The sequence below is a fragment of the Bifidobacterium sp. 7101 genome (assembly GCF_000499285.1).
GTDB classification, from domain to species: Bacteria; Actinomycetota; Actinomycetes; order Actinomycetales; family Bifidobacteriaceae; genus Bombiscardovia; species Bombiscardovia apis_A.
Genome location: NZ_AWUN01000006.1, coordinates 1 through 57,671, shown reverse-complemented (window position 1 = coordinate 57,671; position 57,671 = coordinate 1). Strand labels below are relative to the sequence as shown.

The 57,671-nt window shown below is 61.4% G+C and carries 48 protein-coding genes and 3 tRNA genes (1 of these 51 running past the window's edge); 43 read left to right on the top strand and 8 right to left on the bottom strand.

From position 1 onward, the window contains the following. Window positions 1-570, bottom strand: the 5' portion of a protein-coding gene (locus P272_RS08940) for a TetR/AcrR family transcriptional regulator (protein WP_052323240.1). It extends 138 nt beyond the left edge of the window; only the first 570 of its 708 coding nucleotides appear in the window; it begins with the start codon at window positions 568-570; the stop codon falls past the left edge of the window. 207 nt (window positions 571-777) lie between these two features. Here P272_RS08940 and P272_RS0107660 point away from each other — a divergent pair, with 207 nt between their 5' ends. From P272_RS0107660 to P272_RS0107590, 15 genes are all read left to right on the top strand, one after another. After that, window positions 778-2,472 carry an MFS transporter gene (locus P272_RS0107660; protein WP_029678953.1) on the top strand — a complete coding sequence of 565 codons (1,695 nt, stop codon included), beginning with the start codon at window positions 778-780 and terminating at the stop codon, window positions 2,470-2,472. A gap of 87 nt (window positions 2,473-2,559) precedes the next feature. Continuing rightward, entirely contained in the window at window positions 2,560-4,239 is a 1,680-nt protein-coding gene (locus P272_RS0107655) for an NAD+ synthase (RefSeq protein ID WP_441293861.1), read from the top strand. 5 nt (window positions 4,240-4,244) lie between these two features. Continuing rightward, window positions 4,245-4,481: a hypothetical protein gene (locus tag P272_RS0107650; RefSeq protein ID WP_029678951.1), complete on the top strand. Its 237-nt coding sequence runs from the start codon at window positions 4,245-4,247 to the stop codon at window positions 4,479-4,481. 242 nt (window positions 4,482-4,723) lie between these two features. Further along, window positions 4,724-7,099, top strand: a complete 2,376-nt coding sequence (gene pflB / locus P272_RS0107645) for a formate C-acetyltransferase (RefSeq protein WP_024627933.1) — start codon at window positions 4,724-4,726, stop codon at window positions 7,097-7,099. A 97-nt stretch (window positions 7,100-7,196) separates the two neighbouring features. Continuing rightward, the gene (gene pflA / locus P272_RS0107640; protein WP_029678950.1) at window positions 7,197-8,078 is read left to right on the top strand and encodes a pyruvate formate-lyase-activating protein; all 882 of its coding nucleotides are present in this window, start codon (window positions 7,197-7,199) and stop codon (window positions 8,076-8,078) included. A gap of 367 nt (window positions 8,079-8,445) precedes the next feature. Continuing rightward, window positions 8,446-9,732 carry an HRDC domain-containing protein gene (locus tag P272_RS0107635; protein WP_029678949.1) on the top strand — a complete coding sequence of 429 codons (1,287 nt, stop codon included), beginning with the start codon at window positions 8,446-8,448 and terminating at the stop codon, window positions 9,730-9,732. A gap of 49 nt (window positions 9,733-9,781) precedes the next feature. After that, window positions 9,782-11,158 (top strand): trigger factor, encoded by a 1,377-nt coding sequence (tig, locus tag P272_RS0107630; protein WP_029678948.1) that lies wholly within the window; start codon window positions 9,782-9,784, stop codon window positions 11,156-11,158. Between the two features lie 179 nt (window positions 11,159-11,337). Continuing rightward, window positions 11,338-11,925, top strand: coding sequence for an ATP-dependent Clp protease proteolytic subunit (locus P272_RS0107625; RefSeq protein ID WP_029678947.1), 588 nt, complete (start codon window positions 11,338-11,340; stop codon window positions 11,923-11,925). Window positions 11,926-11,934: 9 nt separating this feature from the next. Then, window positions 11,935-12,603, top strand: coding sequence for an ATP-dependent Clp protease proteolytic subunit (locus P272_RS0107620; protein WP_029678946.1), 669 nt, complete (start codon window positions 11,935-11,937; stop codon window positions 12,601-12,603). A 145-nt stretch (window positions 12,604-12,748) separates the two neighbouring features. Next, complete coding sequence (gene clpX, locus P272_RS0107615; RefSeq protein WP_029678945.1) at window positions 12,749-14,062, top strand: ATP-dependent Clp protease ATP-binding subunit ClpX; 1,314 nt, start codon at window positions 12,749-12,751, stop codon at window positions 14,060-14,062. Window positions 14,063-14,132: 70 nt separating this feature from the next. Beyond that, window positions 14,133-15,071: an NAD kinase gene (locus tag P272_RS0107610; protein WP_029678944.1), complete on the top strand. Its 939-nt coding sequence runs from the start codon at window positions 14,133-14,135 to the stop codon at window positions 15,069-15,071. Next, window positions 15,071-16,843: a DNA repair protein RecN gene (locus P272_RS0107605; RefSeq protein ID WP_029678943.1), complete on the top strand. Its 1,773-nt coding sequence runs from the start codon at window positions 15,071-15,073 to the stop codon at window positions 16,841-16,843. The genes P272_RS0107610 and P272_RS0107605 overlap by 1 nt, the downstream gene beginning before the upstream one ends. Before the next feature lie 449 nt (window positions 16,844-17,292). After that, window positions 17,293-17,700: a GntR family transcriptional regulator gene (locus P272_RS0107600; protein WP_029678942.1), complete on the top strand. Its 408-nt coding sequence runs from the start codon at window positions 17,293-17,295 to the stop codon at window positions 17,698-17,700. A gap of 22 nt (window positions 17,701-17,722) precedes the next feature. Further along, entirely contained in the window at window positions 17,723-18,679 is a 957-nt protein-coding gene (locus P272_RS0107595) for an ABC transporter ATP-binding protein (protein ID WP_029678941.1), read from the top strand. Continuing rightward, window positions 18,676-19,392, top strand: coding sequence for an ABC-2 transporter permease (locus P272_RS0107590; protein ID WP_029678940.1), 717 nt, complete (start codon window positions 18,676-18,678; stop codon window positions 19,390-19,392). Before P272_RS0107595 ends, P272_RS0107590 begins: the two co-directional genes overlap by 4 nt. Window positions 19,393-19,409: 17 nt before the next feature. Here the strand turns inward: P272_RS0107590 and thrC are convergent, their stop codons facing one another. After that, the gene (gene thrC, locus P272_RS0107585; protein ID WP_029678939.1) at window positions 19,410-20,891 is read right to left on the bottom strand and encodes a threonine synthase; all 1,482 of its coding nucleotides are present in this window, start codon (window positions 20,889-20,891) and stop codon (window positions 19,410-19,412) included. A gap of 203 nt (window positions 20,892-21,094) precedes the next feature. On the opposite strand from thrC, the gene glyA reads away from it, so the two are divergent. The 12 genes from glyA (at window position 21,095) to P272_RS0107525 (ending at window position 32,074) form a co-directional block, all read left to right on the top strand. Beyond that, window positions 21,095-22,402, top strand: coding sequence for a serine hydroxymethyltransferase (gene glyA / locus P272_RS0107580; protein WP_029678938.1), 1,308 nt, complete (start codon window positions 21,095-21,097; stop codon window positions 22,400-22,402). A 117-nt stretch (window positions 22,403-22,519) separates the two neighbouring features. Further along, window positions 22,520-23,833: a glutamate-5-semialdehyde dehydrogenase gene (locus tag P272_RS0107575; RefSeq protein WP_441293862.1), complete on the top strand. Its 1,314-nt coding sequence runs from the start codon at window positions 22,520-22,522 to the stop codon at window positions 23,831-23,833. Beyond that, window positions 23,830-24,387, top strand: a complete 558-nt coding sequence (locus P272_RS0107570; RefSeq protein WP_081709108.1) for a phosphoribosylglycinamide synthetase — start codon at window positions 23,830-23,832, stop codon at window positions 24,385-24,387. The genes P272_RS0107575 and P272_RS0107570 overlap by 4 nt, the downstream gene beginning before the upstream one ends. 5 nt (window positions 24,388-24,392) lie before the next feature. Next, window positions 24,393-25,073 (top strand): nicotinate-nucleotide adenylyltransferase, encoded by a 681-nt coding sequence (gene nadD / locus P272_RS0107565; protein ID WP_029678935.1) that lies wholly within the window; start codon window positions 24,393-24,395, stop codon window positions 25,071-25,073. 103 nt (window positions 25,074-25,176) lie between these two features. After that, window positions 25,177-26,193, top strand: coding sequence for a ribose-phosphate diphosphokinase (locus P272_RS0107560; protein ID WP_029678934.1), 1,017 nt, complete (start codon window positions 25,177-25,179; stop codon window positions 26,191-26,193). An 82-nt stretch (window positions 26,194-26,275) separates the two neighbouring features. Then, window positions 26,276-26,346 (top strand) — tRNA-Gln (locus P272_RS0107555). A 67-nt stretch (window positions 26,347-26,413) separates the two neighbouring features. Then, the gene (locus tag P272_RS0107550; protein ID WP_029678933.1) at window positions 26,414-27,211 is read left to right on the top strand and encodes an HAD-IIA family hydrolase; all 798 of its coding nucleotides are present in this window, start codon (window positions 26,414-26,416) and stop codon (window positions 27,209-27,211) included. Between the two features lie 14 nt (window positions 27,212-27,225). Then, window positions 27,226-28,608: a bifunctional UDP-N-acetylglucosamine diphosphorylase/glucosamine-1-phosphate N-acetyltransferase GlmU gene (gene glmU / locus P272_RS0107545; protein ID WP_301280132.1), complete on the top strand. Its 1,383-nt coding sequence runs from the start codon at window positions 27,226-27,228 to the stop codon at window positions 28,606-28,608. 35 nt (window positions 28,609-28,643) lie between these two features. Continuing rightward, a complete protein-coding gene (gene rsfS / locus P272_RS0107540; RefSeq protein WP_029678931.1) occupies window positions 28,644-29,120 on the top strand; it encodes a ribosome silencing factor in 477 nt (158 codons plus the stop codon). Then, entirely contained in the window at window positions 29,113-29,853 is a 741-nt protein-coding gene (locus P272_RS0107535) for a histidine phosphatase family protein (protein WP_029678930.1), read from the top strand. Before rsfS ends, P272_RS0107535 begins: the two co-directional genes overlap by 8 nt. 95 nt (window positions 29,854-29,948) lie before the next feature. Beyond that, window positions 29,949-30,860 (top strand): hypothetical protein, encoded by a 912-nt coding sequence (locus tag P272_RS0107530; RefSeq protein ID WP_052323239.1) that lies wholly within the window; start codon window positions 29,949-29,951, stop codon window positions 30,858-30,860. 128 nt (window positions 30,861-30,988) lie between these two features. After that, window positions 30,989-32,074 carry a glycerol dehydrogenase gene (locus P272_RS0107525; RefSeq protein WP_029678928.1) on the top strand — a complete coding sequence of 362 codons (1,086 nt, stop codon included), beginning with the start codon at window positions 30,989-30,991 and terminating at the stop codon, window positions 32,072-32,074. A 99-nt stretch (window positions 32,075-32,173) separates the two neighbouring features. On the opposite strand, the gene P272_RS0107520 is transcribed toward P272_RS0107525, so the two are convergent. The 4 genes from P272_RS0107520 to P272_RS0107505 all read right to left on the bottom strand — a co-directional run bounded on the left by P272_RS0107520 (window position 32,174) and on the right by P272_RS0107505 (window position 36,131). After that, window positions 32,174-33,142, bottom strand: a complete 969-nt coding sequence (locus P272_RS0107520; protein WP_029678927.1) for a PfkB family carbohydrate kinase — start codon at window positions 33,140-33,142, stop codon at window positions 32,174-32,176. Continuing rightward, window positions 33,135-34,601, bottom strand: coding sequence for a purine-cytosine permease family protein (locus P272_RS0107515; RefSeq protein ID WP_029678926.1), 1,467 nt, complete (start codon window positions 34,599-34,601; stop codon window positions 33,135-33,137). Before P272_RS0107515 ends, P272_RS0107520 begins: the two co-directional genes overlap by 8 nt. Before the next feature lie 108 nt (window positions 34,602-34,709). Beyond that, window positions 34,710-35,708: an ADP-ribosylglycohydrolase family protein gene (locus P272_RS0107510; protein WP_029678925.1), complete on the bottom strand. Its 999-nt coding sequence runs from the start codon at window positions 35,706-35,708 to the stop codon at window positions 34,710-34,712. Between the two features lie 350 nt (window positions 35,709-36,058). Beyond that, window positions 36,059-36,131, bottom strand: a tRNA-Ala gene (locus P272_RS0107505). Between the two features lie 213 nt (window positions 36,132-36,344). On the opposite strand from P272_RS0107505, the gene P272_RS0107500 reads away from it, so the two are divergent. From P272_RS0107500 to P272_RS0107425, 16 genes are all read left to right on the top strand, one after another. Further along, the gene (locus P272_RS0107500) at window positions 36,345-37,370 is read left to right on the top strand and encodes a D-2-hydroxyacid dehydrogenase (protein WP_081709104.1); all 1,026 of its coding nucleotides are present in this window, start codon (window positions 36,345-36,347) and stop codon (window positions 37,368-37,370) included. 5 nt (window positions 37,371-37,375) lie between these two features. Next, the gene (locus P272_RS0107495) at window positions 37,376-38,191 is read left to right on the top strand and encodes a DUF1287 domain-containing protein (RefSeq protein WP_029678923.1); all 816 of its coding nucleotides are present in this window, start codon (window positions 37,376-37,378) and stop codon (window positions 38,189-38,191) included. Window positions 38,192-38,297: 106 nt separating this feature from the next. Then, window positions 38,298-39,248 carry a magnesium transporter CorA family protein gene (locus P272_RS0107490; protein WP_029678922.1) on the top strand — a complete coding sequence of 317 codons (951 nt, stop codon included), beginning with the start codon at window positions 38,298-38,300 and terminating at the stop codon, window positions 39,246-39,248. 9 nt (window positions 39,249-39,257) lie between these two features. Then, window positions 39,258-40,088 carry a glutamate ABC transporter substrate-binding protein gene (locus P272_RS0107485; RefSeq protein WP_029678921.1) on the top strand — a complete coding sequence of 277 codons (831 nt, stop codon included), beginning with the start codon at window positions 39,258-39,260 and terminating at the stop codon, window positions 40,086-40,088. 75 nt (window positions 40,089-40,163) lie between these two features. Further along, window positions 40,164-43,133 carry a leucine--tRNA ligase gene (gene leuS / locus P272_RS0107480; protein ID WP_029678920.1) on the top strand — a complete coding sequence of 990 codons (2,970 nt, stop codon included), beginning with the start codon at window positions 40,164-40,166 and terminating at the stop codon, window positions 43,131-43,133. 101 nt (window positions 43,134-43,234) lie between these two features. After that, window positions 43,235-43,903 carry a ComEA family DNA-binding protein gene (locus tag P272_RS0107475; protein ID WP_029678919.1) on the top strand — a complete coding sequence of 223 codons (669 nt, stop codon included), beginning with the start codon at window positions 43,235-43,237 and terminating at the stop codon, window positions 43,901-43,903. A gap of 440 nt (window positions 43,904-44,343) precedes the next feature. After that, the gene (locus P272_RS09165) at window positions 44,344-45,864 is read left to right on the top strand and encodes a ComEC/Rec2 family competence protein (protein ID WP_172636726.1); all 1,521 of its coding nucleotides are present in this window, start codon (window positions 44,344-44,346) and stop codon (window positions 45,862-45,864) included. Window positions 45,865-45,892: 28 nt separating this feature from the next. Continuing rightward, the gene (holA, locus tag P272_RS0107465; RefSeq protein ID WP_029678917.1) at window positions 45,893-46,870 is read left to right on the top strand and encodes a DNA polymerase III subunit delta; all 978 of its coding nucleotides are present in this window, start codon (window positions 45,893-45,895) and stop codon (window positions 46,868-46,870) included. Further along, window positions 46,867-47,469: a tRNA (adenosine(37)-N6)-threonylcarbamoyltransferase complex ATPase subunit type 1 TsaE gene (gene tsaE, locus P272_RS0107460; protein WP_029678916.1), complete on the top strand. Its 603-nt coding sequence runs from the start codon at window positions 46,867-46,869 to the stop codon at window positions 47,467-47,469. Before holA ends, tsaE begins: the two co-directional genes overlap by 4 nt. Next, the gene (gene tsaB, locus P272_RS0107455; RefSeq protein WP_029678915.1) at window positions 47,466-48,254 is read left to right on the top strand and encodes a tRNA (adenosine(37)-N6)-threonylcarbamoyltransferase complex dimerization subunit type 1 TsaB; all 789 of its coding nucleotides are present in this window, start codon (window positions 47,466-47,468) and stop codon (window positions 48,252-48,254) included. The genes tsaE and tsaB overlap by 4 nt, the downstream gene beginning before the upstream one ends. Continuing rightward, window positions 48,251-48,763: a ribosomal protein S18-alanine N-acetyltransferase gene (rimI, locus tag P272_RS0107450; protein ID WP_044097907.1), complete on the top strand. Its 513-nt coding sequence runs from the start codon at window positions 48,251-48,253 to the stop codon at window positions 48,761-48,763. The genes tsaB and rimI overlap by 4 nt, the downstream gene beginning before the upstream one ends. Beyond that, entirely contained in the window at window positions 48,756-49,799 is a 1,044-nt protein-coding gene (tsaD, locus tag P272_RS0107445) for a tRNA (adenosine(37)-N6)-threonylcarbamoyltransferase complex transferase subunit TsaD (RefSeq protein ID WP_029678913.1), read from the top strand. Before rimI ends, tsaD begins: the two co-directional genes overlap by 8 nt. 78 nt (window positions 49,800-49,877) lie before the next feature. Then, window positions 49,878-49,950, top strand: a tRNA-Asn gene (locus P272_RS0107440). Window positions 49,951-50,337: 387 nt separating this feature from the next. Next, entirely contained in the window at window positions 50,338-51,873 is a 1,536-nt protein-coding gene (gene arfA / locus P272_RS0107435; protein WP_029678912.1) for an arabinosylfuranosidase ArfA, read from the top strand. A gap of 195 nt (window positions 51,874-52,068) precedes the next feature. Then, window positions 52,069-52,734 (top strand): M23 family metallopeptidase, encoded by a 666-nt coding sequence (locus P272_RS0107430; protein WP_052323237.1) that lies wholly within the window; start codon window positions 52,069-52,071, stop codon window positions 52,732-52,734. Window positions 52,735-52,853: 119 nt separating this feature from the next. Continuing rightward, on the top strand, window positions 52,854-54,680 hold the full coding sequence (locus P272_RS0107425) for an AMP-dependent synthetase/ligase (protein ID WP_029678910.1): 1,827 nt from the start codon (window positions 52,854-52,856) through the stop codon (window positions 54,678-54,680). Here P272_RS0107425 and P272_RS0107420 read toward each other — a convergent pair. Both P272_RS0107420 and P272_RS0107415 read right to left on the bottom strand, forming a co-directional pair. After that, entirely contained in the window at window positions 54,650-56,254 is a 1,605-nt protein-coding gene (locus tag P272_RS0107420) for a hypothetical protein (protein WP_052323236.1), read from the bottom strand. The two genes, P272_RS0107425 and P272_RS0107420, sit on opposite strands and share 31 nt — an antisense overlap. A 206-nt stretch (window positions 56,255-56,460) precedes the next feature. Next, a partial coding sequence (locus P272_RS0107415) for an NADP-dependent isocitrate dehydrogenase (RefSeq protein ID WP_044097906.1) occupies window positions 56,461-57,671 on the bottom strand: 1,211 nt, incomplete at its 5' end.

Below are 57,671 nucleotides of genomic sequence, written 5' to 3'. Positions count from 1 at the left end.
GCCGGATTGAACGATGCCCCGCGTCACCTCTACACCCATGGCCGGATCCGCTGGTCGCAGGGCTGTCCAAGCCTGGATCAGCGGCTGGTTGACCTGCCGGTGGAAGTCCAGAAGGGCTTGGATCTGCCGGTCTGTGGATCGATCGCTCCTTGGGGCGCTCTCATGTGGATTCGAGGTGCTCCCGTAGATCAAGGACTGGCGTAACTGCTCGTCGTGCTGCTCGGCGTAGAGGTTCATCAGCCAGCCGTGTCCATGCAGTCCGGCCTGCTCCATATTGGTGCGGGTCCAAACCTCGACTGTTCGGCGCGGTTCGTCTGTTTTGCCCAGGGCCTGGTCCAGGGCCTGACCCCAGTCGGGCAGGTGCCGCTCCATGACCATGTCGCAGAGTTGATCGGCATCCTGGGCGTAGCGATAGAGGGAGTTCCGGGCCAGGTTGGTGCGTCGGGCCACCTCGGCCATGGTCAGCTGGCTGCGTCCGCCGGTGCGCAGGATGGCTTCGGCGGCGGTCATGATCTGGTCCAGGGTTTTGGCTCGGTGTTCCTGGAGCGTGGATTCGCGGATCCTGGGCATGGTCCTCCTTGGTCCGGCCTCCTGGGTGCAGCGGTGATGAATCGAGTTCAGCCGGTTATGGGGCATATGATATGGCCTATTTACAGCAGAACCAAGCCGAAAGGGCCTCTTTAGCGTGCGGCTTGTCCGCGCTGAGTGAACTTGCCAAGCGGGTTTTCGCGACGTATAGTCGCAAAAAATTCGCAGACCAGGGCGAGGGGAGATCTGATGACCGGATCGGCAAGCATAGACGTGAAGAAGGGCAGTCAGAAAGGCAGCCAGGAGTCTCAGGAGGCTGCACCGCCCTGGCGTGCGCTCTGGGTGTTGGCTCTGGGTCTGGCCATGATTGTGCTGGATTCGTCCATCGTCAACGTCTCCATACCCTCCATCATCGCCGCCATCCATATCAACCTGGCTCAAGCCCAGTGGGTGACCGCCCTCTACAGCATTGTCCTGGCGGCCCTGCTCCTGCCTTCCGGTCGTCTGGGGGACATGATCGGACGCAAGCGGATCCTTCAGGTGGGCACGGTCATCTTTGTGCTCGGTTCCGTTTTCGCCGCATCGGCCTCATCCGGCACAATGCTGCTTCTGGCCCGGCTTGTTCAGGGAATCGGTGGATCCTTGGTCATGCCTTCCACCTTGTCTACCGTGTCCGCCACCTTCCGGGGTCGGCACCGGGCCACTGCATTCGGCATCTGGGGGGCTGTCATGTCATCCGCTGCGGCGGTCGGCCCCTTCCTGGGCGGGGTCTTCACCAGCACCATCGGATGGCGGTGGATCTTCCTGGTCAATCTGCCCCTGGGGCTGATCGTCCTCGTGACCAGCGCAGTCTTTGTGCCCGAGACCAAGTCCGCTCCTCGGAAGACCGATGATCGGTGGGGGATGCTTGCCGACTGGAAGGGCATACTCCTTTCGGCCCTGGGGTCGGCCTTGGTGGTCTTTGCGCTGATTGAGGGGCAGACCTACGGCTGGTGGCATCCCCGCGCCGCACTTGAACTGGGCCCATTGCACTGGTCTGCCTCGGCACCCCTGTCGCCGGTTCCAGTCAGTCTGCTCTTGGGATTGGCCCTGCTTGCCGCCTTTGCGCTGACCGAGCTGGCCAGGGCGCGCAGGGGCAAGATGGTCATCCTGGACGTGTCCATGTTCGCCATCGGCACCTTCGGCTGGGGCAACCTCACGGCCGCCATCGTCAACGCCGGTCAGTTCGCGGTCATGTTCATTCTGCCCCTCTACCTGATCAACGCCAGAGGCCTGAGTCCCCTGGGGGCCGGATCCATCCTGGGTGTCATGGCCTTAGGGTCGGTCGTTTCGGGCGGCCTGGCCCGTGTGGTCTCAACCCGTCTGGGGGCCGGCGGCACGGTGCAGACGGGTCTGCTGATGGAGATCGTCGGTGTGGCCCTGTCCGTTCTGCTCATGCGTGGATCGGTGCCGGTCTGGCCCATGACCCTGACTCTGATTATCTACGGCGCCGGTCTGGGCTTTGCCTCGGCACAGCTGACCAGCCTGGTGCTCTCCGGTGTTCCGGTTTCCCAGTCCGGCCAGGCTTCGGCCACCCAGTCCACCATCCGCCAGTGGGGGACCGCCCTGGGCGCCGCAGTTTCCGGTTCCGCCCTCTCCCTGGCTCTGAGCCTGGTGCTGCCAAGACATCTGACGGCCCTCAAGGGAATCTCGGCGCAGATGGCCGATGGCCTGGTCAGATCGGTTCAGTCCTCTGCAGGAAATGCCATCGTCGGTCTGCGCGCTCAAGGTACTCGGGGACGGTTGGGAGCCTTGGGTCCTCAGGTGACCAATGCCCTGACCGATGGGTTCACCCAAGGCGCCCAGTGGGCTATGGGCTTCGCGGTTCTTTTGCTCCTCCTGGGGCTGGTCGCCTCTGTGCTGGTACGCCGGGCCGCCCGTAAGGCTGGTGCCGATAAGGTCTGAGGCATCCGTAATCCCGTCTTCTCTGTATCGGTCCACACTCGGGACTGTCTGTCTGCCCGTGGGCCGGCCCTGACACGGTTTAGAATCATGGGTATGCGCATACAAGAGGAACAGCCGCGGCGGGATGGCGATCTGCTGGTGGCTCTGGCTCAGATCGACACCTGTGTGGGCGATCTTGACGGCAACGCCGACATTATTATGGACTACTCCCGAAAGGCAGCTGAGCAGGGGGCGACCCTGGTGGTCTTTCCCGAGATGAGCCTGACCGGTTATCCAATCGAGGACCTGGCATTCCGGGCCAGCTTCCGTCGGGCCGCTTGGTCTCGTGCCGACCGTCTGGCCAGGCAGCTGGAGGAACAGGGTCTGGGCCATCTCTACGTGATCGTGGGGACCGTCGGTACCGACACGGATCAGGACAGGCCTCGCAACCGGCTGGTAGTCCTGCACCAGGGTCGGGTCGAAGCTGGTTACGACAAGCACTTCCTGCCCAACTACGGGGTCTTTGACGAGTACAGGATTTTTACTCCGGGGGAGAGGACCGTGGTCCTGGAGGTGCAGGGGCACCGGATAGGGCTGGCTATCTGCGAGGACATCTGGCAGGAGGGCGATCCAATCAGCGACCTGGCTGGTCGGGACATCGACCTCCTTGTGACCATCAATGGCTCTCCCTTCGAGGAGGGCAAGGGGCACGTCCGTTACGAGCTGGCGACTCGTCGGGCCAAGCAGGTCGGCGCGCCTCTGCTCTATCTGAACCAGGTGGGCGGTCAAGACGATCTGGTCTTTGACGGAGGCAGTTTTGTGGTGGACCAGGATGGCACGCTGCTGGAGCGCTCGCCAAGGTTCGTCCAAGATCTGTCCACTTGGACCCTGCCTGCACGAGGGGAGCGCCCACTGCCCAGCCAGTCCTGCATGGCGGAAGAGATGCCTGGGGATGAGGAGGTCTATCGGGCCTGTGTGCTGGGTCTAAAGGACTATATGGCCAAGAATCATTTCACAGGCGTCTGCCTGGGGCTCTCAGGCGGGATCGACTCGGCCCTGGTAGCGACCATGGCCGCCGATGCCTGCGGAGGGGAGCATGTGCGCGGCATCTCCATGCCCAGTCGCTACTCCTCGGAGGGCTCCAGGGACGATGCCGCCGATCTGGCCCAACGTCTGGGCGTGCGTTACGTGGTGCAAGCCATAGGCCCCGAATTCGATGCCTTCCAAGGGCAGTTGCATCTGGAAGGGGTGGCTGAAGAGAATCTGCAGGCCCGAATCCGCGGCGTCATCGTTATGGCCTACGCCAATGCCGAGGGGCTTCTGGCCCTGGCCACAGGCAACAAGTCCGAGCTGGCCTGCGGTTATTCAACTATCTATGGCGATGCAGTCGGTGGCTATGCGCCCATCAAGGATCTGCTCAAGACCCGGGTCTGGCAACTGGCCCGCTGGCGCAATGCCCAGGCCCAGGCACGGGGTGAACGTGAGCCCATCCCGGTCAATTCCATTGTCAAGCCACCCTCGGCCGAGCTCCGTGAAGGGCAGAAGGACTCCGATTCCCTGCCAGACTACAGCCTGCTCGACAAGGTCCTTGAGGCATACATCGAGCATGCCCACGGTCGGGCCGACCTCCTGGACGACGGTTTCGATCCCGACACGGTCGACACGGTCATGCGGCTGGTGGATAGGGCCGAGTGGAAGCGGCGTCAGTATCCGTTGGGGCCCAAGGTCACCTCCCTGGCCTTCGGCCGGGATCGCCGGCTGCCAGTCACCAACGCCTTCAGGGAGTGATCGCTATGGGTTCCGAACAGGAGCGGACGGCCTGGTACTTCAACACCGTCACCGGCAGACCCGAGCAGGGCAAGCTGTCTCCCCAGGACAGGCGGATGGGCCCCTACCGTAGCAGGCAGGAGGCCCTTGATGCCTGGAAGATCGCCAAGCGCAGGAACAAGGAATGGGATGAAGAAGACCGTCGTTGGCGGCAGGCCTGGGAGGGAGATCCTGGGCAGGGACAGTCATCAGCTGACAGATGAAGCTCGCGATGAATCGGCAATCAGCGCTGGCGACCGGTTGGCTATGCAATCAGAACGGATCGGTACTCAGGCGGTGCACCGGGCGCGCTCGCAAGATATGGGCGTGGCGCCCATTGCGAGTCTGTTTGCAGTGTGATATAGCTCACGTCGCGATTCTGTTTCCCGTGGTAATGCGCACCGTATACTTGAAAGTGACAGTGGTGTGAGGAAGCGCCATTGACCATATCAACAAGGAGTTGACTATGACAGCAGTTGAGACCAATACCGTCTCTCCCGCAGAGCTGCAAGCCAAGGCTTGGAAGGGCTTCAAGGGCGAGGACTGGAAGAAAGACATCGACGTTCGCGACTTCATTCAAAAGAACTACACTCCGTACACCGGTGATGAATCCTTCCTGGCACCGGCCACGGAGAAGACCAAGTTCCTGTGGAACTACCTGGATGACAATTTCCTTGCCGTAGAGCGTAAGCAGCGCGTTTACGACGTGGACACCCACACCCCGGCGGGCATTGATGCCTTCCCGGCCGGATACATCGACGGCAAGCCTGCCGGCGAGACCCAAGACGACGTGATTGTCGGCATGCAGACCGACGTTCCCTGCAAGCGTGCGATGATGCCCTACGGCGGCTGGCGCATGGTTGAGCAGGCCCTCAAGGAGGCCGGCAAGGAGCCCGACCCCGAGGTCAAGAAGATCTTCACCCGGTATCGCAAGACCCACAACGATGGCGTCTTCGACGTCTACACCAAGAGGATCAAGCTGGCCCGCCACAATAAGATTCTGACTGGTCTGCCCGATGCCTACGGCCGTGGCCGTATCATTGGCGACTACCGTCGTGTGGCCCTGTACGGCATCGACGAACTGATTGCACGCAAGAAGGCCGACAAGGATTCGATTCCTTACCGCAACGACTTCACCGAGGAAGAGATTGAGCACTGGATTCGCTTCCGCGAGGAGCACGCCGAGCAGATCAAGGCTCTGAAGCAGCTGCTGACCCTGGGCAAGGAGTACGGTCTGGATCTGAGCCGTCCTGCCATGAACGCCAAGGAAGCTGTCCAGTGGACCTATATGGCCTACCTGGCCTCGGTCAAGAGCCAGGACGGCGCCGCCATGTCCATCGGCCGTCTGTCCGCCTTCTTCGACGTCTACTTCGAGCGTGATCTGGCCGCTGGCCTGATCGACGAGACCGATGCCCAGGAAATCATCGACAACATCGTGATGAAGCTGCGCATCGTGCGCTTCCTGCGGACCAAGGACTACGACAACATCTTCTCGGGCGACCCCTACTGGGCCACCTGGTCAGATGCCGGTTTCGGCGACGACGGCAGGCCCATGGTCACCAAGACCTCCTTCCGTTTGCTGGCTACCCTGACTCTGGAGCACCTTGGACCCGGCCCTGAGCCCAACATCACCATCTTCTGGGATCCGAAGCTGCCCGAGGGCTACAAGCGCTTCTGCGCCCGTATCTCCATCGACACCTCCGCCATCCAGTACGAGTCCGACAAGGACATTCGCGCCCACTGGGGCGATGACGCTGCCATCGCCTGCTGCGTGTCCCCCATGAGGGTCGGCAAGCAGATGCAGTTCTTCGGCGCCCGTGTCAACTCCGCCAAGGCCCTGCTCTACGCCATGAACGGCGGCCGTGACGAGATGACCGGCATGCAGGTCATCGACAAGGACGTAATCAAGCCTGTCACCCCCAAGGAAGACGGTTCTCTGGACTTCCAGGAGGTCAAGGACAACTACGAGAAGGCCTTGGAGTGGCTGAGCGAGACCTACGTCGAGGCTCTGAACATCATCCACTACATGCACGATAAGTACGACTATGAGTCCATTGAGATGGCCCTGCACGACAAGGAGGTCTACCGCACCCTGGGTTGCGGCATGTCCGGCCTGTCCATCGCCGCTGACTCCCTGTCGGCTATCAAGTACGCCAAGGTCTACCCGATCTACAACAAGGATGCCAAGGGCACCCCGGAGTATGTCGAGGGCGCTGACGACGACCTGATCGTCAACTACAAGACCGTCGGTGAGTTCCCGATCTACGGCAACGATGATGATCGCGCCGACGACCTGGCCAAGTGGACAGTGTCCACCGTTATGGGCCAGATCAAGCGCCTGCCTGTCTACCGTGGCGCTGTGCCGACCCAGTCCATCCTGACCATCACCTCCAACGTGGAGTATGGCAAGAACACCGGGTCCTTCCCCTCTGGCCACAAGAAGGGCACCCCGTACGCTCCCGGTGCAAACCCCGAGAACGGCATGGATTCGCACGGCATGCTGCCTTCGATGTTCTCCGTGGGCAAGATCGACTACGACGACGCTCTGGACGGCATCTCGCTGACCAACACGATCACCCCTGACGGCCTGGGCCGTGACGAGGATGAGCGCATCAACAACCTGGTGGGCATCCTGGATGCCGGCAACGGCCATGGGCTCTACCACGCCAACATCAACGTCCTGCGCAAGGAGCAGCTGGAGGATGCTGTCGAGCACCCCGAGAAGTACCCGCACCTGACCGTGCGCGTCTCGGGCTACGCGGTCAACTTCGTCAAGCTGACCCGCGAGCAGCAGCTCGACGTGATCTCCCGCACCTTCCACCAGGGCGCGGTGACCGACTGATCGCCCTGTGCGATAGTCAACCGTTGATGAGACGGTGAATCATGGGGCGGGGCGCACCAAGGCCCCGCCCCCTTTTCGTCTTTTTCAGGAGGATCCGATGACGGAGACCACCACCTTCCATACCACACAGCCGCATATGCTCAAGGAATCAAAGGTCTACCAGAGCCAGACCCTGATGGGCGGCCTTTCGGGGTTCGAATCGCCCATTGGACTGGACCGGCACGACCGCATGAATGCCCTGCGCACGGGCGACATCGGATTTGTTCACTCCTGGGACATCAACACCTCAGTGGACGGGCCGGGCACAAGGATGACCGTCTTCATGAGTGGATGCCCCCTGCGCTGCCAATACTGCCAGAATCCTGATACCTGGAAGATGCGCGATGGCCAGCCCGTATACCTGCAGGCCATGATCGACAAGGTGGCCCGCTACCAGGACCTCTTCAAGAGCACCGGCGGAGGAATCACCTTCAGCGGCGGCGAGTCCATGATGCAGGCAGCCTTTGTATCACGCGTCTTTCGAGCTGCCAAGGAGATGGGCGTCCACACCTGCCTCGACACCTCGGGCTTCCTCAATCGCAACTACACCGATGCCATGATTGACGATATCGACCTGTGCCTGCTTGATGTCAAATCCGGTGACGAGACCACCTACAAGAGGGTGACTGGCGGTACGCTGGCCCCAACAATCGAATTCGGCAAGCGTCTGGCTGCCCGTGGCAGCAAGATCTGGGTTCGCTTCGTGCTGGTGCCGGGGCTGACCGACTCCGAGGAGAACGTCGAGAATGTCGCTCGGGTGTGCGAACAGTTCAAGGATGCTATCGAGCACATTGATGTGCTTCCCTTCCATCAGCTTGGACGGCCCAAGTGGCATGAACTGCGCATTCCCTACCCGCTGGAGGATGCCAAAGGTCCTTCCGCGGCCCTGAAGGATCGGGTCAAGAAGCAGCTGGAGGCCCACGGCTTCGTGGTCTACTAAGCCTCTTAACCCCAATCTGGTTCCTGTGTGGACCGGGTAGGAATCCGGATGATTCTCTTGTGCCTCCCCACGGCAGATGTCGTGGGGAGTTTTGTTTGCTCCGGCGAAGGCCAGTCGCCAATCAGCGAATGTCAGACTTACTGAATGTCAGACCTATTGAATGACAGACTGGCCGGATGTTTGGCAGGCTGAATGACCAGCTTGGTAAATGGCCGACCCTGCAAATCGATAAATTATTGACGAAGTCTGTTCAGCAAGGGATTATCGGTGGGTTGAGGGCATGGACTATGCTTTCAGGCGTGTGTTTTCCGGGCCGGTCGGCCCGGTGTCGTGATGGAAGACAAACTACAAAAGAGGTTGAGCGCAGGTGACCACGGAGCCTAAGACGCAGCTGCTTTCAGAGCCCGCCCAGGGTGTGCCGTCGGTCATCGACGATATGGCCGGATACCGCCGGGCCTGTCGAATGCTGTCCCAGGGCAGCGGTGCGCTGGCCGCGGATGCTGAACGGGCCTCGGGCTTCCGATATGGCCACGACGACTATCTGGTCCAGTTCAAGCGCCAGGGGGCGGGGATATTCCTTCTGGACCCACCGGCTCTGATGCAGGCGGGCTGTGACTGGTCGGAATTCAATAAGGCTGTCGATGGGTCCCAATGGATCATTCATGACTCCCCTCAGGATCTGCCTGGCTTCTATGCATTGGGTATGAGGCCCTCATCGCTCTTCGACACCGAGCTGGCGGCCAGGATGCTCAACCTTGGGCATTACGGTCTGTCTGCAGTGACTGCGCACTATCTGGGTCTGACGCTGGCAAAGGAGCACTCTGCAGCGGACTGGTCCTACCGACCGCTGCCGCGTGATTGGCGCAATTACGCCGCCTTGGACGTGGAGCTGCTGGATCAGTTGCGGTCGCGCGAGCTGGAGGATCTGCGCCGTCACGGCAAGGATGAATGGGCCAGGCAGGAATTCGCCTGGCTGCTGGAGCAGTGCAAAATCCCCAAGCCGGAGCCTGAGCAGCCTTGGCGGCATATCTCGCATATCAACGCCCTGCACAATGATCGTCGAGGCCTGGCTGTGGCTCGTTCCCTGTGGACCACCCGAGACCAGCTGGCCCGCCGCTACGATATAGCTCCGACCCTCCTTCTGCCAGACAAGGCCATCATCGAGGCCGGCAGGCTCAAGCCGCATAACAACGCCCAATTCAGAGCAATCAGATCCTTGAACGAGCGGGTCAGAATCCACACCGGCGGCGAGCAGGACCGCATGTTCGAGCGCTATGCGCCCATCCAGCGCCGGGTCAGGCCTTCGGTCTGGAAACAGGCCATTCTGGAAGCACTGAGTCTGCCTACCGGAGAGCTGCCGGTGCCTCCCAAACCGCGGTGTGAGGAGACCAACGCCCCCAAGTCGATGCAGGTCTGGCGGCACCGCCACCCGGACCGGTTTGCCAGGCTGGAGGCGGCGCGCAAGGCGGTGACTGAAGTGGGACACCGGACCAACACCCCCGACGAGATTCTGATCAAACCCCGCTACCTGCGCAACCTCTGCTGGACAGACGAACCAGAGAAGCGGGATGTGGCCGACTTCCTGCGTCGGGAGGGCGCCCGGCCCTGGCAGGTTTCGCTCCTGTCAGAGTCCCTGACTCGCGCTATTATGTAACGGTTGCCTTACTGGCAGATCAAACGGTTTGGATGAATTGGAGCGCAGCGTGAAAATCAGCGTCAGAAACCTCGAGCCCACCAAGGTCAGGCTCACCATCACCGTCGATCCCGATGAGCTGAACCCCTACCTGGATCAGGCCCGTAAGGAGATCGGCAAGCAGGTGACCATCCCCGGCTTCCGCAAGGGCCATGTGCCCGGACCCATCATCGATCAGCGCGTGGGCTTTGCCAGCGTGGCGGGCGAAGCCGTCAACGCCGGCGTGCCCGAGCTCTACTCCAAGGCTCTGGAGGAGAAGCAGCTGCACGCCATGGCCCAGCCGCAGATCGACGTCAAGGACATTCCTTCCTCGGCCAAGGATGATACCAAGCTCAAGTTCACCGCCGAGGTGGAGATTCGTCCAAAGTTCGAGCTGCCCGATATCGAGGGCATGGAGATTGAGGTCCCCAAGCCAGCCGTCACCGACGAGGACGTGGACAAGCGTCTGGACAACCTGCGTCAGCGCTTCGGCACCCTGGTCAGCGTGGATCGTCCCGCCACCAAGGGTGACTACGCCAACATCGACCTGGATGCCGTCATCGACGGAAAGTCCGTGGACTCCCAGCAGGGGGTCAGCTACGAGCTGGGCTCCAACACCATGCTGGACGGCTTGGATGAGGCCCTGGACGGGCTATCCGCCGGGGAAGAGACCACCTTCGAGGGCACTCTGGAGGCCGGCGAGCACCAGGGCGAGAAGGCCCAGATCAAGGTCAAGGTCAACTCGGTCAAGGCCGAGGAGCTGCCAGACCTGGACGACGAGTTCGCCAAGGAGGCCTCGGAGTTCGAGACCCTGGAGGAGCTGCGCGAGGACGTGCGCAAGCAGTGCCAGGTGGATGCCGAGGGTCGGCAGGCCACTGACGCCCGCGACGCCTTCATCGCCAAGCTCCAGGACGGCCTGGACATCCCGGTGCCCAAGGGCATCAAGCAGTCCATGGTGACCGATCAGCTTAAGAACACCGGCAAGGATCCCGACAAGGCCAGCAAGGACGAGAAGGCTGAGGCCGAGGAGAGCGTGGAGAAGGAACTGCGCGACCAGATGACCCTGGACGCCCTGGCGGAGAAGCTGGGCATCACGGTCAGCCAGGCCGACGTGACCAACTTCCTGGCCTCCATCGCCCAGCAGTACGGCATGGATCCCAGTGCCTTCATCAACGGCATCGTCCGCAACGGCCAGCTGGGTTCGGCTGTGCAGGAGGTCGGCCGTTCCAAGGGCATGCTGGCCGGCATGCGGGCCGTCACCTTCAAGGATCCCGATGGCCAGGAGGTGGACCTGAGCCGCTTCCTGGGCGAGGATGAGCCCGAGGCCCAGGAGGAGCAGGACGAGAGCGTCCAGGCTGCCTCCGCCGCGGCTGAAGTGGCTGACCAGCTCTCCCAGGATAAGGAGTAGCTTCCAAAGCAGCGAACAGGGCCGCACCCAGTGGCGTAACAGCCTGGGTGCGGCCCTGTCGTAGCGGTTGCGCAAAGAGCAGAAAGACCGTGGCTGCGTCGATTGCGGGGGCTACTCTCAATACAGATACGTTTATCGAAGGAGACAGGGTGAACAACTCATTGGCAACCAGTCCTGTGATGGAGGAGGGGGAGGCCCCCACGCCGACCGATCCCATCTTCAACCGACTGCTCAAGGACAGGATCATCTGGCTGGGGGACGAGGTCAAGGACGCCAACGCCAACGTCATCTGCGCACAGATGCTGATGCTGGCAGCCGAGGATCCCAAGAAGGATATCTGGCTCTACATCAATTCGCCTGGCGGCTCCATTACGGCCGGCATGGCCATCTACGACACCATGCAGCTGATCGAGCCCGACGTGGCTACGGTCGCGGTCGGCATGGCGGCATCCATGGGCCAGTTCCTGCTCTCAAGCGGGGCCAAGGGCAAGCGCTTTGTCACCTCCCATGCAAGGGTGCTCATGCATCAGCCTTCGGGCGGCGTCGGAGGGACAGCCACTGATGTCAGGATCAACGCCGAGCTGATCATGGACATGAAGCGCACGCTCTCCCAGCTGACGGCCGAGCAGACCGGCCACACCCTGGAAGAGATCTACCGGGACAACGAATACGATCACTGGTTCACGGCCCAGCAGGCCCTGGAGTACGGCTTTGTCGACCGGATCGTGACCACACACGGCACTATGACCGCGGATCAAGGGAAGTGAGCACTCCACATGGCATCTGAAGAAGCGCAATTCGTAGCACGGGCCCGTCGACTGGCCGGCCCTCGTGGCCTGGCCGCCATGCCCGCCGACCGCTATGTGCTGCCGCAGTTCGAGGAGCGCACCCCCTACGGTTACAAGCGCCAGGACCCCTACACCAGGCTCTTTGACGACAGAATCATCTTCATGGGCGTCCAGGTTGATGACACCTCCTCGGACGACATCATGGCCCAGTTACTGGTTCTGGAGAGCCAGGATCCCAACCGCGATGTGATTATCTACATCAACTCGCCGGGGGGATCTATGACGGCCATGACCGCCATCTATGACACCATGCAGTACATCAAGCCCGATGTGCAGACTGTTTGCCTGGGCCAGGCCGCTTCGGCTGCTGCCGTTCTTCTAGCGGCCGGCACCAAGGGCAAGCGCCTGATCCTGCCCAATGCCCGTGTGCTCATCCACCAGCCAGCTATGGAGCAGGACTTCGGCAAGGCCACTGAGATCGAGATCCAGGCCAAGGAAATGCTGCGCATGCGCACCTGGCTGGAGGAGACCCTGGCCAAGCACACCGGTCAGGATGTGGAAAAGATCCGCAAGGACATCGAGGTGGACACCATTTTGACCGCCCAACAGGCCAAGGATTACGGGATGGTGGACGAGGTCCTGGAGCACCGTAATTAGCTCCGGTGACTGAGCGCATGATTGATCGTCCGGATGGCGGCGGGTCCCTTGTACCTACGGCCTCCGGACGTTTTTGGCATCATGGACGATGCCAGTCAAAGTTTGATTTCGGCGATCCTCGGGAATTCTCCGGGAAGGGAGAGCCATGGGCCGTGTGGTCAGCTACAATGACGGACTGAATCGCTGCGAGTTTTGCGGCAAGGACGAGCATCAGGTGCGCCGCCTGGTCAAGGGGCCTTCCTGCGCCATCTGCGACGAATGCATACGTCTCTGCGCCCAGATCATCCAGGAGGACATGGCCAAGGATGCCGCCGACCAGAGGGTGGCCCTGCCTGCACCCTCGAAGATATTCGCCTATCTGAATCGGTACGTCATCGGCCAGGAGGCCGCCAAGCGCACCCTGTCGGTGGCTGTCTACAACCACTACAAGCGCGTCAATATGGACTTGGGCGACCGTGGCCGTGTGGCTGACATTGCGTTTGATCGCAAGGACGCGACACCACGCGTCCAGGTGGACAAGTCCAACATCCTGCTCATGGGTCCCACCGGCGTGGGCAAGACCTACCTGGCACGGACGCTGGCCACCATCATGAACGTCCCCTTTGTCATTGTGGACGCCACCAGCCTGACCGAGGCCGGGTATGTGGGCGAGGACGTGGAGTCAGTCCTGCAGGGGCTGCTCCAGGCTGCAGGTGGCAACATGGACTTGGCACAGCGGGGGATTATCTACATCGACGAGATCGACAAGATCGCCAGGAAGTCTGGCGAGAATACCTCCATCACACGTGACGTGTCCGGCGAGGGGGTCCAGCAGGCCCTGCTCAAGATCATCGAGGGCACCCAGGCCCGCGTGCCGGTACAGGGTTCGCGGCGGCACGGGGATGTCCGCACGGTCATCATGGACACGGCCAACATCCTCTTCATCTGCGGCGGCGCCTTCGTCGGTCTTGAGGAGATTGTCCGTCGACGGCTGGGTCTGCGAGAGAGCGGATTCTCGGCTACCCAGGGGAGTGATAGGGTGCCCGACGATCGGGTCATGAGTCAGGTCAGGGCCGAGGATTTGGAACAGTTTGGCTTGCTTCCCGAGTTCGTGGGGCGCTTGCCGGTCATATCCACCCTGGAGCCGCTGGGCGCCGATGAGCTTCGGCGTGTGCTGACCGAACCGGACAATGCCCTGGTCGACCAGTACCGGCGCATGTTCCTGGATGACGGGGCCGATCTGGTCTTCACCGATGCCGCCTTGGATCGGGTTGCTGCCATCGCCCTGGAGCGCAAGGTGGGCGCCCGAGGATTGCGGGGAATCATTGAGCACACCCTTGAGGCAACCATGTTCGAACTGCCCGATAGGACGGACGTCTCCCGTGTTGTGGTGGATGCCGATGCTGTGGACGGGACGGGATCGCCCCACTATGAGACCGGTCAGGGCGTGGCCGCAGCTGCTGGTCGTCGTTTGGCCTGACCCCGCCACGATGAGCTCTGCTGTTGGCCGGGCCCGATAGGATGTTCATTGTTGCCGGAAGGGAGGCCCCATGGGTGCTCGTAGCGCTGTCGTGGTCACGCACAGCCGGGTCCGGGCAAGCGGCCACCTGGTGGACGAGGTTGAGGAGCAGCTACGCCGGGACGGATTTCGCGTCTCGATTGTCGACAACATTGCCGCCCCGGAATTCGGCAGCCCTAGCCAGAAGGTGGCCGACGACACCGAGATCGTCATCGTTCTGGGCGGCGACGGGACCATTCTGCGGGCTGCGGAGTTGGTCAAGGGCACCGAGGTGCCCATCCTGGGGGTCAATCTGGGTCATGTGGGATTCCTGGCGGAGTTCGAGAGCTTCCAGATAGGGGAGGCCATTCGCCGGGTGGCCGATCATGATTACTCCATCGACGAGCGCATGGTGGCCCATGTGGACCTGTGGATACCCGGGGCCGATCGACCACTGAGCGACTGGGCCCTCAACGACATGACCCTGGAACGATATGATCGGGGCAAGATGATCGAGGTCTCGGTCAGAGTGGACGATGTGGAGATGAGCTCCTTTGGCTGTGACGGCATGATTGTGGCTACCCCGACCGGATCGACAGCCTATGCCTTTTCGGTGGGCGGACCCATCGTCTGGCCGGATGCGCAGTCGCTGCAGATGGTGCCCATAGCTGCCCACGCCCTCTTCGCCCGGTCCCTGATTATCGGCCCAAAGTCGCAGTTCACTCTGGATATTCTGGGTGATTCCCAGTCGGCCGGCTGGATCTGTAATGACGGGCGCCGCCAACGGCCTGTGCCCAAGCGGTCCCGCATCGTGGTGCGGCAGTCCCACGACATCCTGAGGCTGGCCAGGCTGTCGGGAGTGCCCTTCACCAGAAGGCTGGTCTCCAAGTTCGATCTGCCAGTGGTCGGCTGGAGGGAGCAGCATCGCCCCTCGGCGGCTGCGAATGGGCAGGACCAGGGGGAGCCGTCAGAGTCGAACAAGGAGCACTGATGTTGGAAGAGCTGGAAGTACGAGACCTGGGTCCCATCCATCACGCCCTGTTACGGCCCGCCGCTGGCATGACGGCCATCACTGGGGAGACCGGGGCTGGCAAGTCCATGCTGCTCAACGCCATCAGGCTGATTTCGGGGTCCACTGCCCGCCCCCAACTGGTGTCGCCTGGAGCCCGTGAGTCCTGGGTGCAGGGGATTTTCGATGCTGGAGCGGCAGGAGCTGAGAATCCAGTGACCGCTGCCATCACCGAGGCTGGTCTGCCCTTGGAGGATGAGGGGCAGATCTTCCTGGCCCGAACCATGCCGGTCAAGGGGCGTTCCCGTGCCGCTCTGAACGGCAGGACGGCACCTCGTGGCTTGCTGGAGGAGGTGGCTGGAATGCTGGTCACCGTCCATGGGCAGGCGGATCAGATGCGTATGGCCAGTCCGGCCCGGCAGCGCGAATTTCTGGATGCCTATGCCGGTGATAGCCCGCAGCTGGAGGCTTTTTCCAAGGCCTTCAGGCAGTACCGACAGGCCCAGGACCATCTGGAGGAGCTGCGTAATCAACAGTCCGGCGCTATGGCCCAAGCTGATTATCTCAGAGAATCCATCGCCCGGATCGACCGGGTCGACCCCCATTCCGGCGAGGATCGTGAACTCAAAGCACAGCGGGACAGGATCGAGCACGCTGCCCAGATCAGTCAGGGGGTCATGTCCGCACTGTCCGCCCTGGACTCCGGTCAGATCGACCCCGATGCTGACGCACCATCGGCCACGGCTCTGGTCGAAAGAGCCATTGCTGCCCTGGAGGGCATCGGTGTGGAGGGGGTCTTTCAGGAGTCGGCCCAGCGGCTGCGCGCGCTGAATGCCGACCTGTCTGACCTGGTCTTCACCCTGAGCAGCCAGCTGGACGACGAAGGCCAGGAGGGCGATCTGGACAAGATCAATGCTCGCATTCATGATCTCGATGAGCTGACCCGACGCTGGGGACCGGACATCGACGATGTTCTGGCTTGGCGCAAAAAGGCTGCATTCGAACTTGAGGACATGGATGCCTCACCCGAGAAGTTGGAGGAGCTTCAAGGTCAGGTTGAGCAGCTTCGCGGAAGCGCCTTGAAGGCCGCACGGAATCTGTCTGCGTCACGGGCCAAGGCTGCAAGACGACTGAGCGATCTTGTCGATGGCGAATTGCGCTCCCTGGCCATGGCGGGCGCTGGGCTTGAGATTCGCGTCAGGCCGCGTCAGGACCAGGAGATGGACGGACATGGTCTGGACCAGATCGACTTTCTCTTCAGGCCATATCCAGGTTCGGACCTGCTACCCATGGGCAAGAGCGCCTCGGGCGGCGAACTCAGCCGTCTCATGCTGGCTCTGGAGCTGGTGGCCGCGGAAACCCGGACATCATCGGGGTCTGATGGACCTGGCCATGGGCATACCGGTTTAGATTCCCAGGTTTGCGGTCCGACCATGACCTTCATCTTCGACGAGGTGGATGCTGGTGTCGGCGGACGGGCTGCTGTGGAGCTTGGTCGTCGTCTGGCCCGGCTGGCTGTCACCGCCCAGGTGATTGTGGTCACCCATCTGCCACAGGTGGCTTCCTGGGCCGATCGACAATTCGTCGTGGCCAAGGGCCGGGAGGGCGGCGATGCCGTAGAAACCCTGGTCCACCAGGTGGAAGGCAAAGACAGAGAGCGGGAGATCGCCCGGATGCTGGCCGGCAGCGAGTCCGCAACCTCCCTAAAGCACGCCCGAGAGCTTCTGTCCTCCAGCAGACTCCAGACCCGATAGGTCTGGTTGTCCTCTGAACTTCGTGGTGCCGAAGTCTGTCGATTCAGCGACTTTGGCAAGTTTTGGCGACTTTGCTGCCTTTTGTGGTCGTGCTGATGCATGCTCGACATCCGTGCTTCTGCTGCTCTTCATTCTTATGATTCAACAGCAGGCAATCGGTGTAGATGGCCGTGCGGCAACGACCATGCCGGATTTTCGTTGATGACACTATATCCGCCTTTTACATGAACAATGCGGCGATGACCTCGTCCAAATGGATTTTGTCCGAAATTCTGGTCGGCCGGAATTTCAGCACTATAGGGCCGTATCTATCAGTTCTCGAACCATGTTCGTAGATCCTTGGAAAATCAACGGCTGGTTTGCCTTCATGACCAAACTGTTATAGTGTATACATGAACACCGGTACAGCTCAGCCAGGGTTGTACCGACAATCAATGAAAGGGGCTTGGATGAAGCTGATCATCTCATCCCTGTCCGGACAGCCGATTTATCGGCAGATCGAGGACCAGATACGTTCGGCCATCCTGATCGGAGACCTGAAAGCGGGGGAGGGACTGCCTTCCCTGCGTCATCTCTCGCAGGAACTCAGGGTGTCCGTGCTGACTGTGACCCGCGCCTATACCGAACTCGCCCAAGAGGGCTTGGTGGAGAACATTCAGGGCAAGGGGACCTTCGTGGCCGATAGCGGCGACCAGGTCATGCGACAGCATCTGGAGGACCGCGTGCAGTCCCTGCTGGGCGAGGCGGTAGATACGGCTCGTCGAGCCGACATGGAGCCGGACCGTATTCGTGGCATGCTCGACGGCCTGCTGGGCGGCAAGGGTTCCGCACCAACGCCCGAAGAAGGAAAGGAATAACAGCATGTGTGCATCACCGCCGATGACTACTTCTGTTGAAGGGGCCGACTATGCCCTGCGCGTCAGTGATCTGGGGAAAAGCTACGTCAAGGCTGACGGCACGGGTTTCCGCCTGCAGCAGGTCACCATGGACCTGCCGATGGGTTACATCATGGGATTGATAGGTCCCAACGGCGCAGGCAAATCCACCCTGATCCGGCTCTTGCTGAATATGACCCGTCGAGATAGCGGAGAAATCAGCATTTTGGGCCGTGATCCCTTGAACCAGGAGGAAGAGGTCAAAGCAGACTTGGGCGTGGTATTCGATTCCATTTATTTCCTGGAGACATGGAAGGTCAAGGCCGTCGAGCCAGTGATGGCACCCATGTATCCCTCTTGGAACAGTGATCGCTATCAGGACTATCTGCGTCGGTTCGGTCTGCAGGAAAACCGCAAAATCGGCAAGCTCTCCCGTGGCATGCAGATGAAACTGATGCTGGCTGTCGCTCTCAGCCACGATGCAAGGCTCCTGATTCTGGATGAGCCCACCAGTGGTCTGGATGTCCTGGCCAGGGACGAGCTCATGGATATTCTGCTGGACTACATCGGCGACGGTCGTCACTCGGTGCTTTTCTCCACGCACATCACCGCGGATCTTGAACGGGTGGCTGACTTCGTTACCTACATCAATCGAGGGTCTGTCTTCTACACCGGTCCTAAGGACGAGCTGATGGAGGCTTTTCAGATAGTGAGAGGAGGGCCGGACGATCTGGCTAGAGAACAAATGCCGCATCTGATGGGCTTGCAGCGTTCCGCCACTGGTTTCGAGGCTTTGGTCCCTACTGAACACTTGAAGGATTTTCTGGCATCGGCTTTCCCTGCCGCCGTGGAGCCTTCAGAGGACCGCTACCTGGTGGAGCGGGCCGACTTTGACAACATCATTAGACTGACCGCAGGCTCACCTGCAGCAGCCGACAGGAATAAGGAGGTGGAGTCATGAAGGCGATAGCCAAGCAGATCAGGTTGGACATGCAACGTTTCTCAGGAGCAGGGAGAACTTGGGTCGGTGTGCTGATTTTCATGTCCGTGCCCCTCATCGGAATCCTGCTGAACCTAGTCATGGCCCTGACAGGCAATGACGGGGAAGATGCACGGACTGCATTGACTGGGGCAGTAACCAGCATGGGAATCGGACTGCTTGTAGGCCTGGTATTTGGTATGTTCGTCGATTTCAACAGTACGGCAATTCGATTGAATGGTCTGCTGCCCATAACACGTGATCACCAGGTATTCGGACGTTATGCTGCTGTAATTCTGCTGGTCCTAGTTCAGTCTTGCGGCTATGCAATATTCTTCTTCTACGCTACTGATACATTTTTGCATGGTCAGGACCATTGGCGCGACACTGTCTTGTTTGCTCTGGGGTTGTTCCTGTTGGAATCGTTGCTTTTTGCAGTAGCCACACCCTTGTTTTATTGGCTGGAACCAGTTAAGGCAATGATAGTCTTCCTGGCGCTTCTTGGTTTGGTACCAATCATGGCCCTTATCGGCAGTTTGCTGCCCGTGGACTGGGGGACCTTCTGGAATTCAATCGTGCGATTTCTGACATCCGACTTGTGGCGGCCAGTGCTCCTCGGGCTGGCCTTGATTCTGGCGGTTGATATGGTTTCGATAGTCCTATCTCGCAAGGTCTATGCCAGGAAGGAGATCTGAGCCGACTCGCTCAGGCTTCAGGACTGTATGACCGCGTGGCGGACGTAGTCGGACATGTCCCCGGGATCGATGCAGTCCTGGAAGCGCACAGGTGCGTTTTCCAGGGTGCGCAGAGCCTTTGGGGGCCTGGTGTTGGTGGCCTCGGCCAGGATGTCCATGCAGTCGAAGTCGCTGTCCGGGGTCTCCAGGCCCAGGGATTGGCAGACCACCCGGGGGAACTTGTAGGGGCTTGCTGTGGACAGCAGCACCCGGGGCACAGCGGAATCCCGGTCGGTCTGTCCGGTCATGACCTGGTAACCACAGGCCGTATGCGGATCGATCAGGTATCCTCGATTCTCCCAGCAGTTGCCGATGGCCGATGCCACCTGGTCCTCGTCGGCCCAACCGCAGGAGAAGAGCCCGCGGATTCTGGTCAGCAGGGCATCAGGCACCTGGTAGCGTCCCGTGGACTCCAGATCGGCCATAAGCGAGGCAATCAGCTTGGTGTCGCCGTCGGCCATGTAGTAGAGCATCCGCTCCAGGTTGGAGGAGATCAGGATGTCCATGCTGGGGGAGGTGGTGGTGTAGAAGGGACGGTTGCGGTCATAGACTCCTGTGGTCAGGAAGTCGTTGAGGACCCGGTTGCGGTCCGAGGCCACGGTCAGGCGGGCCACTGGAAGCCCCATAATCTTGGCATAGTATCCTGCCAGCACATCGCCGAAATTACCTGTGGGCACGCAGAATTCGACAGGATCCCCAGGTCTGATCACTCCCCGTTCCATCAGGGACCCGTAGGCCCGGAAGTAGTAGACGACCTGTGGAGCCAGGCGCCCCACATTGATGGAGTTGGCCGAGGAGAGAACGGTTGAGGCCTTCTCGCTCAGTTCATGAGCCAGGTCGGCGTCGGCGAAGATGGACTTGACTGCGGATTGGGCATCGTCGAAATTGCCACGAACCGCACAGACCTGCAGATTGCCGCCCTCCTGAGTGACCATCTGCAGGCGCTGGATCTGGCTGACCTTGCCTTGAGGATAGAAGACGGTGATGCCGGTGCCCGGCGCGTCTGCGAATCCGGCCAGCGCAGCCTTGCCCGTGTCTCCGGAGGTGGCTGTGAGCACCATGATCCGCTCGCCATCCTCCCCGGCCAGGGCCATCAGTCTCGGCAGAAGCTGCAAGGCCACGTCCTTGAAGGCCGAGGTGGGTCCGCGGAAGAGCTCCAGTACGAAATCGTTGCCGCCCAGGTCCACCAGAGGGGTGATTGCCGGATCGGACCACTGTTCTCCGTAGGCCGCGTCCAGGCAGGAGTCCAGCTGAGCGGAAGAGTAATCGCTCAGCAGTCTCGAAAGGACCAGTTTGGCCGTACCCTTGTAGTCCAGGCCGGCAACCGAGGCAGGGTCGATGGTTTCAGCGTCCAGTTCATCGCTGACGTAGAGTCCGCCGTCAGGAGCCAGGCCTCGTCTGATGGCCTGCTTGGACTGCAGCTGCTCCTTGCCGCCTCGGGTGCTGTGGTATGTGCTCATGGTTGCCTGCCCCTCCGCCATGTCGCCGAACTGATCATTACCAGGGCATTCTACCCCGTACAGGGGTCCGAACCACGGCCTTGCTCGGCCTGCGGAGGAAACCGTCTATGGACGCCACGGCCTGCCAGGGGTTGGCATGGCGTACAGTATTGCCCACCAGCCCCTGTATCCGAGGCTGTACGTTATAGACAAAGGAGTGACCCATGGTCGAAGAGAACCCGGTGCAGCAATCCTACGATGTCCTGAACTCTTCGATCTCGCAGGTAGATCCGGAGATCGCTGCACTGCTGGATGGAGAGTTGGAACGTCAGCGTGGCGGTCTGGAGATGATCGCCTCTGAGAACTTTGTACCCAAGGCCGTCTTGCAGGCCCAGGGATCCGTGCTGACCAACAAGTATGCCGAGGGCTATCCGGGAAGACGCTACTACGGCGGATGCGAGTGGGTGGACCAGGTCGAGAACCTGGCCCGGGACCGCGCCAAGGCCCTGTTCGGCGCTGAGTACGCCAACGTCCAGCCCCATTCGGGCGCCCAGGCCAACGCCGCCGTCTATCAGGCCCTGATCAAGCCTGGCGACACCGTGCTGGGACTGGCCCTGGACCATGGCGGCCACCTGACCCACGGCATGAAGATCAACTTCTCCGGGCGCTTTTACCATGCCGAATCCTACGGAGTCGATCCGGACACCTTCCGTATCGAACCCGAAATCATCCGCCAGAGGGCTCTGGAGACCCATCCCGCCCTGATCATCGGCGGGTGGAGCGCCTATCCGCGCATCGAGGACTTCGCAGCCATGAAGGAAATCGCCGACGAGGTGGGAGCCAAGTTCTGGGTGGATATGGCCCACTTTGCGGGTATGGTGGCAGCCGGCCTGCACCCCAGCCCGGTGCCCTATGCCGATGTGGTCTCCTCCACGGCCCACAAGACCCTGGGAGGACCCCGATCCGGATTCATCCTGGCCCGTCAGGAGTATGCCAAGAAGCTCAACTCCTCGGTCTTCCCCGGCAACCAGGGCGGCCCGCTCATGCATGTGATCGCCGCCAAGGCTGTGGCCTTCAAGCTGGCCGGCACGCCTGAATTCAAGGAACGGATGGAGCGCACCTTGGAGGGCGCCAAGATTCTGGCCGAGCGTCTGATGGCCAAGGATGTGGCTGACAACGGCATCACCGTGCTCACAGGTGGAACAGATGTCCACCTGGTCATGGTGGATCTGCGCAACAGCGAGATGGACGGCCGCCAGGGGGAGGATCTGCTGGCTAAGATCGGCATCACCGTCAACCGCAATACGGTGCCCTTCGATCCCCGTCCGGCATCTGTGGCCTCAGGTCTGCGCATCGGGACCTCCGCCCTGGCCACGCGCGGATTCGGCCCGGCCCAGTACGAGGAGGTGGCCGACGTGATCGGTACTGCGCTCGCCCAGGGTCCCCAGGCGGATCTGGATGCTCTTAAGGCTCGAGTGGACCGGCTGGTCGAGGCCTTCCCGCTCTATCCTGAGCTGGATCAGACCCACTGATTGGTCCTTGGAGGAGGGGGAGCAGCAATGCCCTCCCTCCTCCTGTCGTCATTGCCCCTGCTGAGGGTTACAATCGGTACAGAAATGGGTCCAGCGGACCCGTGAGGGCGAAAGGATCTGACGAACATGAGTGAAAGCGATAACTCCGGTCGCCAGGATGTGTTCGATCGGGTCTGTGCCATGGCCGATGCGGCGGCCGCTGCACAGGCAGGTCTGGCGGGCATGACCGGTCAGGCCAGGAACGCCCTCTTGCTGGCCCTGGCCGATGAACTGATCGACCAGGCAGATCAGATTGCCGCAGTCAATGAGCAGGACTGCACCCAGGCCTTTGAAGAAGGAATGAGCGCCGGTCTGATCGACCGTCTGCGCTTGGACAAGGTTCGTATCGCGGATGCCGCCCGGGCCGTGCGCAAGGTGGCTGGGCTGACCGATCCCCTGGGCGAAGTGGTTCGCGGCCATGACATGCCCAACGGCATGCGGCTCAATCAGGTGCGGGTTCCTCTGGGTGTGGTGGCCATGATTTACGAGGCCCGCCCCAATGTCACCATCGATGTGGTGGCCCTCTGCCTCAAGTCCGGCAATGCGGCCCTCCTGCGAGGGGGTCACGCGGCCGATCGCACCAATCGTGCCCTGGTTGAGCTGATAGGCGGGGTGCTTCGTGAGCAGGGGTTGGATTCGGCTCTGGTGGCTTCCGTGGACCGATACGGTCGCGAGGGGGCCCAGGCTCTGATGAAGGCACGTGGCCATATCGATCTGCTGGTGCCCAGGGGTGGCCGAGGGCTGATCCGCAGCGTAATCGAACAAGCCACCGTGCCCACCATCGAGACCGGGGCTGGCAATGTCCACATTTACGTGGACCGCTCGGTGGATATGGATCAGGCCATTCCCATCATCGTCAACGCCAAGACCCAGCGGGTGGGTGTCTGCAACGCCGCTGAAAAGTTGATTGTCCACCGGGATGTGGCCACCGAATTCCTGCCCCGTGTGGCCCAAGCGCTGACAAGGGCCCAGGTCGAGCTGCACCTGGACGCGGTCTCCATGGATATCCTTGCCGGGCACGGTCTGCCTGAAGAACTGCTGGTCCGCGCAGAAGAGGATGACTGGGATCGCGAGTATCTGGACCTGAAGATGGGGGTACGCGTAGTGGACTCCCTGGATCAGGCCATCGAGCACATCAACCGTCACTCCACCGGCCATACCGAGGCCATCCTGGCCCGCGACTACGAGGCTGTGGAGGAGTTTTCCCGCCGGGTGGATTCGGCCGTGATTATGGTGAATGCCTCGACGCGATTCACCGATGGCGGCATGTTCGGCATGGGTGCCGAGCTGGGCATCTCCACCCAGAAGCTGCATGCCCGAGGTCCCATGGGTCTGCAGGAGCTGACAACCACCAAATGGATTGGCTACGGCAGGGGGCAGGTGCGGCCGTGAACGAGAAGATCGAAGAGCTCTTCCAGCGCGAGCACGACAATCCGCGCATCTGGCTAAGAGTGGCTTCAGAGCGGTTGAGTCTGCTCCGGTACGTCTTTCTGGTCCAAATCGAGGACGGTATCCCGGATGCAGATCAGCGCTCCTGCCTGGAGTACGCCGATGCGGTCCTGATTGGATGGCCCGACGAACATGCCGATGATGTGTACGACCTTGACCAGGACCAGCTCAACCAGGTCAGGCATGACATCACCGTCATGGAGGAGCGGGTGCCGGTCTTCCGCAAACAGGAACAGGAGGGACGCATCGCCGACCTGTCCGACTCATTGGTCGCCATCACCGGATGCGTGGCCCAGGTGCGCCGGGCCTACCAGCCGGGCTTCCCTCTGCCCACCTACTCCGAGATCCGCCGTGTGGTCCAAGAGGAGTGGAATGCCGACATGGAGCGGATCGATCCTGATCGGGTCAACCCCAGCGCCGAGCAGATGCGCCAGGAGGCCAAGTCGGAGAACGAGGAGAACGCCTCGGAAGCCAGACGGGAGGGTGAGCAGGGGTGAACCGGATGATGTCTGAACTGTCCAAGGAGGGAGAATCCGGGCAGGAGTCATCAGATATTGACGGGGCCTGTAGGCCTGCCCACCATAACCGTCGACCACGGGTGGGAATCATGGGCGGCACCTTTGACCCTATTCACAATGGTCACTTGGTGGCAGCCTCGGAGGTGGCCTGGGTCTACGACCTGGATGAGGTCATCTTTGTGCCCACCGGTCGCCCGGCCTTCAAGCTCGATAAGACTGTGACCAATGCCGAGGACCGCTATCTGATGACCGTGATCGCCACGGCCTCCAACCCCAAGTTCACGGTCTCCCGGGTGGACATTGAGCGTCCTGGCATCACCTACACGGTGGACACCCTGCGCGACATCAAGCGGATGCGCCCTGACAGCGACCTCTTCTTCATCACAGGGGCGGACGCCGTGGCCGAGATCATGCGCTGGAAGGATGCCAACAGGATGTGGGATCTGGCCAAGTTCGTGGCCGTCTCCCGGCCCGGTTACTCCTCCAGTCTTGACAACCTTCAGGTGCCTGCCCACTGTGTTGATACCCTGGAAATTCCGGCCCTGTCCATCTCGTCCACGGACGTGCGGCGTCGTTCGGCCCGGGGCATGCCGGTCTGGTACCTGGTCCCGGACGGGGTGGTGCAGTACATCAAGAAGCACGGGCTCTACCGCTCTGCTTCCTGAGCTTTGCGTACCGTCGGACTCGTCAACACGGACTGTCCGACTGTGTCAGCGCGCGCCATTATTATGGAGGCTGTCCGCTTCAGCGAAAACAACGTTTGGAGATATGGTGAGCGCGATACTCAAAGGCAGACCAGGAAAAAATCTCATACTTGTCACAGGCCGGACCCATCCCAGACTCGCGGCGGACGTGGCCGATCAACTCGGCATTGACGTCCTGGAGACGACAGCATACGACTTTGCCAACGGCGAGATGTATGTGCGTTATACGGAGTCGGTGCGCGGAGCCGATGTCTTCGTCCTGCAGACCCACTCCGACCCGGTCAACAAGTCCATCATGGAACAGCTGATCATGATTGACGCCCTCAAGAGGGCCTCGGCACGGTCCATCACGGCAGTCTGCCCGCTCCTGGGCTACTCCCGCCAGGACAAGAAGCACCTGGGCCGCGAGCCCATCTCCTGCCGGCTCATGTTCGACCTGCTCAAGGCGGCCGGCGCGGACCGGATCATGTCGGTCGATCTGCACGCTGCCCAGTCCCAGGGCTTCTTTGATGGGCCTGTGGACCACCTGATCGCCATGCCTGTTCTGGTGGACTATGTGCGTGACCGGATGGATCTGTCCAAGGTGGCCGTGGTCTCTCCCGACGCGGGCCGCATCCGGGTGGCTGAGCAGTGGGCCCAGCGCCTGGGAGGCGTGCCCCTGGCCTTCATCCACAAGACCCGCGACATCACCCAGCCCAACAAGGCTGTGGCCCATCGGGTGGTGGGCGACGTGCGCGGCCTGGACTGCGTGCTGGTGGACGACCTGATCGACACCGGCGGCACCATTGCCGAGGCCTGCAACGTGCTGGATGAGGCTGGCGCCAACTCCATAACCATTGTGGCCACTCATGGCGTCATGTCTGGACCTGCCGTGGAACGGCTCAAGTCCTGCAAGGCCAAGGAGGTCATTCTGACCGACACGGTCCCCATTCCCCAGGAGAAGCGCTGGGATGGCCTGACCGTGCTGTCCATCGCACCCCTGCTGGCCTCGGCCATCAAGGCAGTCTTCGAGGACGGCTCGGTGGCCCGGCTTTTCGATACCTATCCGGCCCATCACGGCCAGGGCTTCCTCTTCGCCTAGAGCCCTGCCTGCGTGGCATGGCGTGGCGTAATCGTCCTGCTGTGGCATAATGAACCTGGCGGTGCCTGAAGGGTTCCGCCTTTCCCCCATGGTGTAAAGGCAGCACACGGGTCTTTGGAACCCTTAGTCTTGGTTCGAATCCAGGTGGGGGAGCTTACGCTCGCCGATTCCGGTCGGAGACGGCCTTCTTGGGGTCGGTGACCAACCGAAAGGAACTGTCTTGGCAGTCAAGAAGATCGAAACCTGGCTCACCGACATGGACGGCGTGCTGGTGCACGAGAACACGGCCCTGCCCGGCGCTGCCGAATTCATCGACACCCTCAAGCGCAACAACCGCCAGTATCTGGTGCTGACCAACAATCCCATCTACACCCCTCGGGATCTTTCGGCCCGCCTTGGTCGTTCGGGCATCGATGTGCCCGAGGATCGTATCTGGACCTCGGCCCTGGCCACTGCCGATTTCGTGTCCCGGACCATGCCGCAGGGATCGGCCTATGTGATTGGCGAGGCCGGTCTGACCACGGCCCTGCATGAGGCCGGATTCATCCTTTCCGACATCAACCCGGACTATGTGATTCTGGGCGAGACCCGGACATACTCCTTTGAGTCCATCACTACGGCCATCCGATTGATTCTGGGCGGCGCCCGCTTCATCTGCACCAACCCAGACGCCACCGGCCCCAGCGAGAACGGCGTCCTGCCGGCAGCTGGAGCGGTGGCGGCCCTGGTGACCAAGGCCACCAATCGGGAGCCTTACTTTGTGGGCAAGCCCAATCCCATCATGTTCCGCACAGCCCTGAACAGGGTGGGTGGCCATTCCGAGACCACGGCCATGATCGGCGACCGAATGGATACCGATGTGGTTGCCGGTGTCGAGGCCGGCCTGAACACCTTCCTGGTGCTGACCGGTATCACTACACAATCCGAGGTGGAAACCTTCCCCTACCGCCCCGACCAGGTGGTGAACTCCATTCAGGATCTGATCGACATCGCCGAGAGCGGGGTGGTGGAGTTTTGAGCGACGGGCAGACGCTGACCGCTGGCATCATTCTGGCAGCAGGCGAAGGCACTCGCATGCGCTCGGCCCATCCCAAGGTTCTGCACACTCTGGCCGGCAAGACCTTCCTTCAGAGGGTCATGACTTCGGTGACCGCCCTCAATCCCGAGCTGACGGCTGTGGTGGTTCATCATCAGGCCGATCTGGTGGCGCAGGCTGCACGTTCTTATGATTCCCAGGTGCGCATCGTGCGTCAGGACAGCCGGCCGGGAACGGGGCGTGCGGTCCAGTGCGCGGTGGACCAGCTGGATGGGGAGCTTCGGCACGACGGCCAGGTGCTGATCGTCGCCTCGGACATGCCCCTGCTGGATGCGGACACGTTGCGTAGTCTGCTCGACTACCATGTCAGCTCCGGCGACGGAGCCACGGTGCTGACGGTCAATCTGGACGACCCCACCGGATACGGCCGCATCATCCGTGACCAGGATGGACGGGTCCTGCGCATCGTCGAACAGCGTGACGCCACCGGCACCGAGCTGGCCGTCAAGGAGGTCAACACCTCCGTTTACGTTTTCGAGGCTGACCTGTTGCGACAGGCGGTCCGCGGTCTGGACGACAGCAATGCCCAGGGGGAGTTTTATCTGACAGATGCCTTGGAGACGGCCCGCCGACTGGGCAGGGTAGGGGCCTTCGCCGCTCCTGATCCGCTCAAGGTCGAAGGCGTCAACGACAGGATTCAGCTGGCTGATCTGGCCAAGGCTCACAACCTGCGGGTCTGCCGGGAGTTCATGCGCCAGGGGGTGACCATCATGGACCCGTCCACCACCTGGATCGAGGACGATGTGGTCATCCAGCAGGATGCCGTCATTCTGCCCGGATGCTTCCTGCAGGGCCATACTGAAATCGCCTCTGACGCGGTCATCGGCCCCTATACCACTCTGATTGATGCCATCGTCGAGCCGCAGGCCAAGGTGGAACGTTCCCGCGTGCAAGAGACCCGGATCGGAGACAGGGCCAACATCGGTCCCTGGACCTACCTGCGGGCCGGCAACGTCCTTGCCGAGGACACCAAGGCCGGGGCCTTCGTGGAGATGAAGAAGGCCACCATCGACCACGGGACCAAGGTGCCCCACCTTTCCTATGTGGGGGATGCCCACATAGGCCACGACAGCAACGTGGGAGGCGGGTCCATCACGGCCAACTACGACGGCGTGCACAAGAACCGCACCGAGATCGGATCGGAAGTGCATGTGGGCGCAGGGAACCTCTTCGTAGCTCCTGTCCAGGTGGGCGACGGGGTCACCACCGGGGCCGGATCGGTCATCCGCCATCCGGTCGAGGATGGAGCCATGGTCTATTCCACCAACGACCAGCACCAGGTTCCGGACTGGAAGCCCGCCTGGGAGCGGAAATCATGACAGCATCTGCTTCACAACAAGGAAAGGCGTGACAAGTGCCAGCATTGCAGGAATCCATCGACGCGGTCCGGGTGGCCGCTCGGGCCGCCAACGATGTCAAGGCCATGGACATCGTGGCCTTTGACGTCTCCCAGCCCATCGCCATCACCGACATCTTCATGGTGGCCACCGGCAGCAACGAACGTCAGGTCCTGGCCATCGCCGAGGAAGTGGAGAAGCAGCTCCACCTGCAGAAGAACCTGGATCCGCGTTCGCGGGAGGGCGTCCAGGAGGCCCAGTGGGTTTTGCTGGATTACGGGGACTTCGTCATCCACATCATGCACAAGCAGGCCCGGGCCTACTACGACCTGGAACGGCTATGGAAGGACTGCCCCCAGGTGGACCTGCAGCTGGAGCACCCCTTCACCCTTGCCGCTGATGACCCGGACGGCCAGGTGGCCTCCAGGGCGGATGATCTGAATGGGGATGATCTGCGCAGCCGTTTCGCTGACCCTCAGGAAAGCCATGACTGACACAGATACCACCGCCGAGGATGGACGGCATGTGCGCTCCATGACCGTGGTCCGCCATGGGCAGACCTCATACAATGCCGGGCACAGGATGCAGGGCCAGATTGACATCCCCCTCAACAGCGTAGGCCGCTGGCAGGTGGAGAGGACAGCAGAGGAGCTGCGGGCTGAGTATGTGGATGACGCCCCTCAAGACCGTCACCTGCTGGTGGTCTCCTCTGACCTGGGTCGGGCTGCCGCCACCGCGCATGCCTTCGCCGACCCCTTGGGCCAGACGGTCCATCTCGATCCCGGACTGCGTGAACGGGGCTTCGGTGAGTGGGAGGGAGCCAGCGCCGAGGAGGTCCGTCAACGTTGGCCCGAGGATTACGAATCCTGGTCCCGGGGTGCCGGGGGAGAGCTGCTCCACGGTGCTGAAACCAAGGCCCAGGTGGGCAAACGAGGCCTGGAAACCCTGAACCGGTGGATTCACCGGGCTGGTCCGGACACTGATCTCATGGTCTTCTCCCATGGTTCCTTTATCGCTGAGGCCCTTCAGGCTCTACTGGGCATGGCCAACGCATATCCCGAGTACCTGGGCCTGGTCACCATGCGTAACGCCCACTGGGCCCGATTGATGCCACGCGATCTGCCGGATGGCGGTCTACGCTGGTCCATGATCGATTACAATCGTGGTCCGGCCATCGCCATGCGGGGTGACTGGGACAATCCTCGGGGGCTGGTCCAGACAGACTGAGGTCCTTGGGCGGTCGGCCGACCATCACAGTATCGCCATGACCACCAGCTACCATAAGAGCGCAGCAACCAGCCATTGGATCAAAAGGGGTCGGAGTGAAGCAGTTCTTTCATGACATTTCCTGGGCGCAGATCATCGCCGGCGCTCTTGCAGCCATGACCTCCTTCTGGCTGGCCGCCAAGATCGGTGTGGCGGGATCCATCATCGGCGTGGCCATCGGTTCCATCGTCTCTGCCGTGGCCTCGCAGATCTACAAGAATGTTTTGGAAGCCTCTGGCCAGAAGCTGCAGGAGTCCGTGGTCGGCGGTGCTGACCAGGACGATGACGACTCGGATGCGGATGGACAGGCCACGACGAAACCGGCTCAGAGCAAGGGTCGCCCTGGCGATTCAAACGATGCTGCCGACGGGTCAACCCAGGTCATGGCCCCGGTAGATGGCTCCACCCAGGTCATGCCCCCTGTTGGCGACGAAAAGTCGACGGCCAAGACCGGCAGGACCATTTCGTCCAGCAATGGTCCACGAACCCACGCGGCCTCAATCACGGCAAACAGCAAGAAGAAGCTGGATCAGCGCCGACGCAATGTCATCATCGTCTCCGTGGTCAGTGCCCTGGTGGCCGTACTACTGTCCGCCCTGGCCATCAATGCCCTGACCAAGGGCGAAGGCACCGACAAGGTGGTTCGTAACGTGGTCAGCCCACCGACCAGCCAGGTGGTAACCCCCAGCCAGGAGGAGGAGACCCCCTCCAAGCCCGCGCGGCGCACCGAGGAGCCTGAATATCAGGCGACTCCCGGTGCCCCTCAGAACCAGCCCTCCGGGTCGAATCAGAACCAAGGCAGCGAACAGGGATCCGGATCCGGGCAGGGTCAGCAGCAGGGAGGGAACCCCTCGAGCTCGCCTTCACCGTCTGCCGACGCGACCGGCTCCACGCCCAGTCCCTCCAGCACGACTCCTACGCCACAATCGTCCCCGACGAGCACAACCAGCCCATCTCCCCATAACTGACCTGCCGTTCGGCGCGGCACACCCATCCCACCATGTAATGTGACTAGGGTCACTTTCGGGCGGTCCAAGAGGCCCGTCCCTAAGGATTTGGTCCCGAAGGCGGGATCAGCAATGAGAAAGGTGTGTATATGCGCAAGGTTCTGTGCTCTCCAGGCTCCTATGTTCAGCAGGAGGGCGCCATGGGAAAGCTGGCTGGAGAATACGCGGCTCTGGGTACCAAGGGCGCCCATCTGATCGTCGATCCGGTCATCGACGGGCTCTACCACGACGACATCATCGCCTCCTTTGAGCACGATGGGATCCCCTACGAACTGATGGAATTCGGCGGCGAGTGCTCCATGGAGGAGATCGACCGCCATCGTGCCCGTTTGGGCAGCAGCGACGCAGTGATTGGCATCGGCGGCGGCAAGACCCTGGATACTGCCAAGGCCGTGGCCCACTTCGCCCATCTGCCGGTCATGATTGTGCCCACGGCAGCCTCATCGGATGCGCCTTGCTCAAGGCTGTCCGTGCTCTACACGCCCGAGGGCGTTTTCGACCGCTACCTGCCCCTGCCTGCCAATCCTAACGTGGTCCTGATGGATACCGACGTGATCGCCAAGGCTCCGGTGCGCTTCCTGGTATCAGGACTGGGCGATGCCTTCGCCACCTATTATGAGGCGGCTGCCTGCGTGCAGTCGAACGCGGTGACCATGACCGGGGGACATGCCACCATGGCCGCCTTCGCCCTGGCCCGTCTCTGCCGTGACACCCTGCTGGAGGATGGAGTCAAGGCCGTGGCCGCTGCCAAGGCCGGTGTGCGCACAGCCGCCCTGGAGAAGATCATCGAGGCCAACACCCTGCTGAGCGGTCTGGGCTTCGAGAGCTCCGGCCTGGCTGCTGCCCACGCCATTCATGACGGGATGACCGCCCTGGAGGGTACCCACTCCATGCTGCACGGAGAAAAGGTGGCCTTCGGCACCCTGGCCCAGCTGGTCCTTGAGGATCGGCCCCTGGAGGAGACCCGCAGGGTCTACGACTTCTTCCGCAGCGTGGGCCTGCCCACCTCCCTGGAGCAGATCGGCATTGGACAGGCCAGCGAGGAGGATTTGCTCAAGGTCGGCGAGCACGCCTGCGGTCCTGACGAAACCATGGGCAACATGCCCTTCGAGGTGACTCCGACTGATGTGGCTCACGCTTTGCGTGCAGCCGATCAGCTGGGCAAGCAGCTCTGATACGCCTTTTTCTGATCCCTCTTTTCCCTCTTTGAAGGGCCAGGCGGCGGTCGGCATGAAGTCGGCGGCCGCCTTTGCTCCGCCTGGTTTTTGCACTGGTCACCCCTGTAAGGAGGCAGCAGCCTTTCGTATGGCTTCCTCATCAGGGCAGGTAGCTGGACCTGACTGAGTAGTGGAAAGGGCCCCTGCGCAGTTGGCCAGTGTCAGCGCCTCCTCAATGGGCATGCCTTGGAATATGCCCGCACAGAGGACGCCCGAGTGGGCATCGCCAGCACCGTTGGTGTCTATGGCATGGACCTGTGGGGTGGGAATGTACTTGCTTTGCATTGCACCTTTGGGATGGCAGTACCAGGCACCACGGGCGCCGGCCCTGAGAACCACCGGACTGTCCAGTCTCAGCGAAAGCGAGCGGCAGAGGGATTCCAGCTCGGTTGCATCGCCGGTTTCGGGTTGGCACCCCAGACGTTCCGCTAGGATTGGTCCCTCGCGTTCATTCAGCGACCAGATCGGATGCAATCCGTTGACCGTATCAAGCACATCCAGTGCAATATCGGCCACCATGGGTCCCAGGTCGAAGAGCACAGGGAATCCTTCGCCTTGGTGTAAGTGTGCGAACCCGACCAGGCTTCGGGTGTTGTCCTTGTGGCAGAAGGAATACCCGCTCAGGTAGATCACATCGCCGGCAACCAGGTCCATGCTTTCGTAGGTTCCCTCCGGCACGCGGGTCTCTGCGCCTCTTGTCGATACGAAGGTGCGTTCCCCCGAGGGCTCGATCATGGCCACTGAATAGCCGGTATCACAGTCATCCAGCACAGGCCCTTGGGCGGGAACCTGCAGGGCGGCAAGGGCTCCACGGGCCATGTCCGCCATGGGACCTGTGCCAATCGCCCCCATGTAGGCTATCGGTGCCCCCATCTGCCTGGCTGCGTGGATCACGTTGTATCCACCGCCGACCTTTATGGCGCTTTGCCTGGCGAATATGTCCCCTCCCCGCTCAGGAAGGTGGTCGATGTCCATGCTCAGGTCAATCACCACCTGACCGAGATGGAGGATCCTTGGCTCAGTCATTGCCGCTGCCCTTCACCGCTACGGAGTCCTTGGAGAGGAGGTGCAAAATGGCGTAGAGGATTCCTCCCAGGAGAAGGGATACAAGCCATGCCAGGCCGTTCCTTCCCAGAAAGCTGCCGGCCAGCGGTCCTGAGAACCAGACCTCATCCTTGGAGACCTGGGCCGTTACGAACAGGAAGCCGACGACTATCCCCACCAGCCAGCTGATGATGGCAGAGAGGTTGACTCCGTGCCAGTACCAGTAGGGGGAATCGGCTTGAAGGTTCAGGAGGCCGTCCGAATCGTAACGCTTGCGGAAGATCATATCTGACAGGAAGATGCCTGCCCAGGTGCTCAGTGGCACTGCCAAGAGGGAGATGAAGGTGACGAAGGGGCCGTAGAACCCGTCGGAACCCAGAGTGAAGTAGAGGGCTCCGCAGGTGGTCACCACCACATCGACGACGACCGCGTAGACGCGTGGGATTCTGATGCCCAGGGTGATGGTGGTCAGGCCAGCCGAATATACGGAGAGGTTGTTTGACATGAGCAGTCCGGCAAGTGCGGCAATCAGATAGGGGATGGAGACCCAGGCGGGCAGAGCGCTTCGAACCGCGGCGACCGGATCAGCGGCGGAGGCAATGGTGGAGTTGCCTGCTGTCAGGACCGATCCCAGGCCGATGACCACGACCAGGGGGATGCCGGCGCCGGCCGCTGCAGTCAGAATCAGAGAGCCGGATTTCACCGAGGTCTTCTGGTAGCGGGCCATGTCTGCGCCGGAGTTGACCCAGCCGATTCCCGTTCCCGCGGCTATGGTACCGACACCGATAAGGAAGGCGCTGGCTGAGCCGGGAGCATTGCCGATGAAGGAGGACCAGTCGACGGTCGTGGCCAGATAGATGGCCACCAGGAGGGTGAGGGCGCCGAATATCCAGGTGGCCCATTTCTGCACAGTGAGAATGAAGGCGTGACCGGCGGCCGAGACCACCACAGTCAGGGCCACAAAGACGGCGATGCAGACGAAGGTCAGGAAGGGGGAGCGCTTGGTATCAGCCGGGGTGCCGAAGATGATGGCGATCAGGGAGAGCAGTGCAAAAGCGCCGGTCATCGTGTTCACCGTCTCCCAGCCCAGTCTGGACAGAAGGGCAACCAGGGTGGGGCCTGCATTGCCTCTGACCCCGAAAATGGCCCGGGACAGGGTCAGCGTGGGGGCACCGCCTCTTCTGCCTGCTATGGAGATGATGCCGACAAGGGCGAAGGATCCGAAGGCCCCGATGGTCGTGGCGAGCACGGCCTGCCAGAGGTTGAGGCCCTGGGCGATCAGGGTAGCTCCCAGAGGGATTCCCAGGATCGAGATGTTGGCGGCGAACCAGACCCAGAAGAGCTGTCCGGGCGACCCGTTCCTCTGGTCCTCGGGCACGGGTTCTATGCCCCTTTGCTCAACCCTGGAGAGGATGGTGCCCTCTTTTGGTGCAGTTGACATGGATTGTCTCCTTTGACTCAAGATGTACTGGTACTGAAGGTAGTGATGGATTGCCTGGATTCTACATTTTTGTATTCCCGACTGATTCAGTCTTATCAGTTTTATGCTTTACTGCCTTAGGGCAATCAGGCCTCGGGCTGTCTGCTGCAGGTCGAGGTGGGATACCGAAGCCACCTGGGAGCAGAGTGCAGAGTCGAAGACCTCGGGGCCGGTGCACGCGCCGGTCATTGCTCCGGTCATTGCGGCGATGGTGTCCGTATCACCGCCAAGGTTGACCGCAGTGAACAGAGCCAATTGGGGATCGTCGGCGAATCTCCAGGCCAGGGCGAAGGCGGCTGCCACGGACTCATTGGACTCGACCGAGGTTCCGCAGTCTTCAATGAGGTGGCGTTCGAAATCGTCCTCATCGCTGAATTCCTCAGACAGTCGTATTGCCTGGCGGGCGCGTGCGGGGACCGACGCCTTGGGAGTCCAGGCCCCGGGGGTCTCCATGGCTGGCACCAGGCGCAGGGATTCATTCAGTGCCTGGCGAACGGTCATTCCCTCAACTCCCAGACTGACTGTCGTAGCGATCAGCGCGGCACTTTGAAAGCCTGCGACCGTGTCATGGGTGACCTGGCAGGACTCGTAGATGCGATTGGCCAATCGTTTGGTGTCTTCGGGTCTGTTGGCTATGCCTACCGGGGTGACTCGCATGGCCGCCCCATTGGTGGTCCCGGTCCTTCCCGTGGTCATGATGTCCGCGCCTCGGCGAACCTGTTCCAGAGCCAGCTTGGTGGAGGGCCCCAGCAGATCGAGCGATCCGCGCGACTTCATATCATCCTCCCAAGCCAGAAGGCGCTTGGCGAATTCCTTTGGATCGATGTGTCCCTTGCCTTCGATGACCAGATTCGCCACAATCAGCGCCTGCTCGGTGTCATCGGTCACAGACCCCGCAGGCATACCGGGAGCTATAGGCTGATCCGCGATGGCATCACGAAGTGTGTCGACCCTGCCGTAGGCCTCATGGATGGCTGCTGGACTCATGCTCTGCGTGGGCATGCCCAGTGCATCCCCCAAAGACAATCCAGTAAGCGCGCCCAGTGCGCCTTTGTCGGTTCTGGTCATTGTTGCGCAAGCCTCCGGAGTCGTTGCGATGGATCCATCAATCTGTCTGTAGATGGATTGCGAAATTTCTGATCGGAATCATTGTATGCCCTTGGAACATTGTCGGCACAAGCGGTGAAAGATGCCTAACTTGCAACGGAGAATGGGAGTCTGATTGAGTTCCATCCCTGTGAAGTGGGAGATAAAAACAGTGCAGGCACACCAGGGTTACAGACTTGATCAAGGTATGGGGTCTATAGAGCGTGACGACATTTGGCTGAGTTTGCCGCTGTGTCTTAGTCCAGGCTCTCGCAGTTGCAGAGGCGCTGGATATAAAAAAGAATCCCGAGGTGACCTCGGGATTCCATCTGTGGAGCTAGGGGGATTCGAACCCCCGACCTTCTCCATGCCATGGAGACGCGCTACCAGCTGCGCCATAGCCCCGTGCTTGCCTTGCTTGGTGAAGCCTTGCTTATAGTACACCGGGATTGGCGAATGGAGCAACTCAGTGTGTTGCCCCGGAATTGCAGGGATTGTGAGCTATTTGATGGATTTTATCCTCGAATGGTCTTGAGTCATTCCTGAGCTTGCAAGTGCGCTAGCATGATGAACAAGGGGCGACCAAGGGGGTCGGCAGCAACGGAAAGGCGGCGGACCATGACCGGCAAAAACGATGCCGAAGTGCGGGCTGAAAAGCGGAACGAGAACCATCCTGGGGACCAGCTCATCATCAACTGCCTGCCCTTGGACCAGAGTGAACAACTGGAATTCCTCCAGGCGGCTCCAGGCGTTCGTCAGGAGTTCATTGTCGACACGGACATGCGGCAGAGCATGCATTGGCTCATCGATGTCCCTCAATCCCTCCGATCGGAGGCCACGATCATTTTGGGTAATCCGCCGGCCGAGCAGGTGGTTGCCTGCCGTAACCTGGTCTGGCTGCAGACCAGCAGCGCGGGTGTGGATGCCTACCTGAAACCGGGGGTTCTGCCCAAGGATGCCATGTTGACCAGTGCCTCCGGCGCCTACGGGCAGTCGGTCTCCGAGCACATGTTCGCCGTGATGTGGGCCCTGATGAAGGACCTTCCTGGTTACCGGGACAATCAACGCATGGGCCGTTGGGAACCTCGCGGGGCTGTCCTTTCACCGCGCGGTTGCCAGGTTCTGGTGTTGGGCACGGGGGATATCGGAGCCTCCTTCGCCCGTCTGGCCAAGGCTGTAGGCGCTCGGACCATCGGCATCAGGCGGCATCCCGACCAGCCGGTGGAGGGGTTCGACCGTCTGGCTGGTTTTGACGATCTGGATGCCCTGCTGCCTGAGATGGATGTAGTGGCTCTGGCCCTGCCTTCAACGCCGCAGACCAGACATATCATCGACGGCCATCGTCTTGCATTGATGAAGTCCACCGCCGTGCTGATCAACGCGGGCAGGGGAGATGCCGTGGACTGCATGGCTCTGGCCCAAGCCCTGGATAAGGATGGCATTTTCGGTGCAGGGCTGGATGTGACCGAACCGGAACCTCTGCCTGAAGACCACCCACTCTGGAGGCAACCACGCTGCCTGCTCACTCCGCATGTAGCCGGGGGAGCCTACCTGCCCTCCAACATGGACAAGGTTCGGGAAATCTGCCTGGATAACCTTCATCGATTCATGGATGGCAGGCCCCTGCGCAACCGGATGAGGTGACCACTGTGCCTACAGAGCGAAACCGCAGCGGCCGCCGTCATCGGCGGACAATGGTTCTGCGGTGGGCGGCTGTCCTGCTGGCGCTCGCATTGATTGTGGCGGGCTCCTTGGCCTTGGCTGGCAGGCTGGTGGGCATCGGGCCTGCTCGCCATTCAGACAATCAAAACTCCTCCGCAAACGGCCCCAGGACCGCTTCTCACGGCCTGCCCGGGTATTCTCCAGAGCAGACCGCGGCCCATCCGCCTCTGACCTCGCCTGTGGACTACAACCACGACGGTGTGGACGACTATACGGCCATGGTGCGTGGAGCCCATCAGGAGGCCCGCCGCCATCCTCATTATGACAGTGGCTACTACCAGGGCGGCTATCCTCCCGATGACCGCGGCGCCTGCACCGACGAGATCTGGAGGGCCTTCCGGCAGGCCGGCTACGACTTGAAAGCCATGGTCGACGCTGACATCGCCTCATCTCCCGGGGCCTATGCCGGAGTCATCAGCAGGCCTGATCCGAACATCGACTTCAGACGCACCAACGTCCTCGGCGTATTCCTGTCCCGGCATGCCCAGCGTCTGACCAACGACACCGCGGCCACCGACCAGTGGCAGCAGGGCGACATTGTCATCTTCGACACCTCCTGGCACATCGGCATGGCCTCGGATAAAAGGGACAGCCGTGGCATTCCCCTGCTTCTGCACAACATGGGTCAGCACGCCAGGGAGAACGACTACCTGGGGTCACCTGGCCATCGTCTTATCACCGGCCATTTCCGATTCGATGCCTCCAAAATCCAACCCGCCGTCCTGCGCCCATGGAGGGGGTGACCCGGGACTACCCTGCGAAATTGAGCACGGCGACAACTGGTTATCTGCTACTATCGGTTCGGCCAGACACGTCGGCCAGGTCCGAGCATGAGAGGCGGTGATGGCGATGATGAGAGTATTCAGCACCATGAACGGGCAGATCGAGCAGATCGGCAAGGCTTCCAAGGGCTCATGGATATGCTTATCGGCGCCCACCGATGTCGAGCTGGCCAACGTTTCGCAGACCACGGGCATAGACCTGGCTGACCTGCGTGCCCCCCTGGACGATGAAGAGCGCTCGCGTGTGGACGTGGAGGACGAGTACACCATGGTCATCGTCGACATTCCCCGGGCCGAGGAGCGCGACGGCCGGGACTACTACGAGACCATCCCTCTGTCCATCATCGTCACCGAGGATCTGATCGTCACCGTCTGCATGCAGGACACCGTCCTGCTCCACCCCTTCATGGAGGGCACCATCCGGGGTTTCAACACCTTTATGAAGTCCCGTTTCATCCTGCAGATTCTCTACCGCAACGCCACCCTCTACCTGCGATACCTGCGCATCATCGACCGCGAGTCGGACCGGCTGGAGCTCAAGCTGCGCCACTCCATGCAGAACCGAGAGATCCTCATGCTGCTGGAGCTCAACAAGACCTTGGTCTATTTCGCCACCAGCCTCAAGTCCAACGAGATCGTCCTTGAGAAGCTGACCGGCCTGGAGCGGATCAAGCGCTACCCGGACGATGAGGACCTTCTGGGCGACGTGATCACGGAGAACAAGCAGGCCATCGAGATGGCCAACATCTACTCAAGCGTGCTTTCGAACATGACCGACGCCTTCGCCTCCATCGTCTCCAACAACGTCAACAACGTCATGAGAATCTTCACCATCATCTCCATCAGCCTGTCGGTGCCTACGCTGATCTTCTCCATGTACGGCATGAACTTCAACCAGGGTATGTTCGGCATGCCCTTCACTGACAAGCCCTGGGGTTTTGCGGTCGTGGTGATTCTTTCGGGCCTGGTGACCGCCTTGGTAACCTGGTTCCTGACACGTTCGAAAATGTTCAAGTAGGGATCGATCATGTTTGCACGCAGGATTGCGGCGGCTCTGCTGGCACTGGTTCTGGCGGTGCCCCTGAGCGGGTGCGGATCTCAGGAGGATTCCTACCGTGCGGGTTCCATCGGACCCAAGATCAGCGTGGGCATCTCCTTCGACCAGCCTGGACTTGGATTCGCCCAGTCCGGCCAGTACCGGGGACTGGATGTGGACGTGGCCCAGTATGTGGTCCACGAGCTTGGATACGCCGAGTCGCAGATAGTTTTCCGCCAGGTGAAGCCTGCGAACCGCGAGCGCATGCTCGAACAGGGCCAGGTGGACATGGTTGTGGCCGGCTACTCCATCACCCAGGAACGGCAGAAGCTGGTGGATTTCGCCGGGCCCTATCTGGCTGCCGGGCAGGATTTGCTGGTTCGTCGCACCCAGAACGACATCGCTGGAGTGGAGGATCTGGCCCAAAAGCGGGTCTGTGTGGCAGCGGGATCCACCTCCGGGGCACTGGTGCGCTCGCTGGCCCCGGATGCCCAAATCCAGGAGCGGGATGAGTTCCCCGAGTGCATCACGGCCCTGCTCAGCGGGGATGCGGATGCTGCCAGTGGTGATGACTTCGCCCTGGCTGGCCTGGCTCATGTTCGTGGTGGCGGCCAGTTGCGCCTGGTCGGCAAGCCCTTCTCCCATGAACGGTACGGCATCGGCCTGCCCCACGGGGATCCTGAGCTGGTGGACGTCATCGACCAGGCCCTGAAGAGGATGATGCGGGACGGATCATTCAAGGCTGCCCTGAGCCGGGCATCCAAGTCGATTGGTTTCTCCGTGGATGCCGCCGCCCGCACCCTGCAGCCTGGCGATCACTGAGCACGGATTCCGCCAGGATGACGGATGCTGGACATCAGCCTGGCCGTGTCCATGTGAATGGTGATAATTCACCATATGAACGCGAACGAAGACAGGGATCATCAGCAGACCCAGGAATCCAATCAGCCTCAATTCCGCTACGATGCCGCCATGGCTCAGACCATCGAGGAGCAATGGCAGCAGCGTTGGGACAAGGAGGGCACCTTCTGGGCCGCCAACACCAAGGGTGATTTGACGGATGCCCACGGGGATCACGCTGGAGGCCGCAGTCCTTACTTTGTCATCGACATGTTCCCCTATCCTTCGGGCAAGGGCCTGCATGTGGGCCACCCTCTGGGCTACATCGCCACCGACGTGGTCAGCCGCTACCACCGGATGAAGGGGGAGAACGTCCTGCACGCCATGGGCTACGATGCCTTCGGTCTGCCCGCCGAGCAGTATGCCGTCCAGACCGGCCAGCACCCCCGGGTCACCACCGAGCAGAACATCGCCAACATGCGCTGGCAGCTGCATCGGCTGGGACTCAGCTTCGACGATCGCCGCTCCTTCGCCACCATCGATACCGACTATGTGCGCTGGACCCAGTGGATCTTCTCGCGCATCTACGAGTCCTGGTACGACCCCGACTACCGCCGTGCCGACGGGGGGATGGGCTCGGCCAGGCCCATCAGCGAACTGGTCGAGGCCTTCAAGTCCGGAAGCAGGCCCATTCCAGGCCATCCCGGCGCTTCTTGGGAGGAGCTGGACGAGGCTGAGCGCTCCGAGGTGCTCAACGACTTCCGCCTGGCCTACATCTCGCGCTCGCCGGTCAACTGGTGCCCCGGGCTGGGCACGGTCCTGGCCAACGAGGAGGTGACCGCCGAAGGACGCTCCGAGCGGGGCAACTACCCGGTCTACCAGCGCGAGCTCAAGCAGTGGTCCATGCGCATCACCGCCTACGGCCACCGGCTTCTGGAGGATCTGGACATTCTGGACTGGCCCGAAAAGGTCAAGCTCATGCAGCGCAACTGGATCGGGGAGTCGCACGGGGCTTCGGTGGACTTCACCGTGCCCAGCCCTGACGGCGATCAGACCATGGAGGTCTACACTACCCGTCCCGACACGCTTTTCGGCGCCACCTTCGCCGTGGTTTCGCCCGAGCACGACCTGCTCCAGCACCTGCCCCAGGAGTGGCCTGAGGACGTGCCCGAGCAGTGGAAGGGCGGCTATGCCAATCCCACGGAGGGTGTACAGGCATATCGTAGGGCCGCCGAGGCCAAGACCGCCAAGGATCGCGTGGACGAGGGCGGAGCCAAGACCGGCCTGTTTACCGGGCTGTATGCGGTCAACCCCATCACCGGGGACAAGCTGCCCATCTTCACTGCCGACTACGTGCTGATGGACTACGGCACCGGAGCCATCATGGCTGTGCCCGGCGGCGATCAGCGCGATTACGACTTCGCCGTCAAGTACGGCCTGCCCGTCGTCTACACGGTCAGCCCGCTGGCTGATTCCGGTCAGACCCTGGACGACTACCGGGGCAAGGCGCCTTTCGTCTCCCATGACGGCATTGTGGTCAACTCTTCGGTCCAGGCCACCCAGGCCGCTGGCGACCAGCTCAGCCTGGACGGCCTGCGGGTTGACCAGGCCATCGAGAAGGTCACTGCCTGGCTGGAGTCGGCCGGGGTGGGCCATGGGACGGTTTCATACCGGCTGCGCGACTGGCTCTTCTCCCGTCAGCGTTACTGGGGCGAGCCTTTCCCGGTGGTCTATGACGACCAGGGTCTGCCCCACCTGCTGCCCGACGACCAGCTGCCGGTGGCCCTGCCGGACGTGCCCGACTACTCGCCCAAGACCTTCGACCCCGAGGATGCCCAGTCCAGCCCCGAGGCACCGCTGAGCCGCAACCAGGACTGGGTGAACGTGACCCTGGACCTGGGCGACGGGCCCAAGGTCTACCACAGGGACACCAACACCATGCCCAACTGGGCCGGCTCCTGCTGGTACTACATGCGCTACATCGACCCCAAGGACGATCAGCACATGGTTGATCCGGAGGAATACGACTACTGGCTTGGACCCAGGCACAATGCCACGGCCGGGGAGTCAGGCGGTGTCGACCTCTACGTGGGCGGCGTGGAGCACGCGGTGCTGCACCTGCTCTATGCCCGCTTTTGGCACAAAGTCCTCTACGATCTGGGATACGTCTCGTCCAAGGAGCCCTTCCACAAGCTCTTCAACCAGGGGATGATCCAGGCGTATGCCTACACCGACCAGCGCGGCCAGTACGTGCCCGCCGACGAGGTGGAGGAGCACGAGGAGGGCGGCAAGGTCAGTTACACCTGGCAGGGGCAGCCGGTCAACCGCGAGTTCGGCAAGATGGGCAAGAGCCTCAAGAACATCATCACTCCGGACGACATGTACCGCACCTATGGGGCCGACACCTTCCGCCTCTACGAGATGAGCATGGGTCCCCTGGACGAGTCCAGACCCTGGAACACGCGCAACGTGGTGGGCGGTATGCGCTTCCTGCAGCGGCTCTGGCGCAATGTGGTGGACGAGCAGACCGGCGAGGTGGTCCTGGACGAGGGCGAACCCGACCAGAAGACCCTGAAGCTGCTCAACACCACCATCCACGATGTGACCGTGGAGATGGAGGCCATGAGGCCCAACACGGCCATCGCCAGGATGATCGTGCTCAACAACCATCTGACCGGGCTGAATCCGACGCCCAGGGCGGCCATTGAGCCCCTGGTGCTCATGCTCTCGCCTATCGCCCCCCACATCTGCGAGGAGCTCTGGAGCCGTCTGGGTCACAAGGAGTCCCTGGCGCATGCCCAGTGGCCGACCTGGGATGATCGCTATCTTGGCGAGGACACGGTCACCGCCGTGGTCCAGGTCAAGGGCAAGGTCCGCGGCAAGCTGCAGGTCAGCCCCGACATCGCGCCCGACCAGCTCGAGGCCATGGCACTGGCACTGCCTGCCGTCCAGGAGCGGCTGGGTGGCAAAGAGCCGCGGAAGGTCATCGTCAAGGCGCCTAAGATCGTTTCGGTCGTGCCAGCCTGACTCTGAACTGCCCGCAGCCTGGCTGTGGACAGACGACGACCTTCGACCACATAGTCCCCCGACCTCATATCGGGGGGGCTTTTCCATGTCAGGCTGGGCCTATGAGCATCAATATCACCCAGCCGCCGGCGCCGCCGCTCCAGGCTCTGGCCCTGAATCAATCGATTCGGTCGGAGCCGTCAGCTGAAGGCAAGGCCGACTCCCAGGTTCGACGGGATAAGCCCGTTTGGTCGTTTACGCCGCTTCAGGCCTTGACGGCCATCCTCATTCTGGTGGCGGCCCTTGCCTTAAGTCTGACCCTGCTGGCCCAGCAGGGACGGGCCCTGGCGACAGGAGTAACTGTTGACGGATCCGGGGCCAGGTCGTCGGCTGCTGCGAAAAGCGATGTAAACAGGGCTACCAACCGAGGCAAGCAAGCCTCAGGAAACGATCCCAGCCGTAATATTCAGGGTCAAGCGGGCAGTGAACAGGCCAAACTTCCGGTTTCAGGCTCACCCCAACCTCCCGAAGAGACCGGTAATGTCCCTGCTGCTCCGGCCTCCAGTGCCTCCTCAGCGAAGGACGATCAGGCGGGACGGGTGAATATCAACAGCGCCAGCCAGCAGGATCTGGAGAACGTCAAAGGAATCGGTCCGGTCAAGGCTGCAAAAATATTGGAACATCGGCACGCCATCGGCGGCCGTTACACCTCGGTAGACCAGCTCCTGGATGTCCCCGGTATCGGTGCCAAGACCCTGGCCCGCTTACGCCCATATTTGGTGGCGCAATGATGGTCGGTCATGCAGCGGTTCACGATGGGGTTCACGATGCAACTGATCGGGAGAACGGCAGCCGCAACCTTCGTATGCTCCCCGCCGCCTGTCTGGCTTGGGCGGTTGCCTTGCTGGTCTCGTGGTTTTTGGACCGGAGCATGGGCGGATCAGCGGTAGGATCAGCCAAGGGCGGTGACTGGGCCGAGTCAATGGGGGAATCCAAAGGCGACATGGCCGGTGGGAGTACAGCCGGTGGAGGCATGGGCATAGCGGTCTGGATGACGCCGCTTGTCCTGGCGCTTCCATTAGTCCTTGCAACGCTCCTGCTTGCCATCAAATTCGTCTGCTTGGTCGTAACAGAGAACCCCGATTGCAGGAGTCAGGTATTTCGTCGGCCTCATCGCTTACGCAGTCTGAATACGACTTGTGGGAGCGCAGCGAATATCAGGGACACCTTGGTGTCCACTTGGTTTGGTCCTCGGAAGCTGCCGACGCTGGCCGTACTGGCTGCCGTGGCTTTGGCTACGGCATTGGCTGCCACGGTCGATTATGAGTCGGTGCGCAGCGGGCCGGCGTCCCGTCAGATCCTTCAGGGGAAGGCGATGGCTGAGGTTCGTGGCAAAGCTGTGGGACCTATGAGCGCATCCTCTCGAAGAGGCTGGGACTGTCAGGTGGAATTAAGGCTGCAATGGGTGACTGTGGCCGGGGTGCGCATGCCTTCCGATGAACGGATTGTGCTCTTCGCCCGCAGCCGGTCATGCCTGTTGCAGCAGGGTGGACAGTATCGCGCGCGAGGTCTCTTGGAACCCTCCGCTTACGGACGCCCTATGCCTTGGCTGACCGTGGAAGGCGGCCTGAAAGAGGTCAGACCGCCAGGACCTGGTAGACGATTAATCGCTCGTATGCAAAATGCCTTTCTCGAACAGGCCAGCAGGCTGGATGATCAGGGGCGGATTCTGGTGCCGGGGTTGACCATGGGCATCCTAGGCAACCAGGCCCTGCCCGGGTCGGGTGGGTCCCTAAGCAGACCGGCAGTGGAACCTGCCTATGCCGCCCGTCTGACCCAGGATTTCCGGGCATCAGGCATCCTTCATCTGATGGCGGTCTCCGGCGGGCACTTCATGATCCTGGCCTCACTGTTGGTTTCGATCATGCGGTCCCTGCGCTCGCCGCCCCTGCTGATGGCCCTGGTTTTGTCTGCCGCCTATCTGGGCTTGGGCATGCTGATGGTCCCAGGGGATTCAGTCTTGCGAGCTCAGGCCATGGGGCTTCTTTCGGCGCTGGCCCTCGCTGTCTGCCGTCCTGCACAGTCCTTGAATACCTTGTCCTGGTGCGTGCTGCTGGTCCTGATCCTGCGGCCTTCCATGGCTTCAAGCTTCGGCTTCGCACTCTCCTGTGGTGCCGTGCTTGGCATAGGTCTGGGTAACCGGCGTTTGACGGCCCTCCTTGAAAACCATCTGCCGGCATTACTGGCACGTCCATTGGCCACGACCCTGTGCGCACAGGCCGGGACTCTGCCCGTGCAGGTGCTGATGAGTCCCGGACTGCCTCTGCTGGCCCCGCTGGCCAACCTGCTGGTCACTCCTGTGGTCGACGCTGCCACCGTGACCGGCCTGCTTGCATTGCTCACCTCCTGGCTCTGGCCCCCATTGGGGCTCTTGCTGGCCCGGTTGACCTCCTTGGGTACCGGGGTCATGGCTTTTGCCGCCACATGGCTGGGCGAGGCGGCTGCTCCGGCGGCCTGGCCCTCTGGGCCAGTCGGCAGCGCCTGTCTGCTTGGTCTGGGTCTCATGGTCGTGATCGATCATCGACTGGTTCGACTCATCCGTACCCGGAGGTGGGACCGTTCATGGTCAGCCGTGGCAGACGAGGATTCAGGGGTTCCCTTTCGGCCATCGGCTTGGGGGTCAATCAAGGTCTGGCTACGGCAGACCTATAGCCTTCTGGCACAGTTGGTCTTCAAAAAACGACCGGGGTAATGTCCAGTGATAAAGGGAGATTTGAGTCATGACCAAAGCTCAGCAGGAGAACCCTTCCGTCCATCTGGTGGTCGGCGGTGATCCCTTCCTCAACGGGCAGCGCGTCAAGGAGCTGTGTGCACAGGCATGTGCCGCTCACCCGGACAGCGAATACATGGAAATGGACGCAGCAGACTGCGACGCTTATGCCTTTCAGGAGGCGGTCGGACCCTCCCTGCTCAGTCAGACGGCCGTGGTTCTTCTGGATGATTTGCAGGCGGCCGATGAGGCCTTGACTCAGGCCCTGGTGGACTTCTGCCACGAGCCGGTAGATTCCGAATCCAGCATTGTCATCGCACGTCATGACGGGGGCAACCGGGGCCGCAGGCTTCTGGATCAGATGGAACGGGCCGGAGCAGTCATAGAGCGTATGCCGGATCTGAAGAAGTTCGATGACAAGGTCGATTTCGTTTATGGGCAATTCAAGGCCCATCAGCGTCGCATCCAGCCGCGGGCGGCCCAGCGTCTGGTGGATGTCCTGGGCGAACGCACTCCGGAACTGGCTGCTATGTGCTCTCAGCTCTGTTTTGATTTTGACCAGGACCCCATGACCTTGGATATCGTCAACCGGTATCTGACCGATAACCCGGCTGTATCGGGATTCGCTGTGGCGGACAAGGCCCTTGCTGGCAAACCGGCCCAAGCCGTCGTCGCCCTGCGTTCAGCTCTGGAACAGGGCAACGAACCGGTATCACTTATCGGAGTACTGGCCCTGAAGCTGCGAACGCTGGGCAAGGAGGCGGCCATCGAATCTGGATCCATCACGACAGCCGAGGCCAAGGCCGCTTACTGGCAGTTGCGGGAGGCGAAGCGACAGCTGCATGGATGGACATCCTCCGGCCTGGCGGCCTGCATCGAGGCCTTGGCCCATGCTGATGAGGTCAGCAAGACCAGCAGCGGCGATGCCCGCTATGCTCTGGAACGGGCAGTGGAGCTGATTGCCGCCAAGGGAAGGACATTGGCATGAGCCTGCAGTACAGTGCCGAGCAACAGGATGGATTCGAGCTGGCTGTGCCAACGGGCGAGGACATGCAGCGTCTGGGCAGAAACCTGGCTTCATGTTTGCAAGGCGGGGATGTGATCCTCCTGTCCGGACCTCTGGGGGCGGGCAAAACCACGCTGGCCCAGGGGCTGGGCAGCGGACTTGGAGTGGACGGTCCTGTGGTCTCGCCCACGTTCACCATCGCAAGAGAGCTGCATGGCCATCTGTCCGACGGCTCGCCGGTCACCCTGATCCACGTGGATGCCTATCGGCTGGGTGGACAGGACTATCTGCCTGGCGAGGATGCAGTGGATCGGCTCCTGGACGAGCTGGAGTCCCTTGGTCTGGACGAGGAGTTGGAAGATCCGGGCCAAAGCACCATCATCCTGATGGAATGGGGGGAGCAGATGGCTTCGGCGCTGGCCGATCAACGACTGGAAGTGAGCATTGCCCGACCCGTGGATCCTCGGGAAGATCCTGACGCGCCACCCAGCTCCCAGGGTCAGCGTATGGTACGTCTGCGTGGAGTGGGTCCTTCATGGGCCACCAGACTGGAGCAGCTGAGAAAGGCGATGACGACATGAGCGGGAGCGATACGCCCCTTTTGGTGATCGACACCTCATATGGCTCGACTGTGGGGCTGCCCGGGCGGGAGCCTTGCATCGAGACCGAATCGCGCTCGCATGTGGAACGCCTCCAGGTCAATATCGCCAAGGTCATGGACCAGGCCGGGCTGTCTGCAGACAACCTGAGAACCATCGTGGTGGGACTGGGCCCTGCGCCCTTCACCGGTCTACGGGCAGGCATCGTAACCGCCAAAGCCCTGGCCTTTGCCACCGGTGCCCGTCTGCTGGGGCAGGACATCCTGGAACCACAGGCCCGCTATGCCTACAGCCGGTTCAGTCAGCAGGAACAAGACCATACCCGGTTGCTGGTTCTGGCTGTCAATGATGCTCGACGTCGGCAGCTCTATTACCGTCTCTTTGATGACTTTGGAGACGTGGAAGCCCCGGCCCGGCCGCTGACCGAAATGAGCATCGACTATCCAGCTGCTATCTGTGAGAGAATCACGGCCGTTGCAGAGGAGGGTGGGTCTGTGGATCAGGGCCCTGTCACTCTGGTCATTAGTGGCCATGGAGCCGGTCGCTACGCTGACCAGTGGGAGCGTCTGGATAAGCATCCGGATATACGGGTGATACTGGACGAAGGATCCTTCCTGGAGGATCGGACCCAGGGGACAGCTCTGATGGCGGCTTGTGCATGCAGACGTGCCCAGCAGGGGCTGATCGACCCGGTGGAGCCGCTTTACCTTCGTCGGCCGGACGTCTCGGTGCCCAACCCGCTCAAACACGTGGCTGTCCAGTCATGATTCGCAGGGCGGCCTTGGGGGACCTGAACCAGCTTGTCAATCTGGAGAAGCGCGTCTTCGGCGACCAGGCCTGGAAGAGGCAGGAGATGCGGTTTGAGTTGTCTGCGCCCTCGCGCACCTACCTGGTATGGGAGGACCAGGGTGCCATCCTGGGCTACGGAGGTTATTGGTCGGGCGAAAGGGAGGCCGAGCTGATGACCATTGGGGTGCTACCGGAAGCACGACATCGCGGTATTGCAGGATCCCTGCTGGCCAAGCTGATTGCTTCGGCCGATTGTATGGGGTTGCAGCGAATGAATCTGAAGGTGCGTGTAGACAATCCCGTGGCCATCAATCTCTACAAGGACTTTGGCTTCTCAAAGACGGGTCTATCCAAGGGCTACTATCAGCCTGAAGGCGTGGATGCCTGGGCTATGACCAGACCTTTAAGCTCGGTCGGGCCGGGTCCGGTGGGATCTGTCAGCAGCAGGCTTTCGGAAGGACAGGAAAGGATCATTGACCATGAGTGAGCCTCTGGTGCTTGGCATCGAATCCACCTGCGACGAGACTGCAGCCGCCCTGGTTCAGGGTAACCGGCTGCTGTCCAACGTGGTGGCATCCTCCATGAACGAGCACGCCCGTTATGGGGGCGTCATCCCTGAGATCGCCTCGCGGGCACACGCTGAGTCCTTTGTGCCGGTTGTCTCCAAGGCCTTGAAGGATGCGGACATGGACCTGTCCCAAGTGGATGCCATAGCGGTCTCGGCTGGTCCTGGACTTGCTGGATGCCTGGCCGTAGGCGTCTCCGGCGCCAAGGCGCTGGCCTGGGCGGCGAAAAAGCCTCTATATGGCATCAACCATGTCATCGGCCACATAGCGGTCACCCAGCTCCAATTCGGCCCCTTTCCGAAGAACGCGCTGGCCTTGATCGTCTCCGGCGGCCACACCTCGCTGCTGCATGTGGATGACCTGGCTCGATCGGTCCAGGTGGTGGGCACTACCCTGGATGACGCGGCGGGGGAGTGCTTCGACAAAATTGCGCGTCTGCTCGGTTTCCCCTATCCCGGCGGCCCCCACATCGACCGTCATGCCCGCCTGGGCGACTCTCACGCCATCGCTGTGCCCCAGGGGCTGACCAAGGGTCGGGCCGGAGCCGAGCATCCCTATGACTTCAGCTTCTCCGGGGTCAAGACCGCAGTGGCTCGATGGGTCGAACGCAGACAGCAGGCCGGGCTCGACATTCCCGTGGATGATGTCTGCGCCTCCCTGGCGGATTCCGTGGCCACCGTCCTATCCCGCAAGGCCATGGCTGCCTGCCACATGTTCGACACGGATACCCTGATTGTCGGCGGTGGGTTTTCAGCCAACTCACAGCTGCGCGGCAAGCTTCAGGAATTCGGTGACCAGGAGGGCATCAAGGTCCGCATTCCGAAGATCAACCTGTGCACGGACAACGGCGCCATGGTGGCCATGCTGGGCGTCAATCTGGTCCAGGCCGGTCTGGCACCCTCCGCTCCTGACTTTTCCATCGATTCGGCCATGCCCATGGACAGGATCCTCATGTAATCGACACGCCAAGTTGTCGGATACGAAAGTCTGGACTACAGTATGGTAATTGTGTTCAGCGAGAGTTGAACGGGACATTCCCGCATAGCTCAGTTGGCAGAGCGTTCGACTGTTAATCGAAATGTCGCTGGTTCAAGCCCAGCTGCGGGAGCTCTCAACCGCCGGTTCTCCGGCGGTTTTCTTTATCTGCAAGCTCTCTTTATGATGTGCAATCTGTCAAGTAAATGACCCCCCCCCCCTCGTCTCAAATGCTCCTGGCCGTTGTAAATATGAGTATCGGGATGCACAACCGACTGAATTGATGAGAAGTCTCCTGACACAAGGACTGATGCTGTCGGCCTGTTCTCAATATTCTCATTCCTAGTGTGATATGGAATAACCACGTAGCCTGTCGCTCGGCACGTAGGGGGGGGGGTGACTGCGTGGGGCGATAGACCGGTGGTTTGTCGAATTCACAACGTTGTACTATTCAGATGTTCCATAGTTTCAATATGGACGAGAATCATGGTCGATAAAGTCAGAACGAAGGAGTCAGACAGTGACGCAGGGGCAACAAACTCACAGCGGCAGGGCACAGTTCAAGGTGGATGAGGAGCAAAAGTCCACGCCAATTGACGATCGCCTTTTCGGCTCCTTCGTAGAGCACCTGGGCAGGGGCATCTACTCGGGCATCTATGAGCCGGGCCATCCGACAGCAGACGAACAGGGTTTTCGCCGGGACGTCATGGATCTGGTCAAGGAGCTGGGCGTGACCACCATCCGATACCCGGGCGGTAACTTCGTCTCGGGCTATCGCTGGGAGGATGGCGTGGGACCGCGTGAAAACCGTCCTCGCCGTCTCGACCTGGCCTGGCACTCCGGTGAAAGCAACGAGTTCGGCCTGCATGAGATGCGCGACTGGCTGGACAAGCTGGGCGGCAACGAGCTCATGGAGGCCGTTAACCTGGGCACCAGGGGCATGCAGGAGGCCCTGGATCTGCTCGAATACTGCAATGTGCCGTCGGGCACCGAGCTGTCGGAACGGCGTCGTGCCAACGGCCATGATCGCCCCCTCAACATCAGGATGTGGTGCCTGGGCAACGAGATGGACGGCGACTGGCAGATCGGCCACAAGAGTGCAGAGGAATATGCCGATCTGGCCAACCGGACGGCTGTGGCCATGCGGATGATCGACCTGGACTTGGATCTGGTCGTATGCGGATCTTCGTCGCACACCATGCCCACCTTCGGCCTCTGGGAGCGTACCGTCCTGGAGCGCTGCTTCGAAAATGTGAACTTCCTCTCATGCCATGCCTATTACGCGCCCAAGGATGGGGACATGGCCAGCTTTTTGGCTTCCGGCGTGGACATGGACAGTTTCATCACCGATGTTGCGGCCATCATCGCCGCCTCGCGTGCCCGGCTGGGCAGTGATCATCAGGTTTTCATCTCCTTCGACGAGTGGAATGTCTGGTACCAGGATGCCGAGGCCAGCAGATCGCCCGAAGGCATCGGCAATTGGCCTATAGGCGCGCCGCTCTTGGAGGATGTTTATACGGCGGCAGATGCCGTGGTGGTAGGCGACCTGCTGATCACCCTGCTCAGGCATGCCGACGTCGTTCATGCGGCCAGCCTGGCCCAGCTGGTCAACGTCATTGCCCCCATCATGACCGAGCCCGGCGGCCCGGCCTGGAGGCAGACAATTTTCTACCCCTTCGCCCTGACCGCCCGTTATGCACGAGGCGCCAGCGTGCTCAAGAGCCTGCAGAGCGGCGACACCTTTGAGACTTCCCGCTACGGTCAGGTGCCCATGACCGATTCAGTGGCCGTCAGAGGTGCCGATGGCTCCCTGAGTGTTTTCGCGGTCAACCGCAGCCTTGACCGTTCCGTTGATTTCAGCATCGCCCTGCCTGAACAGGACCGACATCGGCAGGCCAAGATCAGCACACTGCACGAGGAGGACCCCTCGGCACGCAACACGCTTGAGGACCAGGAGCGAGTCGTCATGCATGCCAGGAAGGACTTCAGGATGGATGAGGACACCTTGAACCTTCAGCTGCCTCCCATCTCATGGACGGTCATTCATCTGGCTTGAAAGGCCGCCAATGGCATCTAGACCGGGAACCCTTTCACGGACTCTTGATTATGGTGCCTTTACGGTCCATCTGGATGTGGACGAGTATATATTCGACCACATGCCTCCTTCCGGCTCACACGGCTGCGGCATCCAATCCATCATGATGGTGGATGCCCGATCGGGCATCCACGATGACGGAATGAAGGTGCGACTATGGCCTGTGCGCGTGACCATAAGAACAAGGGCCTCAGGCGAGTTACCGGTCGGATGCCCACCATACCCTCCGGCTGTCGGCCCCCTTGGTTTCCCAGGACCCTGCTGGTGTTGATGCTGGCGCTGGTCCTGTCGGCTGCGGGGCCGACGGCAACCGTCACGGCTCAGCCTGCGCCGACCCTGCCTTCGGCTGCAGCTCCGGCGCAGAAGGGTCGAGTTGGCTCGTCGACCGCAGCCTGCCGCCGGGGCTGGCTGTGGCCCCTTGAACCTCTGCCTGGCGGTAAGGCCGCCCCGCTGGTTATGCGTCCCTTTGATCCTCCGGGTCGTCCGTGGCTGAGAGGTCATCGCGGGATAGATTTGGAGACGGAGCAAGGCAGCGATATCCGTGCCCCGGCAGACGGCGTCATCGCCTTTGCAGGTTCCGTAGCAGGCAAGGACGTGGTCTCCATACGTCACGGCAACCTGGTCTCCACCTATGAGCCTGCACAGAGCTCTCTGCCGACAGGGACCCGGCTGCAGACCGGCACGGTATGGGGAAGGGTGCGGGGAGACTCAGACCACTGTGCCCAGGAGTGTCTGCACTGGGGCCTTAAAGACGATCAAGGCAATTATCTGGATCCTGGTGCCAGGATCGGGTGGCATCGCATCCGTCTCAAGCCCCTGTAGGAATGTGGGGTTTGCTTGCAGGACTCGCGCGTTTGCAGACCGGGTATATCGCCAGCCCGGGGGAGCGGTTAGAATCGTTAAGCATAACGCCGTTTCAGCAGGGAGTGGTCATGCAGAACATGCAGCAAGAATTCACGCGTCCGCTTGAGGAGCCCATAGATCCTGATGCCAGCGTCTTCTCCCTGCTTGAGGACAGGGTTGAACGCCTGGGGGACGATCCTTTGATCGAATACCGGAGTGGACGTGAGTGGAGCACCCTCACAGCCCGTGAGTTCCGGGATCGCGTTGTCGCGCTGGCCAAGGGGCTTATGGCCAGGGGTATAGGTCGTGGGGATTCGGTGGCCATCGTCTCGCACACCCGATGGGAGTGGACTGCCCTGGACATGGCCATCCTGTCCATTGGAGCAGTGACGGTGCCGGTCTACGAGACGGACTCGCCCGATCAGATCCGGCGTATCTTCAACGACTCCCATGTCGGCATGGCCTTTCTGGAGGATGACGACATGAGGGCCCGGGTGGACGCGGTTCGTTCCCAATGCGCCTATCTGAACGACCTGTATGTAATCAACAGGGGGGCGCTGACCACTATGACCGCCTACGGACGGGCGGTGGACCAGGCAGACTTCCAAGCCCGGGCCGACTCGGTGCAAGGCTCCGACCTGGCTACCATCGTCTACACTTCAGGCTCCACGGGCAAGCCCAAGGGCATTGAACTCAGCCACAGCAACATCGTCTTCACCGTGCGTTCGGGAGCTCAGGCAGTCCCCGACATCTGCCTGGGTGAGGGCAGGCGGCTTCTGCTCTGCCTGCCCCTGGCCCACGCTTTCGCCCGCTGTCTGCAGTTCTTCGCCATCGCTACGGACCTCACCTTGGGGCTTACCGGATCTATCCGCAATCTGCTGCAGGACATGCAGACCTTCAAACCCACATTCATCCTGGCTGTGCCCCGAATCTTCGAGAAGATCTACAACGCCGCCTCCCAGCGAGCAGGCACCGGTGCCAGGGGCAGAATTTTCCTGGATGCCGCGGGAGTGGCCAGGCAGTGGTCCCGTCATCAACAGAACGGCACCCGCGTCCCCATGTCGCTGAAGACCAAGCACCTTATGTACACGGGAACCGTCTACGATCCCATCCTGGAGGCCCTGGGCGGCCGGGTCAAGTATGCCATTTCGGGCGGCGCCCCCCTGGACAGGGACATTGCGGACTTCTTCAACGGCATAGGCCTACCCCTGCTGGAGGGCTATGGCATGACCGAGACCATGGGTCCGGTCACGGTCAACCCAACCGAAGGCTATCGGCTGGGCACCATCGGTCTGCCCATGCCTGGCATCACTGTGGGCATCGACCAGGAGGGCCAGCTATGCGTCAAGGGTCCCGACGTCTGCATCGGCTACCACAACCATCCCGAAATCACCACCAGGCAGATTCGCGACGGCTGGCTGCTGACAGGCGATCTGGGCAGTCTGGACGAGGACGGATTCGTTCGGCTGACCGGTCGGCGCAAGGAAATCATCATTACTGCCGGTGGCAAGAACATCTCACCGGCGTTGCTGGAGACGGCTGTTGAACGTTCGCCCATCATCAGCCACTGCATGGTTATCGGGGACCGCAGACCATTCATCTCGGCCCTGATCACCCTCAATGCCGAGGAGGTCGATCGCTGGATGCGGGACCAGGGCGCCGAGCCCCTGAAAGATGCTGCGGCGGCTGGAGAGAACCCCATCATCCGCACGGAGGTCGACCGTGCCGTGGACGCGGCCAACGCACAGGTTTCCCGGGCCGAGGGCATCCGCCGCTATCTGATTCTCGACCAGGACTTCACGCGTGAAAACGGTCTTCTCACCGCCTCGTACAAGCCCCGCCGTCAGGAGGTTCTCAAGCGGTATGAGGACCGGATCGAGCAGGAGATCTATGCTCAAAGACCCGCGTCGGCTGGCTTGATGTAGCCTGTATCGATCAGCGCCGCCTTGAGGTTGGTGGCTGAAACCGCGACCAAGGGTCTTGACAGGCGACGCACCTGTTTGCCGTCCTGGTTGACGGTCTGGATCGTGTCCATGGCTGGTACCTTGCCTTGGCTGTTGAGGCCGACGCAGACCTTGGCAATATCAGCCGCGAGTCCCAGCCTGTCCTCCAGCCCGGTCATCCACTGACGTCCATCAACGATTTGAGGGAGGTTGTCAACGTAAGCGCCGTATCCGCTGATGATGGGCCAGGCGGCGTGGTCGTCCGAGGGTGTGGATCCTTCAGTCTTACCCGTGGTCTGCTGTGAAGAATCCGCCTCCGACCCTGTCTGATTCTGGGTTGTGGGGCTCTGGGCGGGTTTGGGCACGCGCTGCCGATGCAGATCCTGTCGGCCGGTCATGGATCCGACAATGCCTGATACGGAGATCTCCGGGTTGACATCCGCTGACGTACCCCGATACCCCAGATCCCCGAGTTCAGAGACCACCCCGGAAACAATGAAGTCGTTCATGGCCAGAATGCCGTCCACCTCGGTATGGGTCTTGGTGTCATCGTTCATGGACAGCCGGGTCGCCAGCTCCTTGCCTGTAGCCGAGGCATCCTTGCCTGGGTCAAAAGCGACCGTCTGCCAGTCTTTATCAGTGCTGTCTGCCTTCAGGCGCCCCGATGGGCTGACAGCCCGCCCATCCTTGAAGTAAGGACCCAGCACCTGCCAGATTCCGGCGAAGGCCTGCGCAGGGAAAGAACTTTGCGCATCCTGCTCCTCTTGCTGGTCCTGATCAGCCTGGTCGGCTTCAGCATCCTTGTCAGCAGAGGAAGATGTCTCGGCTGTCCGGTTCGGCAGCAGAATCTCAATGCGGCAGGGGTTGTTTTTGTTGGCCTTGTCCAGCTCCAGCTTGCTGGCCAGCTTCTCCGCCTGCATCTGACCGATGGCCCGCGCATCAGACAACTGCACGAACAAATCCGGCTCAATGCCCGGCACCTGATTGGCCAGCAGCACCAGGTGCATGCCCGCGCCCATGGCAAGGCGCAGAGACGAGACCAGGCGTGCGCTCGCCTTGTCTTTGGCATCGGCCTCCAGTGACTTGCTGATGTAGTCGCCATACTGGCGGGTAATGGAATCCGGCGAGGTCATGGGTGCCACCACCAGCGTGGTGGGCTCTGAGGTCTTCCCGGTCTTGCGCTCCGAAAGTCGGTTGACCACGTAATCCTGCACTTCCTTGCTTTGGTCTTCCAGATTCCCGCTGGTGTAGGCATCGATGCGCTTGCCGGAAAGATGCTCCTTGGTCAGTCCCGCCTTCAGATCTGGGACCAGGGCGGCCCACTTGTTGATGGGCGTGTGCTGGGAGAGGGTGATGCCGTCGGAGGGAGTGAAAATGGCCACCCGACCTGGCACTTCCGCAGCTGCCGTCGAGCTCGCCGGGCTCTGCGGGGTGCTCGGGGATTGTTTGCCTCCGCCCATGGCCGGACCGCAAGCACCAGTCGATGCCGCCATGGCCAGGCATGCCAGCAGGGCCAGCAAGCCGGACAAATGCCGTGCAAAGCCGGTCTTCTTCACATTCGCTCCTTCGTTCCGAAAGGGCCCGACTCTGGCCGGGTCCCGAGCAACCATTGTATGGGCTCACGGGTAGGAGCGTATGGAGCATCCTTGCTTTTGCGCACAAGCTTCTCGCCAGGGAGCAGACGGTCAAGGCTGGACTCAGCGGATTATCCGCCTGTTTCAACCGCATGCAATGGATGGGAGATGATGCTATGTCCGATCTGTCAGTCCGCCTTGTGTTCTATGGCCTCTGTCGCAGTTGAAGCCATACGCTCGGCAAGGGCCTGGTCCAGGGCATCCATGAATCCCTCGGTGTCCAGCCAGGGCTGATCAGGGCCGACCAGGCTGGCCAGATCCTTGGTCATACGGCCGGAGCGCACGGTCTCGATAACCACAGATTCCAGGGTCTGCGCAAACTGGGCCACCCTGGGTGTGTCATCCAGCCGTGCCCGCTGCTTGAGTCCGCCCGTCCAGGCGAAAATGGAGGCTATCGGGTTGGTGGAAGTGGTCTCACCCTTGAGCCAGCGCCGGTAATGCCTGGTCACGGTTCCATGGGCGGCCTCGGCCTCTACCGTCTGCCCGTCGGCCGTCATCAGCATGGAGGTCATGAGGCCAAGGGACCCGAACCCTTGAGCTATTGCATCGGACTGGACATCGCCGTCGTAGTTCTTGCAGGCCCATACATAGCCGCCCTGCCACTTGAGCGAGGAGGCCACCATGTCGTCGATCAGCCGATGCTGGTAGGTCAGCCCCTCTTGTTCGAACCGATTCCGGTACTCCTGCTCGTAGACCTGGGCGAAAATGTCCTTGAAACGGCCGTCGTAGGCCTTGAGGATGGTGTTCTTGGTACTCAGGTAGACCGGATAGTGCCTCTGCAGGGCATAGTTGAAGCAGGAGCGCGCGAAGTCGCGGATGGAGTCGTCAAGGTTGAACTGCACCTGGGCCACGCCCGGACCCGGGTAGACGGTCACTTCCCGGGTCACCGGGGCGCTCCCGTCCTCGGGTGTGAAAGTGACGCTCAGCTTCCCTGGCCCAGGCACGGTGAAATCAGTGGCCTGGTATTGGTCGCCAAAGGCATGGCGGGCCACCACGATGGGCTTGGACCATCCGGGGACCAGCCTGGGGATGTTGTCGATGACGATGGGCTCGCGGAAGATGGTTCCGCCAAGAATATTGCGGATGGTGCCGTTGGGCGACTTCCACATGCGCTTGAGTCCGAATTCCTTCACCCGGGCCTCGTCAGGGGTAATAGTGGCGCACTTGACGCCCACATGCTCGCGCTGGATGGCCTGGGCCGCCTGCACAGTGACCTTGTCGTCGGTGGCGTCCCTGTTGCGGATGCCCAGGTCGTAATAGTCCAGGTCCACATCCAGATAGGGCAGAATCAGCCGCTCCTTGATCATTTTCCAGATGACCCGGGTCATCTCGTCACCGT

Excerpts from the sequence above, each read along its gene's own strand:
- thrC (WP_029678939.1), bottom strand. The coding sequence starts at position 20,891 with ATGAGCACATACCACAGCACCCGAGGCGGCAAGGAGCAGCTGCAGTCC.
- P272_RS0107590 (WP_029678940.1), top strand. The coding sequence starts at position 18,676 with ATGAAGGCGATAGCCAAGCAGATCAGGTTGGACATGCAACGTTTCTCA.
- P272_RS0107605 (WP_029678943.1), top strand. The coding sequence starts at position 15,071 with ATGTTGGAAGAGCTGGAAGTACGAGACCTGGGTCCCATCCATCACGCC.
- P272_RS0107425 (WP_029678910.1), top strand. The coding sequence starts at position 52,854 with ATGCAGCAAGAATTCACGCGTCCGCTTGAGGAGCCCATAGATCCTGAT.
- P272_RS0107490 (WP_029678922.1), top strand. The coding sequence starts at position 38,298 with ATGATGAGAGTATTCAGCACCATGAACGGGCAGATCGAGCAGATCGGC.
- holA (WP_029678917.1), top strand. The coding sequence starts at position 45,893 with ATGACCAAAGCTCAGCAGGAGAACCCTTCCGTCCATCTGGTGGTCGGC.
- nadD (WP_029678935.1), top strand. The coding sequence starts at position 24,393 with ATGATGTCTGAACTGTCCAAGGAGGGAGAATCCGGGCAGGAGTCATCA.
- P272_RS0107620 (WP_029678946.1), top strand. The coding sequence starts at position 11,935 with ATGGCATCTGAAGAAGCGCAATTCGTAGCACGGGCCCGTCGACTGGCC.
- tsaD (WP_029678913.1), top strand. The coding sequence starts at position 48,756 with ATGAGTGAGCCTCTGGTGCTTGGCATCGAATCCACCTGCGACGAGACT.
- P272_RS0107560 (WP_029678934.1), top strand. The coding sequence starts at position 25,177 with ATGGTGAGCGCGATACTCAAAGGCAGACCAGGAAAAAATCTCATACTT.
- P272_RS0107475 (WP_029678919.1), top strand. The coding sequence starts at position 43,235 with ATGAGCATCAATATCACCCAGCCGCCGGCGCCGCCGCTCCAGGCTCTG.
- P272_RS0107500 (WP_081709104.1), top strand. The coding sequence starts at position 36,345 with ATGACCGGCAAAAACGATGCCGAAGTGCGGGCTGAAAAGCGGAACGAG.
- P272_RS0107525 (WP_029678928.1), top strand. The coding sequence starts at position 30,989 with ATGCGCAAGGTTCTGTGCTCTCCAGGCTCCTATGTTCAGCAGGAGGGC.
- tsaE (WP_029678916.1), top strand. The coding sequence starts at position 46,867 with ATGAGCCTGCAGTACAGTGCCGAGCAACAGGATGGATTCGAGCTGGCT.
- P272_RS0107515 (WP_029678926.1), bottom strand. The coding sequence starts at position 34,601 with ATGTCAACTGCACCAAAAGAGGGCACCATCCTCTCCAGGGTTGAGCAA.
- P272_RS0107610 (WP_029678944.1), top strand. The coding sequence starts at position 14,133 with ATGGGTGCTCGTAGCGCTGTCGTGGTCACGCACAGCCGGGTCCGGGCA.
- P272_RS0107430 (WP_052323237.1), top strand. The coding sequence starts at position 52,069 with ATGGCCTGTGCGCGTGACCATAAGAACAAGGGCCTCAGGCGAGTTACC.
- P272_RS0107595 (WP_029678941.1), top strand. The coding sequence starts at position 17,723 with ATGACTACTTCTGTTGAAGGGGCCGACTATGCCCTGCGCGTCAGTGAT.
- clpX (WP_029678945.1), top strand. The coding sequence starts at position 12,749 with ATGGGCCGTGTGGTCAGCTACAATGACGGACTGAATCGCTGCGAGTTT.
- leuS (WP_029678920.1), top strand. The coding sequence starts at position 40,164 with ATGAACGCGAACGAAGACAGGGATCATCAGCAGACCCAGGAATCCAAT.
- P272_RS0107625 (WP_029678947.1), top strand. The coding sequence starts at position 11,338 with ATGGAGGAGGGGGAGGCCCCCACGCCGACCGATCCCATCTTCAACCGA.
- tsaB (WP_029678915.1), top strand. The coding sequence starts at position 47,466 with ATGAGCGGGAGCGATACGCCCCTTTTGGTGATCGACACCTCATATGGC.
- P272_RS0107660 (WP_029678953.1), top strand. The coding sequence starts at position 778 with ATGACCGGATCGGCAAGCATAGACGTGAAGAAGGGCAGTCAGAAAGGC.
- P272_RS0107520 (WP_029678927.1), bottom strand. The coding sequence starts at position 33,142 with ATGACTGAGCCAAGGATCCTCCATCTCGGTCAGGTGGTGATTGACCTG.
- P272_RS0107650 (WP_029678951.1), top strand. The coding sequence starts at position 4,245 with ATGGGTTCCGAACAGGAGCGGACGGCCTGGTACTTCAACACCGTCACC.
- glyA (WP_029678938.1), top strand. The coding sequence starts at position 21,095 with ATGGTCGAAGAGAACCCGGTGCAGCAATCCTACGATGTCCTGAACTCT.
- rimI (WP_044097907.1), top strand. The coding sequence starts at position 48,251 with ATGATTCGCAGGGCGGCCTTGGGGGACCTGAACCAGCTTGTCAATCTG.
- P272_RS0107510 (WP_029678925.1), bottom strand. The coding sequence starts at position 35,708 with ATGACCAGAACCGACAAAGGCGCACTGGGCGCGCTTACTGGATTGTCT.
- pflA (WP_029678950.1), top strand. The coding sequence starts at position 7,197 with ATGACGGAGACCACCACCTTCCATACCACACAGCCGCATATGCTCAAG.
- P272_RS0107655 (WP_441293861.1), top strand. The coding sequence starts at position 2,560 with ATGGGTATGCGCATACAAGAGGAACAGCCGCGGCGGGATGGCGATCTG.
- pflB (WP_024627933.1), top strand. The coding sequence starts at position 4,724 with ATGACAGCAGTTGAGACCAATACCGTCTCTCCCGCAGAGCTGCAAGCC.
- P272_RS0107485 (WP_029678921.1), top strand. The coding sequence starts at position 39,258 with ATGTTTGCACGCAGGATTGCGGCGGCTCTGCTGGCACTGGTTCTGGCG.
- P272_RS0107600 (WP_029678942.1), top strand. The coding sequence starts at position 17,293 with ATGAAGCTGATCATCTCATCCCTGTCCGGACAGCCGATTTATCGGCAG.
- P272_RS0107535 (WP_029678930.1), top strand. The coding sequence starts at position 29,113 with ATGACTGACACAGATACCACCGCCGAGGATGGACGGCATGTGCGCTCC.